The 56926-nt window shown below is 57.6% G+C and carries 53 protein-coding genes (2 of these 53 cut by a window edge); 19 read left to right on the top strand and 34 right to left on the bottom strand.

Annotated features, from left to right (window positions below):
- On the bottom strand, positions 1-219 hold the 5' end (the start) of the coding sequence (locus tag ACLPGZ_RS09780) for a Bug family tripartite tricarboxylate transporter substrate binding protein (protein WP_009463828.1). The gene continues 765 nt to the left of window position 1, outside the view; 219 of the gene's 984 nt are visible here — the first part of the coding sequence; its start codon is at positions 217-219; its stop codon lies off the left edge, out of view.
- Between the two features lie 62 nt (positions 220-281).
- Complete coding sequence (locus ACLPGZ_RS09775; RefSeq protein WP_254003234.1) at positions 282-1877, bottom strand: sulfatase-like hydrolase/transferase; 1596 nt, start codon at positions 1875-1877, stop codon at positions 282-284.
- A 254-nt stretch (positions 1878-2131) separates the two neighbouring features.
- Between ACLPGZ_RS09775 and ACLPGZ_RS09770 the strand changes: the two genes are divergently transcribed.
- Positions 2132-2872, top strand: a complete 741-nt coding sequence (locus ACLPGZ_RS09770; protein ID WP_035269374.1) for an IclR family transcriptional regulator — start codon at positions 2132-2134, stop codon at positions 2870-2872.
- A 35-nt stretch (positions 2873-2907) separates the two neighbouring features.
- Here the strand turns inward: ACLPGZ_RS09770 and ACLPGZ_RS09765 are convergent, their stop codons facing one another.
- Positions 2908-3909: a 5'-nucleotidase gene (locus ACLPGZ_RS09765; RefSeq protein WP_035269377.1), complete on the bottom strand. Its 1002-nt coding sequence runs from the start codon at positions 3907-3909 to the stop codon at positions 2908-2910.
- 127 nt (positions 3910-4036) lie between these two features.
- Here ACLPGZ_RS09765 and ACLPGZ_RS09760 point away from each other — a divergent pair, with 127 nt between their 5' ends.
- The 3 genes from ACLPGZ_RS09760 to ACLPGZ_RS09745 all read left to right on the top strand — a co-directional run bounded on the left by ACLPGZ_RS09760 (position 4037) and on the right by ACLPGZ_RS09745 (position 7543).
- Entirely contained in the window at positions 4037-4738 is a 702-nt protein-coding gene (locus tag ACLPGZ_RS09760) for a glutathione S-transferase (protein ID WP_035269379.1), read from the top strand.
- A gap of 84 nt (positions 4739-4822) precedes the next feature.
- Entirely contained in the window at positions 4823-6343 is a 1521-nt protein-coding gene (locus ACLPGZ_RS09750; RefSeq protein WP_458574961.1) for an MFS transporter, read from the top strand.
- 222 nt (positions 6344-6565) lie between these two features.
- A complete protein-coding gene (locus tag ACLPGZ_RS09745; RefSeq protein ID WP_035269381.1) occupies positions 6566-7543 on the top strand; it encodes a tripartite tricarboxylate transporter substrate binding protein BugD in 978 nt (325 codons plus the stop codon).
- Between the two features lie 214 nt (positions 7544-7757).
- Here ACLPGZ_RS09745 and ACLPGZ_RS09740 read toward each other — a convergent pair whose 3' ends face one another.
- The 6 genes from ACLPGZ_RS09740 to ACLPGZ_RS09715 all read right to left on the bottom strand — a co-directional run bounded on the left by ACLPGZ_RS09740 (position 7758) and on the right by ACLPGZ_RS09715 (position 14913).
- Positions 7758-9008 (bottom strand): CobW family GTP-binding protein, encoded by a 1251-nt coding sequence (locus ACLPGZ_RS09740; protein WP_429641163.1) that lies wholly within the window; start codon positions 9006-9008, stop codon positions 7758-7760.
- 68 nt (positions 9009-9076) lie between these two features.
- Positions 9077-9955 carry a phosphonopyruvate hydrolase gene (locus tag ACLPGZ_RS09735; protein ID WP_115634706.1) on the bottom strand — a complete coding sequence of 293 codons (879 nt, stop codon included), beginning with the start codon at positions 9953-9955 and terminating at the stop codon, positions 9077-9079.
- Between the two features lie 20 nt (positions 9956-9975).
- Positions 9976-11202, bottom strand: a complete 1227-nt coding sequence (locus tag ACLPGZ_RS09730) for a pyridoxal phosphate-dependent aminotransferase (RefSeq protein ID WP_239054942.1) — start codon at positions 11200-11202, stop codon at positions 9976-9978.
- Positions 11199-12857 (bottom strand): ABC transporter permease, encoded by a 1659-nt coding sequence (locus ACLPGZ_RS09725; protein ID WP_060186762.1) that lies wholly within the window; start codon positions 12855-12857, stop codon positions 11199-11201. The genes ACLPGZ_RS09730 and ACLPGZ_RS09725 overlap by 4 nt, the downstream gene beginning before the upstream one ends.
- Positions 12854-13918, bottom strand: coding sequence for an ABC transporter ATP-binding protein (locus ACLPGZ_RS09720; RefSeq protein ID WP_060186763.1), 1065 nt, complete (start codon positions 13916-13918; stop codon positions 12854-12856). The genes ACLPGZ_RS09725 and ACLPGZ_RS09720 overlap by 4 nt, the downstream gene beginning before the upstream one ends.
- Positions 13919-13929: 11 nt before the next feature.
- Positions 13930-14913 (bottom strand): ABC transporter substrate-binding protein, encoded by a 984-nt coding sequence (locus ACLPGZ_RS09715; RefSeq protein WP_115634703.1) that lies wholly within the window; start codon positions 14911-14913, stop codon positions 13930-13932.
- Between the two features lie 120 nt (positions 14914-15033).
- Between ACLPGZ_RS09715 and ACLPGZ_RS09710 the strand changes: the two genes are divergently transcribed.
- Entirely contained in the window at positions 15034-15915 is an 882-nt protein-coding gene (locus ACLPGZ_RS09710; protein WP_060186764.1) for a LysR family transcriptional regulator, read from the top strand.
- A 28-nt stretch (positions 15916-15943) separates the two neighbouring features.
- Here the strand turns inward: ACLPGZ_RS09710 and ACLPGZ_RS09705 are convergent, their stop codons facing one another.
- Complete coding sequence (locus ACLPGZ_RS09705) at positions 15944-16870, bottom strand: DMT family transporter (RefSeq protein ID WP_239054941.1); 927 nt, start codon at positions 16868-16870, stop codon at positions 15944-15946.
- 206 nt (positions 16871-17076) lie between these two features.
- Here ACLPGZ_RS09705 and ACLPGZ_RS09700 point away from each other — a divergent pair, with 206 nt between their 5' ends.
- From ACLPGZ_RS09700 to ACLPGZ_RS09690, 3 genes are read left to right on the top strand one after another with little or no spacing between them, the layout of a single operon-like run.
- Positions 17077-17805 (top strand): GntR family transcriptional regulator, encoded by a 729-nt coding sequence (locus ACLPGZ_RS09700; protein WP_026483950.1) that lies wholly within the window; start codon positions 17077-17079, stop codon positions 17803-17805.
- Positions 17806-17854: 49 nt separating this feature from the next.
- Positions 17855-18823 (top strand): Bug family tripartite tricarboxylate transporter substrate binding protein, encoded by a 969-nt coding sequence (locus ACLPGZ_RS09695; protein WP_009461472.1) that lies wholly within the window; start codon positions 17855-17857, stop codon positions 18821-18823.
- Between the two features lie 16 nt (positions 18824-18839).
- Positions 18840-19595, top strand: coding sequence for an arylmalonate decarboxylase (locus ACLPGZ_RS09690; RefSeq protein ID WP_427972495.1), 756 nt, complete (start codon positions 18840-18842; stop codon positions 19593-19595).
- A gap of 178 nt (positions 19596-19773) precedes the next feature.
- Here ACLPGZ_RS09690 and ACLPGZ_RS09685 read toward each other — a convergent pair whose 3' ends face one another.
- From ACLPGZ_RS09685 to ACLPGZ_RS09635, 11 genes are all read right to left on the bottom strand, one after another.
- On the bottom strand, positions 19774-20562 hold the full coding sequence (locus ACLPGZ_RS09685; RefSeq protein WP_429641160.1) for an enoyl-CoA hydratase/isomerase family protein: 789 nt from the start codon (positions 20560-20562) through the stop codon (positions 19774-19776).
- 27 nt (positions 20563-20589) lie between these two features.
- Complete coding sequence (locus tag ACLPGZ_RS09680) at positions 20590-21357, bottom strand: GntR family transcriptional regulator (RefSeq protein ID WP_009461466.1); 768 nt, start codon at positions 21355-21357, stop codon at positions 20590-20592.
- A 12-nt stretch (positions 21358-21369) separates the two neighbouring features.
- Complete coding sequence (locus ACLPGZ_RS09675) at positions 21370-22170, bottom strand: alpha/beta fold hydrolase (RefSeq protein ID WP_429641158.1); 801 nt, start codon at positions 22168-22170, stop codon at positions 21370-21372.
- Positions 22171-22172: 2 nt separating this feature from the next.
- Positions 22173-22544 carry a hypothetical protein gene (locus tag ACLPGZ_RS09670; protein ID WP_021447155.1) on the bottom strand — a complete coding sequence of 124 codons (372 nt, stop codon included), beginning with the start codon at positions 22542-22544 and terminating at the stop codon, positions 22173-22175.
- Positions 22544-24061, bottom strand: a complete 1518-nt coding sequence (locus ACLPGZ_RS09665; RefSeq protein WP_060186769.1) for a class I adenylate-forming enzyme family protein — start codon at positions 24059-24061, stop codon at positions 22544-22546. Before ACLPGZ_RS09665 ends, ACLPGZ_RS09670 begins: the two co-directional genes overlap by 1 nt.
- Positions 24054-25661 carry an ATP-binding cassette domain-containing protein gene (locus tag ACLPGZ_RS09660; protein WP_429641156.1) on the bottom strand — a complete coding sequence of 536 codons (1608 nt, stop codon included), beginning with the start codon at positions 25659-25661 and terminating at the stop codon, positions 24054-24056. Before ACLPGZ_RS09660 ends, ACLPGZ_RS09665 begins: the two co-directional genes overlap by 8 nt.
- Entirely contained in the window at positions 25658-26638 is a 981-nt protein-coding gene (locus ACLPGZ_RS09655) for a branched-chain amino acid ABC transporter permease (RefSeq protein WP_021447157.1), read from the bottom strand. The genes ACLPGZ_RS09660 and ACLPGZ_RS09655 overlap by 4 nt, the downstream gene beginning before the upstream one ends.
- Positions 26635-27480 (bottom strand): branched-chain amino acid ABC transporter permease, encoded by an 846-nt coding sequence (locus ACLPGZ_RS09650; RefSeq protein WP_021447158.1) that lies wholly within the window; start codon positions 27478-27480, stop codon positions 26635-26637. The genes ACLPGZ_RS09655 and ACLPGZ_RS09650 overlap by 4 nt, the downstream gene beginning before the upstream one ends.
- Before the next feature lie 79 nt (positions 27481-27559).
- Positions 27560-28717 carry an ABC transporter substrate-binding protein gene (locus tag ACLPGZ_RS09645; RefSeq protein ID WP_009461449.1) on the bottom strand — a complete coding sequence of 386 codons (1158 nt, stop codon included), beginning with the start codon at positions 28715-28717 and terminating at the stop codon, positions 27560-27562.
- A 330-nt stretch (positions 28718-29047) separates the two neighbouring features.
- Positions 29048-30130 (bottom strand): TRAP transporter substrate-binding protein, encoded by a 1083-nt coding sequence (locus tag ACLPGZ_RS09640; protein WP_172401126.1) that lies wholly within the window; start codon positions 30128-30130, stop codon positions 29048-29050.
- Between the two features lie 74 nt (positions 30131-30204).
- Positions 30205-31044, bottom strand: a complete 840-nt coding sequence (locus ACLPGZ_RS09635; RefSeq protein ID WP_060186776.1) for a class II aldolase/adducin family protein — start codon at positions 31042-31044, stop codon at positions 30205-30207.
- Between the two features lie 169 nt (positions 31045-31213).
- On the opposite strand from ACLPGZ_RS09635, the gene ACLPGZ_RS09630 reads away from it, so the two are divergent.
- From ACLPGZ_RS09630 to ACLPGZ_RS09600, 7 genes are all read left to right on the top strand, one after another.
- Positions 31214-32119 (top strand): LysR substrate-binding domain-containing protein, encoded by a 906-nt coding sequence (locus tag ACLPGZ_RS09630; RefSeq protein ID WP_045930481.1) that lies wholly within the window; start codon positions 31214-31216, stop codon positions 32117-32119.
- A gap of 74 nt (positions 32120-32193) precedes the next feature.
- Positions 32194-33255, top strand: coding sequence for a ketol-acid reductoisomerase (ilvC, locus tag ACLPGZ_RS09625; protein WP_223254111.1), 1062 nt, complete (start codon positions 32194-32196; stop codon positions 33253-33255).
- 34 nt (positions 33256-33289) lie between these two features.
- On the top strand, positions 33290-34795 hold the full coding sequence (locus tag ACLPGZ_RS09620; RefSeq protein WP_042485031.1) for a Rieske 2Fe-2S domain-containing protein: 1506 nt from the start codon (positions 33290-33292) through the stop codon (positions 34793-34795).
- Positions 34796-34846: 51 nt separating this feature from the next.
- Positions 34847-35857, top strand: coding sequence for a PDR/VanB family oxidoreductase (locus ACLPGZ_RS09615; RefSeq protein WP_060186778.1), 1011 nt, complete (start codon positions 34847-34849; stop codon positions 35855-35857).
- A 169-nt stretch (positions 35858-36026) separates the two neighbouring features.
- Positions 36027-36620 carry a TRAP transporter small permease subunit gene (locus ACLPGZ_RS09610; protein WP_060186779.1) on the top strand — a complete coding sequence of 198 codons (594 nt, stop codon included), beginning with the start codon at positions 36027-36029 and terminating at the stop codon, positions 36618-36620.
- Entirely contained in the window at positions 36617-38386 is a 1770-nt protein-coding gene (locus ACLPGZ_RS09605) for a TRAP transporter large permease (protein WP_035269430.1), read from the top strand. The genes ACLPGZ_RS09610 and ACLPGZ_RS09605 overlap by 4 nt, the downstream gene beginning before the upstream one ends.
- 70 nt (positions 38387-38456) lie before the next feature.
- Positions 38457-39131, top strand: coding sequence for a GntR family transcriptional regulator (locus tag ACLPGZ_RS09600; protein ID WP_429641154.1), 675 nt, complete (start codon positions 38457-38459; stop codon positions 39129-39131).
- A gap of 84 nt (positions 39132-39215) precedes the next feature.
- On the opposite strand, the gene ACLPGZ_RS09595 is transcribed toward ACLPGZ_RS09600, so the two are convergent.
- From ACLPGZ_RS09595 to ACLPGZ_RS09580, 4 genes are read right to left on the bottom strand one after another with little or no spacing between them, the layout of a single operon-like run.
- On the bottom strand, positions 39216-40652 hold the full coding sequence (locus tag ACLPGZ_RS09595; protein WP_429641153.1) for an FAD-dependent oxidoreductase: 1437 nt from the start codon (positions 40650-40652) through the stop codon (positions 39216-39218).
- Positions 40645-40935, bottom strand: coding sequence for a (2Fe-2S)-binding protein (locus ACLPGZ_RS09590; RefSeq protein WP_080655528.1), 291 nt, complete (start codon positions 40933-40935; stop codon positions 40645-40647). Before ACLPGZ_RS09590 ends, ACLPGZ_RS09595 begins: the two co-directional genes overlap by 8 nt.
- Entirely contained in the window at positions 40928-42157 is a 1230-nt protein-coding gene (locus ACLPGZ_RS09585; protein ID WP_376911619.1) for an NAD(P)/FAD-dependent oxidoreductase, read from the bottom strand. Before ACLPGZ_RS09585 ends, ACLPGZ_RS09590 begins: the two co-directional genes overlap by 8 nt.
- A gap of 43 nt (positions 42158-42200) precedes the next feature.
- Positions 42201-42737: a helix-turn-helix domain-containing protein gene (locus ACLPGZ_RS09580; protein WP_026483973.1), complete on the bottom strand. Its 537-nt coding sequence runs from the start codon at positions 42735-42737 to the stop codon at positions 42201-42203.
- Positions 42738-43097: 360 nt separating this feature from the next.
- Here ACLPGZ_RS09580 and ACLPGZ_RS09575 point away from each other — a divergent pair, with 360 nt between their 5' ends.
- From ACLPGZ_RS09575 to ACLPGZ_RS09565, 3 genes are all read left to right on the top strand, one after another.
- Positions 43098-44012 carry a Rid family hydrolase gene (locus ACLPGZ_RS09575; RefSeq protein WP_230940662.1) on the top strand — a complete coding sequence of 305 codons (915 nt, stop codon included), beginning with the start codon at positions 43098-43100 and terminating at the stop codon, positions 44010-44012.
- Positions 44013-44055: 43 nt separating this feature from the next.
- Positions 44056-44979 carry a dihydrodipicolinate synthase family protein gene (locus ACLPGZ_RS09570; RefSeq protein ID WP_115634673.1) on the top strand — a complete coding sequence of 308 codons (924 nt, stop codon included), beginning with the start codon at positions 44056-44058 and terminating at the stop codon, positions 44977-44979.
- Between the two features lie 165 nt (positions 44980-45144).
- Positions 45145-46329: a porin gene (locus ACLPGZ_RS09565; protein ID WP_115634671.1), complete on the top strand. Its 1185-nt coding sequence runs from the start codon at positions 45145-45147 to the stop codon at positions 46327-46329.
- A 144-nt stretch (positions 46330-46473) separates the two neighbouring features.
- Here the strand turns inward: ACLPGZ_RS09565 and ACLPGZ_RS09560 are convergent, their stop codons facing one another.
- The 6 genes from ACLPGZ_RS09560 to ACLPGZ_RS09535 all read right to left on the bottom strand — a co-directional run bounded on the left by ACLPGZ_RS09560 (position 46474) and on the right by ACLPGZ_RS09535 (position 51152).
- Positions 46474-46929 carry a GFA family protein gene (locus ACLPGZ_RS09560; RefSeq protein ID WP_181900211.1) on the bottom strand — a complete coding sequence of 152 codons (456 nt, stop codon included), beginning with the start codon at positions 46927-46929 and terminating at the stop codon, positions 46474-46476.
- 67 nt (positions 46930-46996) lie between these two features.
- The gene (locus ACLPGZ_RS09555) at positions 46997-47287 is read right to left on the bottom strand and encodes a helix-turn-helix domain-containing transcriptional regulator (protein WP_042485083.1); all 291 of its coding nucleotides are present in this window, start codon (positions 47285-47287) and stop codon (positions 46997-46999) included.
- Positions 47288-47468: 181 nt separating this feature from the next.
- On the bottom strand, positions 47469-48299 hold the full coding sequence (locus ACLPGZ_RS09550; RefSeq protein ID WP_060186785.1) for an alpha/beta hydrolase: 831 nt from the start codon (positions 48297-48299) through the stop codon (positions 47469-47471).
- 7 nt (positions 48300-48306) lie between these two features.
- Positions 48307-49341 (bottom strand): TRAP transporter substrate-binding protein, encoded by a 1035-nt coding sequence (locus ACLPGZ_RS09545; protein WP_051316312.1) that lies wholly within the window; start codon positions 49339-49341, stop codon positions 48307-48309.
- Between the two features lie 39 nt (positions 49342-49380).
- A complete protein-coding gene (locus ACLPGZ_RS09540) occupies positions 49381-50670 on the bottom strand; it encodes a TRAP transporter large permease (protein ID WP_115634669.1) in 1290 nt (429 codons plus the stop codon).
- Positions 50670-51152, bottom strand: a complete 483-nt coding sequence (locus ACLPGZ_RS09535; RefSeq protein ID WP_045930463.1) for a TRAP transporter small permease — start codon at positions 51150-51152, stop codon at positions 50670-50672. The genes ACLPGZ_RS09540 and ACLPGZ_RS09535 overlap by 1 nt, the downstream gene beginning before the upstream one ends.
- A gap of 478 nt (positions 51153-51630) precedes the next feature.
- Between ACLPGZ_RS09535 and ACLPGZ_RS09530 the strand changes: the two genes are divergently transcribed.
- Positions 51631-52098 carry a GNAT family N-acetyltransferase gene (locus ACLPGZ_RS09530; RefSeq protein WP_060186788.1) on the top strand — a complete coding sequence of 156 codons (468 nt, stop codon included), beginning with the start codon at positions 51631-51633 and terminating at the stop codon, positions 52096-52098.
- A 170-nt stretch (positions 52099-52268) separates the two neighbouring features.
- On the opposite strand, the gene ACLPGZ_RS09525 is transcribed toward ACLPGZ_RS09530, so the two are convergent.
- The 3 genes from ACLPGZ_RS09525 to dnaN form a co-directional block, all read right to left on the bottom strand.
- Positions 52269-52970, bottom strand: coding sequence for a pseudouridine synthase (locus ACLPGZ_RS09525; RefSeq protein ID WP_009461443.1), 702 nt, complete (start codon positions 52968-52970; stop codon positions 52269-52271).
- A 440-nt stretch (positions 52971-53410) separates the two neighbouring features.
- Complete coding sequence (gyrB, locus tag ACLPGZ_RS09520; protein WP_083055118.1) at positions 53411-55864, bottom strand: DNA topoisomerase (ATP-hydrolyzing) subunit B; 2454 nt, start codon at positions 55862-55864, stop codon at positions 53411-53413.
- 76 nt (positions 55865-55940) lie between these two features.
- Positions 55941-56926 carry the 3' portion of a DNA polymerase III subunit beta gene (gene dnaN, locus ACLPGZ_RS09515; RefSeq protein ID WP_009461439.1) on the bottom strand. The gene runs 124 nt beyond the window's last position, so only the last 986 of its 1110 coding nucleotides appear in the window; the start codon falls outside the window, past its right edge; the stop codon is at positions 55941-55943.

The raw sequence follows: 56926 nt of genomic DNA, 5'->3' as shown, positions 1-56926 counted from the left end.
GGCGCCCGGACGGTTTTCAATCACAAAGACCTTGCCGGTGGCCTTGTTCAGATGCACACCCAGATCGCGGGCCAGAATGTCAGGCTCGGTGCCGGGTGGGTAGGGGACCACAATACGCACCTGGTCCGTAGTCGGCCAGGCGGCTTGAGCCATCATCGGGGCCAAAGCACCCACACCTGCCAACAACAGGGCCAGCGTCGTATTTTTAAGCTGCTTCATTGTCCACTCCTTATCGTTATTGATTGCGGCCCGCCACCGACTGGTAGCCCCCCGCAGCGCATTTACCATCGTCCAATCAAGATATTCATCATGCGCTCGTGCGCATTGGTACGATCCTCTACCGCAGCCCAGCTCTCGCTGGCACGCCCTTTCAGGGTGTCATGCCAGTCCAGCAGGCCTTCTTTCATCCGCCGACAAACCGCTGCATACGCCGGATCTGCGCCCAGGTCGTGCAGCTCGTCAGGGTCTTGCTTCAAGTCGAATAATTGTGGCCGATAGCCTTGCCAATGTATGTATTTATAGTCGCTATCGCGCAGCATCAGGCCACGACATTCATCCACGCCACGGCCCAGAATCTGGCGGGCTTCCCGATAGGCGTAATCCAGGCTGGCCACGGTGTACTCACGCGCCCAATCGGACTGGCCGTGCAACAGGGGAATCAGCGAGCGGCCTTCCACCCGGTGTTCCTGGGCGGGCAGGTGCAAGGCATCCAGAATCGTAGGGGTGACATCCACGCACTCGACAAAAGCTTCACTGCTTTGACCACGTGTGACATTCGCTGAAGTCCGTGGATCAACCACGATCAGTGGAACGCGTATGGCGTTTTCAAAGAAATACTCTTTCTCGCCCAGCCAGTGATCGCCCAGCAAATCGCCGTGATCAGAACTGAAAATAATCAGGGTGTCTTTCAGGCGGTCTTGCTGTTCCAGCATGTCCAGCAAACGGCCGACTTCATCATCGATCTGTTGAACCAGGCCCATATAGACAGGCTTGATCGTGCGCCAGACCTCGTCCTGGGCAAAGGACAGGGACTCTTCATGCTGCTGATAGGCCGCATGCACGGGGTGTGCATTCTGGCGCTCGTGCTCTGCACGCAAGGGCGTACAGGCGTCTTCCGCGCCAAAGCGGTCGTGGTAAGGCGCTGGCGCTTTATAAGGCCAGTGCGGTTTGATGAAAGACAGATGCAAGGCCCAGGGCTCTTCGCCTTTGGCCGTGATGAAATCCATGGCCCGCTGGGTGAAGTAGGCGGTTTCAGAGTCCTGCGCCTGTACCCGTGCTGGCAGGCTGGCATTACGCATGTACCAACCGGAGGCAAACTGACCCTGGGCATCCTGGCTGCCAATCACATAGTCTTCCCAGGGACGCTCGCTGTCGTAACCCTGAGCCTGCAAATACTGGCGGTATTCACTATCCGGGCCCATTTCAAAGTGACCGTCATAGCGTTCAATCGCCGTAAAGCCGCCTTGCCAGAAGCGCTCGGCCGCCTCGGGCTGAACCTGGAAGCGTCGGGCATTGGCCCCGGCCGGGTCCGGCACGTGATGGGTCTTGCCCAGCAGATGGCACTCTCGCCCGGACTGGGCCAGATAATCGCCCAGATACAGCTCGTCGATGGGGTGGGGAACGCGATTCCAGGTGACCCGGTGCGACAAGGGATAGCGGCCGGTGTAATACGAGGCCCGCGACGGGCCACAGACGGCAGAGTTCACATAGGCACGATCAAAGCGTACACCCATGGCGGCCAGACGATCCAGATTGGGGGTCTTTAATGCGCCCCCAGGGGCATAACAGGACAGGTGGTCTGCACGTAACTGGTCACACATGATGAACAGCACATTCTTGATCTCTAAAGACACCTGACTGGGCTGAGCCTGATCCATGTCCGCCTCAAAAAAAACCGGGTCCGGGCCCGCGTAGAACCCGACGCCACAAAAGGAGTAGGCCATGTGTAAGCAAATGCATAACAGACCCGCTTATGCCTCAGATTATTACCGCAGTCTGAGAATAATTTTTGAATAATCTGATGGTTTAGGTATAAACCAGTAGACTCGGCCAATGCCCGATGTTGCGCTCCACTGACACGCCGCAGCATGGTTAGAATAAAGAACCAACAACTCCGCTTCTACGAGGGCACATGAATAGTCTAAGACGCATGCTGCAAATTCTGGACTTGTACGGTGCAGACACTCCGGTTCTGGATGTGGAAACCATCTGCGCTCGCTTGAATTACCCTCCCGCGACAACCTATCGCTACCTGAAAGAGTTATGCACTAGCGGCCTGCTGATACGCAGTCCCGAAGGTTACGCGCCGGGGCCCCGGTTTATAGAAATGGATCTGCTGATCCGCGAATTTGATCCGCTGGTCAGCCGTTGCCGCCCCTTGCTGCGTTCGCTGGTCGAGCAGACCGGACTGGACGTCCTGATCGGCCAGCAATATGGCGAACGCATATTGACCACCCATCAGGAAACCGGGCCGGAGCGTTTCGAGCTGCTGTTTGGCCGGGGCCGCACCATGGATATGTTCCGCAGCTCCACAGCCCGTATCGTCACGGCTTATCTGCCCACCCGCCATCTGCGCCGCTTGTACGAGAAAAATCAGGAGATTGATTATGTACAGCGCCTGGGCAAGGAATGGCCGGTGTTTTCCGCCCATATGCAGGAACTGCGCCGTGCGGGCTATTGCATCACCAAAGAGCAGATCAATCCGGGCATAGGCGGTATTTCCGCGCCTATTTTTGATGATGCCAAACGTATCTTCGGCAGCCTGACCTTGTTGGGTACGCTGGAACGCTTTGAGGCGATCAGCCCCGAAGCGCTAGCCAGCCTGATCCAGCCCGCTGCACGCGCCGTTAGCCGCGCCCTGGCCCAAGTCTGAGGGCTGAGTGCCCCCAGGAACCAAGCCGCGCCTGATCAAGCATCAGTTCGCGGCTTTGTCTTGGCCTGTTTCCGCCCTTTCTTTTTCTCCGGCACCACCACTTTCACTGGCGGATGGTTCACCACCCCAAACGGAATATGCACGGACGGCAAGGTCTGCGCGGTGGGAATCAGGTGGGTGGTCTGGTCATCAAAGAAAATATGGGGCTGCAAAACCTCCAGCACCCGACGTTTTTCAATGCCACCCAGAAAGAAGGCCTCGTTCACCTCGATACCCCAACTGCGGATGGTATTGATGACACGCTCGTGAGCCGGCGCATTGCGTGCCGTCACAATCGCAATCCGCAGACGCGGCACATAGCTGGCATCCTGCTCCTGACGCAATTGCTCCACTTCCTGTATATGCGCCAACTTCAGCAAAAACGTCTGTAACAGGCCGGGATTATGCGGTTTTTGCACCAAACGCACTTCATGCTCGAAAAAGGCCGGCAAACCACCTTCCTGCTGATACACGCGCTCGGACTCGTCGTCCGCGATCACCCCGTCAAAGTCGAAAGCCACGCGAATGGGCTGGTCGTCATAAGCATCCTCGTAAGAAGAATTCAGAACCTGACCTGCGGGATAGCCTTGCTGCACCGCCCGATGCACGTCTTCCTGATTAGCCGACAGAAACAGGCTGATGGACAGCGGCTGGATGTAAGGGCTGGGGTCGCCCCCTTGCAGAAACACCGCCCGCGTAATGTCCAGATCATGATGGCGAATGGAATTCATCACCCGCAAACCTGTATTGGGATCATTACGGGACAGCAGCACGACCTCGACCAAGGGATCGTCGGGCGATAGATCATTCAGGGCCAGCAAGCGCCGAATGAAGGAAAAAGCCACGCCCGGCTTCAGGGGCTCATGCTCGCGCGCCAGCTGGTAATCACGATACGCTGCCTCACCTTGCTCCAGAAAGACCTGATGGGACTGGCTCAGATCAAACAAAGCGCTGGAAGCCAGCCCAATCACCAGCCGTTTCTCCAGGTCATACGCCATGCACACCGCTCCCCAAATCCGCAAAAAAAACCAGCATACCAAAACGCTAAGCCGGCACTGGTACTACCCAAGCAGAACAAAGCCTACTAAAGTGCAAACACCATCACCTTCGTGAAAGCTTGCCGCCATGCAACCCTCAAAAAGCTATACCCTTGTTCTGGGCAATCCCCATTATTCGTCCTGGTCCTTGCGCCCCTGGTTATTAATGAGCCACTTGGGCATAGACTTTGACGCACGCTGGTTCAATTTTGGCCCCTCCTTCAGCACCCTGGCTTTCCATGAAATGGCACCGGCGGGCCAAGTACCTGTGCTACACACCAATGGGCAGATCATTTGGGACAGTCTGGCTATTGCCGAATACCTGGCCGAACAGCATCCCGGCGTCTGGCCCATAGACCCCATTGCCCGCGCCTGGGCGCGCAGCGCCAGTGCAGAAATGCACGCCAACTTTTCCTCGCTACGGAATCTCTGCCCCTTTGCCGTCGCCCTGCGCGCCCACCACCATCAGCAGGACATGCGTCTGCAAGGCGAGCTGGAACGCCTGCAAACCATCTGGCAAGAAGGCTTGAGCCGTTTTGGCGGCCCTTTCCTGGCCGGAGAGCGCTTTAGTGCCGTCGATGCCTTTTACGCTCCCGTGGTATTTCGCCTGCAAACCTATGGTCTGAAACTGGACGAAGCCTGTCAGGACTACATGAATCGCATACTGGAATTGCCTGCCATGCAGCGCTGGCACCAGATGGCCTGTCAGGACACTTGGCGCGACCCGGACCACGAAGCCGAAATTGTGCGTGTGGCTGATATACATCTGGATTTACGCCAGCCAGCCTAGTGTCAGCGAATTGCCATGTCAGTGCAGACACGAAAGAGTATCCTTGATGGTCCCGAATGATTTCGCTGTCAAGGATTGCGCCGTATGGGCGATACGTACTTTCGCACTACAAACTACCATTTCACCGATCTGGACCCTCAGGCACAGGCCGCTTATGTAGACTCGCTGGCTGAACAAGCCCGGGCCAACAGCGCCTGTTTACGCTTCGATGTATTGCGCAAAGACCAGCCCCCAGGACAATGGGTGCTGCATGAAAGCTGGCGAGACTCCCAAAGCTGCAAGGACTTTCACGCCAGCACCCCCGCTCAGACCCTGCAAAAAGCACGGGTCGAACAGAACCTGAACCATCCAGCCCAGCAAAAGGCTGCTGACAAGCCTGCGGCTGCGCGCCCGGCGTGCAAGAAGAGCAAGTGGGACCCCTACGTGTGGATCAGTATCGCCATGTGTATCGGGGTGATGGGCACGGCCCTGGCCAGCCCGCTATACCCGCTGTATCAGGACCGCTGGGACCTGAACGCCAGTCACATTACCCAACTGTACGTGGCCTATATGGCCGCTGGTTTGACGGGCCTGCTGTTTCTGGGCCGCTTGAGCGACATGAAAGGCTTTATGCCCGTGCTGCGTACCGGCCTGATTCTGGTGACCAGCGGCGTCACCCTGTCCGCCTTTGCCTGGGATGTAGGCAGCTTTGTGTTCAGCCGCATCATGATCGGGATGGCCTCCAGCATGATTGTGACTTCAGCCTCCATCGGTCTGGGGCAATTTAACCGGGGCGGAGACGTGCAACGCGCTGCCGCTACCACCTCACTGATGCTGGCCTTTGGTTTTGGCCTGGGCCCGGTCGTAGGCGGCCTGATTGCACAGTGGGTGCCAAATCCACTGTTCTCCAGCTATATCCCCTCCATGGCCCTGGGTGTGCTGGCCATCTATGCCCTGTTTCAGATCAAGCCCATTGCCAGCAAACAGCCGGTACCGCAAAAGACCAACTGGCGTACCTGGATGCCGCGCCTGACACTGCCCGCCACCCATCTGCGCCGCCCCTATCTGATTGGCTGCTTGTCCGCCTGTTGCGCCTTTGCCATGTTCAGCCTGTTCGCCTCTCTGGCGCCCAGCTTCATGGCGCAAATGGTGCCTTGGCACGGCCCGGCCACCAGCGGCTTTTCCATCGGGATTATTCTGTTCCTGTCCTCGGGCTTCCAGCTGCTGATCCGCCGCTGGCCCGCCAAGCGCAGCGTCATCGTGGGCCTGCTGTCCTTTACCCTGGCCTGTATCGCCTTGCTGATCAATCTGTGGGCCAGTTCCTCGTTGTTATTCATCCTGTGCGTGCTGCTGACCGCCTTTGGCCACGGCCTGTGCATGTACGGCGGCATGTCTATCGTGCAGCGTGTCTCGCCACCGCATCAGCGTGCCGGTCTGACGTCTACCTACCTGATCACCGGCTATCTGGGTGCCATCCTGCCTATTTTGGGTCTGGGCTGGCTGGCCGACCATTTGGGTCTGGACCAGGGCCTGATGATCTTCTGCAGTCTGATCGCCACCGCCGCAATGACTGTTTCCATCATCGCCTATCTGACGCCGGTACTGCATAAACCGGCCTCTGCCTGAGCAGGCACCTTGGCAAGCCACAAGCTCTGGCTGTGGCTTGCTCGCCATGCGAACCCCCGTATATTCCCCTAGTCCATTCAGGCCCCTTACTAGGGTTAGACCTGAAAAAGAAACACGTCCACCCTCAGTAGAATAAAGCCACTCCTGCAACGCTTCGCAGCACAGAGCGACCGGACCCAAGTATCTCCCAAAAGAATAAGTAATCCTTATCAAGGAGGCATTATGGCTGTTGCATTAAACAAGCTGTTTGTCAGTCTGGGCGCGGCCTTGGCCTGCTCGGTTACCGCACAGGCAGCCGGTTATCCGGACCACCCCATCAATATGGTGGTGCCTTTTGCGGCGGGCGGTCCCACGGACAACGTGGCACGCGCTCTGGCCGAAGCCATGCGCCCAGTTCTGGGTGAAACCATTGTGGTGGAAAACAAAGGCGGGGCAGGTGGCTCCATTGGCACTTCCCAGGTCGCCCGCGCCAAGCCGGATGGCTACAACATACTGCTGATGCACATCGGCTTTTCCACCGCCCCTTCGCTATACAAAAAGCCCGGCTATGACGCCATCAACGGCATGTCTCCCATCGGCCTGGTCGTTGACGTTCCCATGACCATCATTGCCCGTGAGGACTTCCCACCCAACAACATTCAGGAGCTGGTGCAGTACCTGAAGGACAACCAGGACAAGGTTTCCCTGGCCAACGCCGGGATTGGCGCGGCCAGCCACCTGTGCGGCACCATGTTCACTGAGGCACTGGGTATTGAACTGCTGACCGTGCCCTACAAAGGCACCGCCCCGGCCATCGCGGATTTGATGGGCAAGCAGGTGGACATCATGTGTGACCAAACCACCAACACCACCCAGCAAATCAAATCCGGCAAGGTGAAGGTCTATGCTGTCACCAGCCGCGAGCGCGTCCCGACCTTCCCGGACGTCCCCACCATGGAGGAATCCGGCTTCAAGGACTTTGAAGTAGGCATCTGGCACGGCATGTGGGCACCGAAAGATACACCCCAGCCTGTCGTGGATACCCTGGTAAAAGCGCTTCAAGCTGGCATGGCTGACAAGGACTTCCAAAGCCGTATGGCCACTCTGGGAGCCACGGTCATGGACAAGGAAGCCAACCCGGCCGCCTTGCAGGCCAAGGTGGAGCAACAAGTGCCCCAGTGGGCCGCCCTGTTCAAGAAAGTGGGCGTAGAGCCCCAATAAAACCTGTTAGCCCAAAGGCTTTTGAAAAGGACGCTTAGGCGTCCTTTTTTTCGGCTTTGGGGTGCTGTCTGCCGCAGCGGTGGATAGCCTGTTCGGATGACCAAGAGACAACGCTCCATCAAGCTCCCGGCGACTCAAGAAAATCCGATCAAGAAAGGCTCGAAGTCAACGACTAGAGAAAATCCGGCCAAGAGAGGCTCGGACTCTGCGAGTATCAATCCGTCTTTCGAACCGCCGTATCCAAAGCCTGCAACCGCGCCCAAAGCTCCTGGAAATCCAGATCCTGTGTGATCACTACCATGCGCCCTTGTTGATCCGGCCAGGGCCACTGCGGCACGGCCTGCCAAGGATAGGACTGATGTTGCACGGCATGAATCACCTGCGGCTGGTCCATGCCCTGGACGGGCAGAACAGCTTTAAGGCGCAATAGGCGAGGGCCTGCCCACTGACACAGATCCGACAACCAGGATTGCAGTTTGTCGGCGGGCAGAGCTTGGGGGAACAGGGCGCTTAACGAGTAGATGGAATCTCCATGGCGGGAAACATCAGGCAAGCCGACCGCGGACTCGTTGGAGCTTGCTCCATGCAAGTGAGCAGACTCAAGACTGCTGGGCTGACTGTTGCCGTTGCCGTTGCCAGCCAGGGTACACGTGCCGTGGCTATGGCTATGGCTATGGCTATGGCTATGGCTATGGCTATGGCTATGCACATGATCGTGATCGTGATCGTGATCGTGATCGTGATCGTGATCGTGATCGTGATCGTGATCGTGATCGCCAGTATCTTGCCCCAATGCCTCGAACGCTTCCAAGCTCCAGGCCCGTCCTTGCCCCGCTTGCTCACCCAAGCCCAACAAACTGGGCGCAACAGGCTGCGATACCGCCAGAATCTGCTGCTGCGCCAAAGGATTCAAACCACGCACGTAGTCACGCAGTACCGTTTCCGCCACGGCATCCACCCGATCACGCTTGCTGAACAGCAGCAAATCAGCCACAGCCACCTGTCGTTGCGCTTCGGCATGGCGCGCCAGCGTTTCCAGCCCATGCTCCAGATCCACCACCGTCACCACACCCGCCAGGCTGTACTTCCCGGTCAGTTGCGGATCGCTTAACAAGGTATGCAAGATAGGGGCAGGATTGGCCAGCCCGGTCGTTTCAATCAGAACCCGTCGGAACTGTCTCTGGCCTGCCCGCGAAAAACGCCAGGTAATGTCGCGCAAGGTCTGTACCAGATCGCGCCGTATGGTGCAGCACAAGCAACCACTGCCCATAGCTTCGATCACATTTTCCTGGCTATGCGCCACCAGATGATGGTCCAGCGCCGTCTGCCCAAACTCATTGATGATGACCAGGGTGTCGGCCATCTGCGCTTCTTGCAAAGCGCGATTGATCAAAGTCGTTTTCCCGCTGCCCAGAAAACCGGTCAACAATGTGACCGGGATAGGGCCTTGTGCAGATTTGGGCATCGTATTCATCCGGCTAATGGCCCGCCGTCGGGCCATCAGCCATTATACGAAGCCCAATACTGTCCCTTCTAGCGCAGAAACCGGGCCTCGATCTGCCGCATATGGGCATCGCCTTGCAAGCCAATAATGGTTTTGACGGAAGGCAGGCCGGAATCCACATTCTGAATGCCGCCATCCTGACGAATTTGGGCAAACACCGCTTGCATGGCCCCTACAGCCGCACGAATCGCATGATTGCCGTAAATCACCACGCCCACTTTGCCCAGTTGTGCAATGTCCGCCTCGGTCAGTTGAGGGTAGGCTGTTGGCACCAGCACCAACGGCACCTTGCCCGGCCAAGCCTGAACAAAAGACAGAATCTGATCTGGCGTAGCTTGTTTGGAGTGAATCAGAATGGCATCTGCACCCGCCTGCTCGTAAGCCAGCCCCCGCTTCAGGGCCTCCTCCTGCCCCAGGCCAGCGATCAGGGCCTCGACCCGCGCAATAATCAAGAAATCAGGGTCACGGCGCGCAGCACAAGCCGCCTCAATCTTGCCCTGGAACTCTTCAATCCGTACCAGCTCCTGACGCCCGTCCGCTCGCAAGCTGGTGTCTTTAGGGAAGGTTTTATCCTCCATCACAATGGCACTGGCACCCGCCGCTTCATACAGCGGGATGATATAGCTAACATTGACCGCGTTGCCAAAGCCGGTATCAATGTCGGCAATCAAAGGAATATCCACGCTTGAGGCAATCGCCCGCATCATCTCCAGGTGAGTTCCCATCGACAGGATATTGGCATCGGGCACGGCATAACTGGCTGACAACTCAAAACCGCTACCCCAAATCGCTCCGAAACCGGCATCCTGCGCCAGCCGAGCAGACAGGGGGTTATGTGCGGCCATCGCCGTCATCAAACGCCCTTGGGAGAAGGCTTCTTTCAACACCTGATTCTTTTTGCTATTCACACTATTTCTCCGTAAGGGGATCAGCTCAGTCGAGCAATGGCTTGGGCAATGCGGCTCATCGCCTCCTCCAGCTCCTGATCGCTGGAGGCATAAGACACCCGGAAGTGACCGGGTAGTTCAAATGCCGACCCTGGTACCACAGCCACCCCTGCACTGCGCAGGAAGTACATGCACAGATCCTTGTCGGTACTGATCAACTGACCGGAAGGGTCTCGCAAACCCAATACGCCCTGACAGCTGGGAAACACGTAAAACGCGCCCATGGGAAGATCGCACTCAATCCCCGGCATGGCATTGAGCGCCGCCACCACCTTGTCACGGCGTCGGCGAAACGCTTCCACAAACTCAGGCAGAAAATCCATGGGGCCATCCAGTGCAGCCACGGCCGCTGCCTGACTAATGGAGCTGGTATGAGAGGTCGCTTGCGACTGCACCAGATTCATGGCCTTGATCAAAGGCAGCGGACCAGCGGCGAACCCCACCCGCCAGCCGGTCATCGCGTAGGCCTTGGAGACACCATTGATGGTCAATGTGCGCGCTGCCATGTACGGGGACAAGGCGGCAGGCGTGGCAAAGGGTTCGTCGCTATAGCGGATTTTTTCGTATACATCATCAGCCATCACCCAGACATGCGGATGGCGCAACAGCACTTGCTCCAACGCTTCCAGTTCCTGACGTGAATACACGGCACCACTGGGATTGGATGGAGAATTGAGCATCAGCCATTTGGTACGGGGGGTGATGGCGCGTTCAAGCTGATCGGCTTGCAGCTTGAAACCGGCTTGTGCACTGCAACGCACAATGACCGGCTGGCCACCTGCCAACAAGACCATTTCAGGATAGGAAACCCAGGCAGGGGTAGGGATAATGACCTCATCCCCGTCCTGCACCGTGGCCTGCAAGGCGTTATACAAGGCTTGCTTGGCCCCGCAGCCCACCTGGATCTGATCGGGGCTGAAGTGCAGGCCATTGTCACGCTCGAACTTGCGCACCACGGCCTCACGCAGGGCCAGGGTGCCAGCGACCTCGGTATAGCGGGACTCATTACGATCAATTGCTTCTTTAGCCGCCTGACGCACATGCTCGGGGGTCGCAAAGTCCGGCTCGCCTTGACTGAGGGTAATCACAGACTGCCCCTGTTGCCGCATTTGATTGGCCAGACGCGTCATCTCTTTGGTGGCCGATGCCTTGGCTCCCAACACGCGCTGGGCTAGCGCGATCTCTTCCTGACATTGCACAGAGCTCATTGTGTCCATCCTACTTTTACTTTGAAAATGAAACGGGTCAGCAGCAACGGCAAAAATATCGCCATCAACAGCACCAGGCTATATGCACTGGCCTGTGCCAAACGCCCACTGTCCACCAATTGAAAAACCTCGATAGGCAGGGTGCTCATCCCGCCAAAATACAGAACCACCGTGGCGGATAATTCCGACAGAGTCGTGATCCACATCAACACCGTGGCGGCAATTACGGCAGGCCATACCACCGGCAAAACGACCTTCGCAAAGGTTGGCATCGGCGCTACGCCCAGGCTGATGGAAGCCTCTTCGATGGAGCTACGCAAGTTATGTAAAGGTCCCATGGCTGCACGCACACTGGTGGGCACCCGGCGTAAAAAGTAAGCCAGCGCCATAATGACCCAACTGCCGGTCAGCACCAGCCAGCCACTGTTAAACACATTAATCAAGGCAATGCCCAATACGGTGCCCGCAATCGTCAAGGGCAACATGACCAGCACATCCAGACCTGTACTTAGACCGGAAGGACGCTTTACGATCAGATAGGCGGCCACGATGGAAAATACGGCACCGGCACTGGTCGCTGCGGCGCCCAGCAACAAGGAGTTGTACAAAGGCCCGGGTGCCTGCACCAGAGCTTGCTGCATATGGCTCAAGGTAAAGCCGCCATACTTCAGCACCGGTCCAATAGAGGGCGTAAATGCAGTGACAATCACCACCATCACGGGTAGCACCGACAACACAATCAGGATCGATACTAAAGAGGCGCACACAGCGGCCTGCCAGGCACGCAAGGGCACGCGCTCCGGAGCTCGTCCAGACTCCATCTGGTAGGTGCGTCGGGCTACAACCCACTTTTGAATCAGCAGCAAGGCCAGGCCCAGAAACACCAGCAAAGAAGCCATGGTGGTCTGCATTTGCGGGTTACCGCCCATTTCGCTGACAAATTCGTTATAAGTCTTGACCGCCAGCACGGGGGTACGGGCTCCCAAAATGGCCGGCACGCCAAAATCCCCAATAACGTGCATGAAGACCAGCACCGCTGCACCGCATAAAGCCGGCATCATCAAAGGAAAGGTCACCGTGCGCAAGGTGCGAGCCGGGGAGCTACCCAGACTAAGCCCCGCTTCCTCCAGATTACGGTCCATGGACTTCAACCCTACCAGCACAGCGACATAGGCGTACACGTAGTTGTTCAAGGTCATCACAAACACCAGACCCCACCACGAATACAAAGAAGGCAGCTCCAGGCCCAAAGGAGCCAGCACACTATTGAGCACGCCTTGTTTACCCAGCACCACAATCCAGGCTGCTGCAACCACCACGTCCGGAATGACCAAGGTCAGCAAAGGCAAGACGCCCAGGCAAGTAGCCAAGGGGAAGGAAAAACGAGCCGCAGCCAGAGCCAAACCAGCGCCAAGCACCAGGCTAAACACGGTTACGGCCCCACCCAGCCACAAGGTGTTGAACAAACTCTCCCGATAAGCAGGCTCGGAGAAAAACTGCACGTAGCCGTGCAAACCAAACTGACCTTCCTTGTTGAACAGGGAGCTGGTCAGCATGGACAGGACTGGCCATAGCAAAAAGTAGCCCAGCAAAGCCACTGCACCCAGGGCCAGCATCAGCCAAGCTGGATCGCGTCGCAAAGAACCCAGCATCATGTGCGCTCCACCAAGAGAGCCGATTCGGGAACGCGCAATACCACCGCATCGCCCCGGGCCCAACTCTGACTGACACCGGTATTCCAGACCACTGCCCTCAGGAAACCGAACTCCGTGCGCAATTGATAAGCCGTGCTGGGACCCCGGTAATCCACGCTCTCAATCCGCGCCGCAATGTCACCCTCGCCCAGCGGGCGCACAGCATCCACACTCAGAGTTTCAGGCCGCAAGGCCAACATCGTCCGCTCGGTAAAACGTCCGACAGACTGAATACGCACAATGCCCCCCGCCGTACGGAACCGGCGGCAGCCATCTGCAGCCTGGCCGAGCTCCTCCTGCAGCTCGATCAGATTGGCCCCTCCCACAAAATCAGCCACAAAGCTGTTGTCAGGGCAGCGGTAGATCTGCTCGGGCGTCCCGACCTGGCGGACGCAGCCCCGATCCATGACGGCAATGTAATCAGACACGCTCAGCGCTTCTTCCTGATCATGCGTCACAAACACAGTAGTGATGCCGGCTTCCTGCTGCAGGTCCCGCAGCATCTCGCGCAGATCGGTGCGCAGCTTTGCATCCAGGGCAGACAAGGGCTCATCCAGCAAGAGCAGATCGGGCTTGATCACCAAAGCGCGTGCCATGGCCACTCGCTGTCGCTGCCCACCGGACAAGGCGGACGGCAAAGCATCTGACTTGTCCTTCAAGCCCACGCGCGCCAGCATTTCCAAAGCGGGGACACGAGCCTGGGAGCGAGACTGGCCACGCGCCAGCAAACCGTAGCTGACGTTATCCAGCACGCTGCGATCCGGAAACAGCGCGTAATCCTGAAACACCATGCCCACATTGCGTTTGTGCACAGGCACTCGCGTCATGTCTGTTTGGCCGAACAGCACCTTGCCATGATCAGGGCGCACAAACCCGGCCAACATGCGTAGCAAGGTCGTCTTGCCACAGCCCGATGGCCCCAGCAGGGTAAACAAGGAGCCACTGGGGATGTCCAGATCCAAGCCGTGAAACAAAGTCTGTGAACCGTAGCTTTGCTCAATACCTGATAGATGTATCTGCATACCAGTCCCGCCTAGCGCTGGGAAACCAGTGCACGCCAACGTGCCAGGAAGGCTTCACGATCCGCACCCATACGATCATCATCCAGCGCATGCACACGGATCTGATCCATGGCAGGCAAGCTTGTCAGCGTATTGACGGCAATATCGCTGCGTAAAGGGCGGCGGAACGCGCTTTTGAATACCTCTTCCTGCGCAGGGCGGGAGGCAAGGAAGTCATACAGCTTGCGAGCGGATTCGGGGTTACGCCCGCCCTTGATCAAGGCCATGCCTTCCGGCGACAGGAAAGTGCCCTCTTTGGGGTAGACCAGGTCAATCGTATCCAGACCACCGGCCACATATTGATAGGCGGCATATTCCATCGTTACCGCAACCGCGAACTCGCCATTGGCAACGCCCTCGTAGGCACCGGAGGTGGTTCCGACCACCACTGCATTGCGCACAACCTTCTCAAACACCTCCTGGCCCATCAAATCCTGCAGGCCATACAAGGCAACATAAGAAGAGCTGCTGCGCTCCGGATCTGGAATCACGATCTTGCCCTTCCAGGCCGGATCAGCCAGATCCGCCCAGCTGTCAGGCGCCTTGAGTTTGCCCAACTGCCGCTCGTTAAGCATCAACACCGTGACATGGGTATTGGTACCCAACCAACGTTGCTCAGCTCCCTGATACTGGGCACCTACAGCACTGGCCTCGGACGACGAATAGGGCGCCAGGTACTCGGCATACTGCGACAAGGTAGAAAACCCGCCGGACCAGAACAAATCGCCCAGAGGTTGCTCTGCTTCGGCCTTGATACGCTGCATCAGGGCACCGGAACCCGCCCGCACCACAGACACCGATATCTCGGGGTGGACCTGACGGAACTGCTCAATCACCGTGTTCACCACATCGATGTTATTGGAGGAGTACAACACCACTTCATCCGCCTTGGCAGCCCCCGTAGCCAGGCAGGAAAGCATGAGCAAAGCGGATAGATAAGGGAAACGGTTTTGCATGATTATTTCCTGTAATTTCAATAAAATTGCATGAAAATCATGGTATTTATCTTAGATGACCGTTCTGTTACACCCTACACCCACCCCCTGTTAAGCGTGGCCCTATCATGAGTTTTAATCATGCTTGAGAATATTCCTCTGGTCCCCCTGCGCGTATTTGTCGCGGTGGGCCGACAAGGCAATTTCACCCGTGCAGCCCAAAGCCTGGGGATCACCCAAAGCGCAGTCAGCCGGCATATCGCCACCCTGGAAAAAGTCAGCAAGCAGGCCCTGTTCATTCGACGCGGCCCCTATATTGAGCTGACGGCCGCCGGCTTGCAGCTGTATGACACGGTCAAAGATGCCATGGCCACCCTGGAGATGGCCATTCAGCAAATCACCCATCAACAGGATCAGCACGAACGGCTGAGAGTCCGCACCTCCATGCCCAGCTTTTCAATGACGGTGCTGGTGCCCATGCTTGGCCAGTTCACCGCCCAGCACCATATGCAAATTGATCTGATCACCAATCTGTCGCCACCCCGTCCTAATGAAGAGTTTGATGTGTTGATCAGCCGTGACTTGAGCCTGCCCGACAGCGAAAGCTGGGAGCTCATACGCGAAGAGCTGGTATGCGTGGCAGCACCTGCCTTGATCCAGCAGCACAGCGGGCAGGCCTGGGAACACTGGCCTATGGTGACCGCGCGCTCACGACCGGACATGTTGGGTTTATGGGCTTTGGATCAGGGTATTGAGCCTTCGCGGCTACTGATGAGCGCCACCTACGATCACCTGTTTTTCGCGATTGCCGGGGCCATTGCCGGCTCCGGATTTCTGGTTGTGCCGCGTTTACTGGTGATGGACCATCTACGCGATGGCGTCCTGCGGGAAGTCGGCCCTGGCCAAGTGGCCACAGGCGCGACCTACATGGCCTATGTCAACGCACAATCACCCCAGCAAAGTGAGGCCCGCCAGTTTTGCCGATGGTTGAAAAGCAGCTTGCGACAACGCATTGCGCCTTGAGGCCATTCGCGTCATCTCGCTGATTCAGTCAAGCTCTGCGACGTCGCAGCTGACTGATCCAGCTATAGGCGCTGACCAGGGTAATGCCCATCAACACCAGTAAAGCGCCCATCACAAAACGGGGTTCTATGGCCTCGCCCAGCAGGAAAGCGCCGAATAAAACACCGAACAAGGGAGTGGCAAAGGAGAACACCCCCAGCCGCGACGCCTGATACTGACGCAGCAACCAGAACCAGACCAGAAAGCTCAAGAACGCCACCACCACAGACTGGAACACCAGGCTGGCGCCCAACAAGCCTGACCAATGAATATCGGTTTGCCCGGTCACGACAGCGGCCACCATCAAAATCACAAAAGCGCTGAACAGCTGATACAGCAAAGCTTCCGAGGGCAGGACGGCAGACAGGCGCGTGCTACGAATCAGCACGGTGGTAAAGCCCCACAAGGCTCCGGCGGCCAAGGCCATCAAATCCCCGATCAACATGCGGCCCAGATTGGCCCCGTCCATACTGGCCGGCCCCAGAAAGGTAATGGCAATGCCCGCCACCGCCAGCCCGATCCCCACCCATTGCAAGCGGGCCAGACGCTCGGACGGCAAGAGAATATGCAGGCCCAAAGCCGCAAACACAGGAGCGGTATATAAAAACACCACCACGTGCGCTGCCGAGGTAAAGCGCAGGCTCTCACCCAGCAGCAAATACTCCAGCGCAAACAGCAAGCCGGCCATCAGCCCCGGCTTCCAGGCCCCTTCTGTAAAGGCCAGCTTGTGCGTGCGCACCAGAACCAGCAAAGCCACCAACACACAAGCCACACCCGAGCGCAAACCGATCTGAAAAATAGGCGCCATGTCATTGGCCGTGGCCTTGAGCAAAATCTGCTGAAAGCTCCAGATCAGGCACAGGACCAGCATGGCGCCGCTGGCCAATGCATCCAGCGGTTTACGTTCTTCGCTCATGGTTTTTTTATCCGAAAAATAGCGTGCTTTCCTCTATGACCGAACGGGGCCAGAGGGGGCGCAAAAAATGATTATCCGTGAAATTTCTCCGAATCAAAACGGGGCAAAACTTTCTTTACCCTCGGATAAGCCTTAATTGATATATCAAAAACCCCTCCCTAGAATCATTTAAGCCTAAAAAACAGGAAAAGGCTTGGGAGACAGACATGACGCTTAGCAATACCGACCGGGTACGAATCGAACTGGAGCACCGCATTGCCAGCGGTGATCTGCCGCCGGGCAGCGCCATTGATGAATCCTTGCTGTGCACTTTTTTCCGGGTTTCACGCACCCCGGTACGCGAAGCCTTGTTGCAGTTGGCAGCCACCGGACAAGTGCGCATTGCCCCCCGAGCCGGTATTTTTGTCACCCAGCACACGATTGAAGAGCTGGAAGAAATGCTGGAAACCCTGGCCCTGCTGGAAGGCGCCTGTACCCAGCTGGCGGCCTACCGCATCAGCAATGCCCAGATTCGCGAACTGGAGCGTTTGCAAAAGCGCGGTGCCAAGGCCCTGCAAGAAAAAAGCCTGGCTGATTACGCCACGTACAACGCCGAATTGCACGCCCTGATTCACAGCATTGCCGGAAATACCTTCATGGTGCAGCAAATTGAACACCTGCGCCGTCTGACCAACCCTTACCGCCACCGCCATCTGGATCAGGAAAACCGCATGGAGCAGTCCTGGCATGAACATCAGGCACTGACCCAGGCACTGGCCCAACGCGACGGCCCCAGCGCCATGCAAGCCGCGGCCAGCCATGTGCTGTCCGGAGCCGAATCCCTGCGCCGTGTCGCCCAGGCCCATCCTGAAAAATGGGAGTTCGACAAGCGCGAGCGCTATAGCTGGCTAAACGCCCAGCTCAACCCTTTAGCCGGGTTTTATATGCGGCACTGAATTAATAATTAGCTAAAAAAACTACCACTCATACCGAGGAGACTTTCTCATGTTTGCAAGCCGTTTCACACGGCGTGCGCTGGCTGCGCTCGCCCTGACATTAAGCCCTGTGGCCGCTTTACACGCTGCCGAACCCATTCGCCTTGTCGTGGGTTTTGCCCCTGGCGGCGGGGTCGACACCCTGGCCCGCGTCACCGCTCAGGCGCTAAGCAAGGAGCTAGACCGCACCGTAATTGTGGAAAACAAATCCGGCGCAGGCGGCACCATTTCTGCCGACTACGTATCCAAATCCCAGGCCGATGGCAACACGCTGCTGTTTGCCGATACCTCCTTGCTGGTCGCTCCGTATATTTACCCGGCGCTGCGCTACGACTTGCAACGAGACTTTGCCCCTATCGGTATGGTGGGCCAGTCTGATCTGGCGCTGGCCGTTCCGGGTGACAGCCCTGTCAAAACCGTGGCCGAATTGATCGAGGCCATCCGCAAGGCGCCCCCTCAAACAGAAACCTTCGCCTCGGTGGGCGTAGGCTCGGTGCACCATCTGGGCGGTGAACTGTTCGCCTTGCAGACCAAAACCGAACTGGTGCACGTTCCTTACCGCGGTGGCGCTCCCGCCAGTCAGGCTCTGGCCTCCGGTGAAGTGTCCATGTCTTTTGCCAGCCTGGCTTCCTCGATCGGCCTGGCCAACTCCGGCCGCATTCGTCTGCTGGCCACCTTGTCCGAGCGCCGCTTCCCCGGCATGCCCGATCTGCCCAGCGTCTCGGAAACCATTCCTGGCTATAGCGTGACACCGTCACTGTTCATGCTGGCCCCACAAAACGTGGACCCGGCTTTGATCGCCACCGTCAGCAAGGCCTTGGAAAACAGCATGCAGCAAAAGCAAGTACAGGATGCCTTCCTGGCCCAAGGCTCGGTAGCCGGTTATCAAGATGCCCAGGCCACCGAAAAATGGCTGGGTGAAGAAACAGAACGCTGGGCCAATGTCATCAAGACCGCCCAACTCGACTTTAAACAATGAAATAAGCAGCTAAGTTATGACGACTGACAACTCTGGCGCCCAGCGCCCCGTACTTGGCCTGATCGTGCCGCCAGCCGCCGGTCTGGTGCCTCCGGAAGGTCCGGAAATGTACCCGGAAATCGATTTCATCGCCCAAGGTCTGGCGCTCAGTTCGGTGGACAAGGAAGGCTATGACCAGGTTATCGACCAGGTGGTGGAAGCAGCCCAGAAACTGGCTGCCCGTGGCGCCCGGGCCGTGTCCCTGATGGGAACATCGCTGAGCTTTTACCGCGGCTCGGACTTTAACGAAGAGCTGGTGGCACGTCTGCGCGAATCCACCGGCTTGCCATGCTCCACCATGAGCCATGCCATCTTGCGCGGTCTGCGTGTCAGCGGCATCGAACGGGTAGCGGTGGCCTCGTCCTATATTGATGACGTAAACCAGCGCCTGGTCCGATTTCTGGACCAGAACCAGATCCAGGCCGTCTGCGCTTATGGACTGGGCGTTAATGACGTCACGGCCATGTCGAAAATCAGCACGCAGGAGCTGGTAGACCTGTGTCTGAAGACGTGGGACATCGCCCAAGAGCAGGCCCCCGGTCAGGCACAAGGTTTGCTGCTGTCTTGCGGCGGCCTGGTATCGCTGGAAGCCGTGCGTCAGGTCGAGGACAAGCTGGGCGTCACTGTTGTGTCCAGCTCGCCTGCTGGCTTCTGGGATCTGGTGGCGACGGCTGGGCTGGATTTATTTCCGCAGGGGATGGGACGACTGGCACAAGAGCGTCAAACCGCCTGATCCCTCGATGTAGATAGCCCCTTGTCCGCAAACGCGGATAGGGGCACGTAACACACTATTTGCGCACACTAACGCCAGGCAGATTGTGCCCGCAGTGCGCTCAAGCGCGGTCCGACAAAATACCTTCTCCCGCCCTGGTCGCCGGTCCGCTGACCGCCCCCAAGCAGAGCCGTTTTATCTAGGCTCGACCAGCGGACAAAAAACCCGCACGCGCCTGGGCTCCTTCTACACTGTCGCGACACACCAGCGCCTGATCGGCATCCATATAAATGCCCAGACGGTTCAAGGCATTGGCGACCTGATTCACCGACTCCTTGGTCATGCGGATAATCGCGGCAGGCGACTCCGAAGCCCGCTTGGCCAAAGACTGTGCCACCGCCACGGCCTGACCGGGTTCGCAGACCTCATCCAGCAGACCCCAGTCCAGCGCCTGTTCAGCACCGAAGCGTTCGGCCAGCAAGATGGCACGTTTGGTGCGAGCGGCACCCAGCATGTTCACCATGCGTGGAATGGCACCCCAGCCCATGTTCAGGCCCACCTTGGCTTCAGGTAGATACAGAAAGGATGACTGCGATGCCACACGCCAATCACACGCCAGCGCCAGAGCAACCGAACCACCCACGGCTGCGCCTTCAATGGCGGCAATGGTCAGCTGTGGCAGCTCTTCCCACAAACGGCACAAACGCGCACCACGCTGGGCCACATCCCGACGCTCCAGCAAACCAGCCTGTTCATCGTTCCACTTTTGCGGGTCTTTCAGATCAATCCCGGCCGAGAAAATGTCCTTGGCCCCGGTCAGCACCACGATGTGAATCTCCAGCGACAAGGCCAGGTCTTGCGCCACCTGCGTCAGGGCCAGCAAGGTGTCCTGATCAATAGCATTACGGTTCACGCCGCGATCAAAGCGCACCAGCGCATGGTCGCCCGTCACCTTGACCGTCACACTGCGGCCATATTTGCGTTTCATGAATGTCTCCCCAAAGGTTCGGAAAAATCAGCTCTGCGAGCGGTGGCTCCCATCACTGCGCGACAGGCGCGTGACGTAGCGGAATTCATAAGGTGGGTAAAAGCTGACCGCCACTTCCATGACCTTGCCCGCCAGATTGCGGAAGGTACGGATAATCAGCAGCGCCGGGTCTGAGTCCTCGTAGCCCAGAAAGCGGGCAACATGCGGGGGAAAGCGCGAGGCGGAGATTTCCATCTCGATCGTTTCCACCACTTCGCCACAGTGCTCCTCCAACAGCGGATACACACCGCCAGGCTGGGTCGAAATCAGGTCAGCTACCGCCTGGTATTCCTTGCGCAGATAAATATCTGTCCAGGAAATGCCGCGCTTGCTGCCCGGCACACTGCGGTAGGTTTCCACCTTCACCCAATCCGCAGGCTCACCGTCCAGCGCGGTTTCAGGCGGCTGCTTGTCCACACAGACCGCCTTTTTATGCACGTGCAGATCGGTAAATTCCAGATAGCGCTGCAACTGGTCCGTGGTATCCAGCGCCAGACCAAACTGCGGCTTGGGATGCTGGCGTATCACGGTGGTACCGGCACGGCGACGCCGCTCGATCAAACCCAGATCGGTCAGCTTGCGTATGGCTTCACGCGCCGTGTGCCGACCTACCCCATACATCTCGCAAAGCTCCATCTCGGTGGGCAGCTTGGAGCCGACGGGGTAATGGCCCGAACGGATCAACTCCAACAAGCGATCGCTCATGTTCTGATACAGGGTTGGCTTGGCGCTGGACTGGGATTCGGTGTTTGCCATACGGTTTTCAGCTTAAAGAGACAGGCGGCGCATCGCAGCCAGGGTGTCGCGGGTGAACTGCTCAGGACATTCACTTTGGGGAAAATGCCCGATGCCCGGCCATTCTATATATTCCACCGGAACTTTGCCTTCTCGCAGCAAGCGTTCGACCTCGCTGGCGGACTCTGGCGGCACGGACCAGTCCTCGCTGCCTTCCACGATCACCACCGGGCAGCGGATATCGTCCAGAATCTGTTCCATGCGAAAACCACCAAAAGCGCAGATATCCGCAAAGGCCACCGCCGGAATGCAACGACGGGCATCCGTCACCACTTCCAGCGCACGGGCCGGGTCGGACAAGGTGCCCATCAAGGTGCGAAAGGTCACTTCAAACCAGTCGCCCGGATTGATACGCGCCATCTCCAGAATGCGCGGGTTATAGCCGGAAGATTTCACTACGTTCACCGAAGCGCCATCGACCAGCACCAGGCCACGAATACGCTCGGGCGCCATGGCAGCGGCCTGGGCAACAACGCCCCCGCCCATGGAGTGCCCCATCAGGACCGGATTCTGAATACCCGCCGCATCCAGAAATTGCAGCAGATACTGAGCGTTTTGCGGGGTGGCGGTATGAGGTCCACCCAATGGCATGCCGCTCTTGCCGTGACCGGGCAAATCCAGGGCATACACCGTATAAAAGGGCGCAAAGTGGTCCAGCACATATTGCCAGGACAGGCTGTCCTGACTGGCGCCGTGCACCATCACCAAGGCCGGACCGGAACCGGCCAGATCGTAATAGGCGCGGATACCATCCGCAGTTGTCACATAAGGCATGCTCAGACCTCCAGCTCGCCCGTCAGACGGGTCAGGGCGTACAACAACATCCAGTTCTGCACGCAGGCGCGCAAATCGCCTCCCACAACCAGACGGTGCTGACGCACCAAGCGGTTAAATGGAAAGCCCTGGGCCAGATCCGCAAAAGCAGCACTATCGCCTTCCAGCCAGAACGGCACCTCGCGCGGGCCGGTGCCCGCCTGCACATCCTGTTCTGACACGGCCAGCCAACTATGCTCGCCGGTGTCGGTATTGCGCAGCGCCACGCAAACATCGGCCAGAACACTGTGCTGCCGTACAAAATCATCGGCGCGGGCGCGCTTGGCCCAGGCAGCCAGCACGGCAGGGTCAAACAGAGATAAAGACGTCAGCATCAGACATACCTTTGTCGAAGAAGGAACTTCTGCACTTTGCCCGACGAGGACTGGGGCAGGGAATCCACAATAAAGATGCGTTTGGGTACTTTAAAGCCGGACAGTTTTTCCCGGCAAAACTCGCGCAGCACTTCCACATCCGGCTCACGACCATTGGCGGGCACAATCGCAGCAACCAGCTCTTCGCCCCAATACTCGTGGGGCAGGCCAAAGGCGGCGGCCTCGCGCACATCGGTGTGGCTGGCCAGACAGTTTTCCACTTCCAGCGCGGCCACGTTCTCGCCACCTGTCTTGATCATATCTTTGCTGCGGCCCATGAAATAGGCAAAGCCTTCATCGTCCACCCGAATCAAATCGCCCGTGTGCAGCCAGCCATCGGCATCCAGCACCTGGGCGGTCAGCTCGGGCTGCCGCCAATAGCCTTTGAACACAGTCGGGCCACGCACCTGCATTTCACCCGGCCCGCGCTGATCAGGCAGCACCTTGCCATCGGCATCAACCAGCCGATACTGCACATGCCGCCACAGGTAGCCGATGGAACCGGGATGCTCCAGAATCTCCTGCGTGTAGCGATTCTTGATGGTGGTGACACAGCTTTCCGTCATGCCAAAGCCCCAGCTGAATTCAGCATTGGGAAACACGGTTCGGATCAAGTCCTGACGCCACTGGCCCAAAGGCGCAGCCGCAGTTTGCACAAACTGGGCACCGGGCAGGGACAGCTCTTTAAACTCAGGGTGATCGGTCAAGCCTACCCACATAGCCGACAACAGGAACACATGCGTAGGCTGGTACAGACGCAGCGCGTCCATGACGGCATCGGCCTCGAAACGCGGCACCACGTGCAAGCTGCCACCGGCATACAGAATGGGGCCATTCACCACCCCGAAGCCGCCAATGTGAAACAAGGGTGTCGCCAGCAAGGAGCGGCTGTTGGCATCAATGCCTAGCTCCATGATGTAGTTCACCGCATTGGCCGACAAATTGCCGTGTGTCAGCATGGCCCCCTTGGGTGCCGAAGTCGTGCCCGAGGTGTACATGATGATGGCTACATCCTCATCCCCTACACGTCCAAAGCGGTGCTGCACCGGATCATCCGCACGGTGATCGGGCAAGGCCTCAGGCAAATGCTCCAGCCACTGCACGGCACTGTTCAAACCACCTTCGGACTCGATCTGCTCGCGCAAGGGACGGTAGGCCGGGTCCACAATGCACACCGTGGGCTGGGCATCGTCCAGCAAGTAGCGCAATTCAGCAGCACCGTAACGGGTGTTCACTGGCACCAAAGCAAAACCGCCTACGGCTGTGGCATGCAGCAAGGCCAGATAGTCGATGGAATTGGGCGTCATGATGGCCACCCGATCCCCCGGCTGTACGCCCAAACCTTTCAAATAAGCCGACAAGGCGCGCGCACGAGCGCAGAACTGGCCAAAGGACAAGGCCTGGCGCTCGTCCGAGACCGCTACCTTGTCGGGGTAGCGCTCGGCATTGAACATGGCGACCTGGTAAATATTAGGCATGATGCGAAGCCTCTGCGGCGTGGCCCAGATAGGCTGCTGCAATTTGTGGGTTATTCATGATGTCTTTGCTGTCGCCCGCCAGACTCAAGCGCCCGGTTTCCAGCACCACAGCATGGTTCGACAACTTCAGCGCCAGGCGAGCGTTCTGCTCCACCAGCACAATCGTGGTGCCGTCCTGGCTGATCTGACGAATTGCACGGGCCACTTCCAAGGTGACCGCCGGGGCCAGACCCAGGGATGGTTCATCCAGCAAGAGCAGGCGGGGCCGGGACATCAAGGCACGGCCAATCGCGCACATTTGCTGCTCGCCGCCCGAGAGATGACGCCCCTGGCTTTGCTCGCGCTCCCACAGGCGCGGAAAGTAGCCATAAATACGCTCCAGATCCACCGTAATGTCGACCTGATCGCGACGCAGATACGCCCCCATCAAGAGGTTCTCGCGCACCGTCAGTTCCGGGAACAGGCGACGGCCTTCAGGAGACAGGGCAATACCCAGATTCACACGGCGTTCTGCACTCAAGTTCTGGATAGGCTGGCCTTCCAGCAGGATTTCTCCCCCAGCAACCGGCACCAGACCGCTAATGGCTTTCATCAGGGTCGATTTACCCGCGCCATTGGCTCCGATCACGGCGCACACACTGGCTTCTTCCACCGCAAAACTGACCTTGTCCAAGGCCCGTACTGCGCCATAGGACACGCTCAAGTCCTTGATTTCCAGCATGGGCGCAGGCTTGCTGACCTTGGCAGCTCCCTGACCAGCTGTAGAGACCGAAGCCGAGTGTCCCGTCCCGTTTTGCGCTGCGCGGGCTTCCACTGCTGGCTCCAGCCCAGGCTCCTTGTCCAGATCCGCACCCAGATAGGCTTCAATCACCCGCGGGTCCTGACGCACTTGCGCGGTCGGGCCTTCGGCCAGCAAACGACCATTAACCAGCACCACCAGTTTTTGGCACAGGCGCATCACCAGGCCCATATCGTGCTCGACCACCACCACATCAATGCCACTGGCGTGGATGCGTTCAATCAGGTCGGCCATAGCCACGGTTTCCACCGGGTTCAGGCCAGCAGCGGGCTCATCCATTAAAAGAAGGCGGGGCATGGCTGTCAGGGCCATACCCACACCCAAAATCTTCTGTAAGCCATAGGCCAGCGAATCGGCCTGCTCATCGGCTACAGACTCCAGGCCAATCAAGGCCAAGGCTTGTTCTGCCTGTCGCGCGGCCTCTTCGCGGCCACGACGCACACCCCAAGGGTTGAACAGCGACCAGGGCGAAGGAAACTGACGGAACAGAGCGGCGCGATACAGGTTTTCAAATACCGTGTGGCCTGCAAATACATGCGTCATCTGGAAGGTACGCACCAGACCCTGGCGCGCCAAGGACGCGGCCGGGCGACCCGTAATCGCGGCACCATCCATGGTGACAGCACCCGCGCTGGGCTTGGTCGTACCGGCAATCAGATTGAACAGCGTGGTTTTACCGGCGCCGTTGGGGCCGATCACGCCGGTAATCTGACCGGGAGCCGTGCTGAAGGACACCTCGTCCACCGCGCGGATCCCACCAAAATGTCGGCTAAGACCCTGAACATTCAATTGCACGCTCATGCTGCCTCCTTGCGCGCGCCGCGCCACTTACGCCACAGACCCGCCAAACCTTGCGGCATGAACAAGAGCAGCAAAATCAAAGTCAGGCCATAGATCAGGCGCTGGTACTGCTGCAAGTCGCGCAGCAACTCGGGCAGGGGGATCAGGATTGCGGCCCCCACCACGGCACCAGCCAGGGCACCCACACCACCCAGCACATTCATGATGACGGCATTCACCGCTGTCCAGAAACCGAAGGAATCAGGCGAGATATAGCCTTGGTAGTGGGCATACAAGCTGCCTGTCCAGCCGGCAATCAGGGCGCTAAGGACAAACACACTGACCCGAAAGCGCAGCACATTCAAACCACCGGAGCGCACCAACTGCTCGTTCTGATGCAAAGAGTCCGCCACCATGCCCCATTCGCGGCGGTACAAGGCCCGCAGCACGAAATACACCACCAAGGCAAAGCTGACCGTCACCAGATAAACCCCGTAACGCCCTTCAGGAATCGGCAAGCTGGCTTGCAGGGCCGGAATCTGGCCAAAGCCGTTATTGCCGCCAAACAGTTCGTGGAACTCGATAAAGCACAGCACCACGGCTTCGCCCAGGGCGAAGGTCAAGAGTGCGAAATGCACACCCTTGATACGCATAAAAATAGGGCCGGTGATCACAGCTAATGCTGCCGTCAGCACTCCGGCGCCCAAAAACGCGGCTGGAAAGGACCAGCCATAATCTCGACTCAAAATGGCCGAGGCATACGCCCCCAGCCCGAACAAGGCACCATGCGCCAGCGAAAGCTGGCCGATGCGCAAAACCAAATTCATGCTCATGGCCAGGCAGGCGTACAGCGACACCATGATGGCCAGATGCAGGGCAAAGCGAGGCTGTCCGGCCCACACGGGCCAGCCCAGCAGCACCGCGACCACAACGGCATGCCAGACCCATTGCAGGGCGCCATCACGCGGATAGAAAGAAGCAGTTTTGATCGCGCTCATGACGATTTCCCCATCAAACCGCTGGGTTTGACCAGCAACACGGCCATCACGATCAGGAAGGACAACATGGTGGCCACGGTCGCGTTATAGAAGGTGGACGCCACGGCCTCGGTAACACTCAGAATCAGGGCGGCAACCACCGCACCGGGCAAGCTGCCCAGACCACCCAGAACCACAATAATGAAGGCTTTCACCACCACGGCTTCGCCCATATAGGGGTGCACGGTGTAAACCGGCGCCATCAGGGCGCCCGACAAACCGGCCAGGCCGCAGCTCAAGGCAAAGGTGAAGGCCATGATCTTCCAGGAACTGACGCCTTGCAGACGTGCCACTTCCCGATCCTGCGCCACCGCACGTATCGTCATGCCGATACGGGTGCGCTCGATCAGAAAATAGAAGGCGGCCAGCGCCAGCACACTCATGCCTACGATCAGCAATTGATCCTTGGCGAAAAAGGCTTGGCCAATTTGCCAGGCACCTTCCACCGGACGGCGTACCGATTGCTCGTCCACCGAGAACAGCAGCGAGATCCCCGCCTGCAAGGTAATCGCCAAAGCCAGGGACATGATCATGCCGCCCATCTCGTCGCCCACAAAGCGACGGAACAGGCCGCGTTCAGCCAGTAAGCCCAGAAATCCCACCAGCACGGCAGCGGCCGCGATAGAGGGTAGGTAGGGCCAGCCAAACTGACCATAAAACACATACATGGCGTAAGCGCCCAGCATGTAGAACTCGCCGTGAGCGAAGTTCACCACCCGCAAGATGCCAAACACCAGCGTGAAACCCAGGGCAACCAGGGCATACACGAACGTGGACATCAGGGCGATGATGGCGATTTGCATTGCGATCTGCATAATTGCTAACCGTATCAAGGTGCACTCCACCGCCGTGGCGGAGTGCGTACTGAAACAAAACCGGTAATTAGCGGGCGTCGAACTTGTTGATGACCTTGGCCTTGCCGCCCTCGATCACACCCAGGTAGGCCGGGGTGGCGATCTGGTGGTTCACGCCATAGACATCCTTGCCGCCCCACACAATCGCGCCTTGAATACCGTCAAAGCTGCTATTGGCTTCAATGCGGGCACGCACGGCATCGGTATCGTCCACGGTGCCAGCTTCGTTAATGGCCTTGAACAGCAGGCGGGTGGCATCGTAGAAGTAGAAAACGAAGTCATCCATGCTGTTGCTGTGGACCTTGGCGTAAGCCTGGCTCAGCTTCTGGTACGGTTCGCTGGACGGATCGGCCGACAAATACACCAAGGTTCCTTCCGCATTGTCCGCACCGGCAGACTTCACGGTTTCAGCCACGTTATTGCCGCCAAACTTGGTGAACTGGCCTTTGAAGCCCATTTCACGTGCCTGACGTATCACGATCCCGGCCGGGCCAGGTGGCACGGTGTCCAGCTCGATGAAGTCCACATTCTTGGCCAGAATGCTGGTCAGCAAGGTGCGGAAATCGTTTTGCGAGCGCTCGAAGAACTTGGTTTCAGCCACGTCGTAACCGGCGTCCTTGTATGCAGCGGTCTGGATCTTTTGCGTGCTCCAGCCGGTGGCATCGTTAGGCGACAGGATCGCCAGACGCTTCAGCTCGGGGCGTTCCTGCTTCAACCAGCCGATCAGCTGACGGTTGTATTCGTACTGCGTAGGCAGCACGCGGAACATGTATTGCGTATTCGCATCCAGCACTTCGGTCGAGTAGCTGTTGGACAGCATGATGACCTTGTTGCGCTCGGTAATCGGCTTCATGGCCATGACCGAAGCCGAGCCAATCGGGCCGATGATGTATTTCACTTCATCCTGATCGATCAGACGGTTGGTGGCGGTTACTGCATCCGCTGCCTTGTAGTGGTCGTCGTAGGTCAGCACTTCAACCTTGTACTTCTTGTCGCCCACTTCCAGGCCGCCGGCCTGATTGATTTCATCCACGGCGATTTTCACGCCACCATCAATAGCCAGACCCCAGGGCGCGCCTGGACCTGTCATGCCTCCTACCACACCCAGCTTGAGCGTTTGAGCCTGCGCGCCCAGCGCGGCCACCATCCCTGCTGCTGCCAGTACACCCCGTATCCCGTTTTTCATGGACCTGCTCCTATTAATTGACCGGACATAATTGTTGTTTGATACGAACAATATAATAAGGAGCCGATACTTGTCTATGGAAATATGGATTGACAATGACCTTATAACCAGCACCCACAGGGGAATACGCCTAAATTTAAGGGAAAACACCGACGCAGTCTGTCGGTTTATTTGTACGGACGTTAATCTATATATTTATATAAAAAAATCATGGCCTGGGCATGTATTCCGCTAAATAGTGGGGTTGAAACCACCTGCTCCCAGACACCAAAAAAAGCCGCTTTCCATAACAGAAAGCGGCCCCGAGGTCCGGCTACTCCTACCACTCATTCATAAAGACACGGTCTGCATGTATTGATCAAAGCGCGCTTCCGCGAAGCGGAACCACAGCAGCTCGTCCTTTTGGAACGCCCGATAATCCGCATAAATCGTTCGCCATTGCGGATTGCTGGCATTCAGTTCAGCATACAGTTCCTCACTCGCCTTGAATGAGGCATCCAGCACTTCCTTGGAGAAAGGCAAGACTTTGGCTCCCTGACCGACCAGTTCTTTCAGGGCACCTGGGTTACGGGCATCGTATTTCGCCTGCATATCCAGATGCGCATACGTGCTGGCTGCCGAGACAATATCTTTGTAGTGCTGCGACAAACCGTCATACGCTTTCTTGTTGACCAGCAGATCCAGCCCTACTGAACCTTCCCACCATCCTGGGTAATAGTAATAGGGCGCGACCTTGTGAAAGCCCAGTCGCAAATCGTCATAGGGTCCCACCCACTCGGCGGCATCAATAACGCCTTTTTCCAGTGCCTGATACACCTCGCCACCGGCGATATTTTGCGGAATGCCACCCAGCTTCTCGATGACTTTACCGGGCAAACCACCAATCCGAATCTTCAGGCCCCGTATATCTTCCGGGGTATTGATCTGCTTGCGAAACCAGCCGCCCATCTGCACACCGCTGTTGCCACAGGGGAAGTTGACGATGTTGTAGTTGGCATAAAAGTCGCGCGTCAGCTTCAAGCCATTGCCGTGGTACATCCAGGCCGTCAGCTGGCGAGAGTTCATGCCAAATGGAATGGCACAGCTCAAGGCAAACGCCTCATTCTTGCCAAAGAAATAGTAAGGCGCCGTGTGAGCCGCTTCCACCGAGTTCTGTTCCAGCGCATCGACTACACCCATGGCCGGCATCAACTCCCCACCCGCATGCACGGAGATATTGAACTTGCCATCGCTTAGCTCGCGCACTTTCTGCGCAAAAACTTCTCCTCCGCCATAAATCGTATCCAGGTGCTTGGGAAAGCTCGATGCCAGTCGCCAGCGCAAATTCTCTTGCGCCTTGACGACCGCAGGGGCCATGCCACTGGCCACAATGCCGGCCAGGCCGGTCAGTTTCAGCATTGCTCGTCGTTCCACGCTTGTGTCTCCTCGTTTTATTTATGCAAAGTCAGCAGCTTGCCCCCAACGGATCAAGCTGCTTGCGGGACGGATCAATCAAACATATCGGGCTGGGTGCGCAACAGGTTTTCCCAGATCGGCTGAAAGTGCAGCCAGCCAATGTATTCGCTCCCTACGTGCTCACGGCTGTAACGGGCACGTTCGGGGGTCACCAGTGTTGGCGTCATGCCGGTTGCAGCAATCATCAATTGCTGCTGGCAGCAGCGTTCCAGCGCAATGAACCAGAAGGCGGCGGCTTCAATGCTGTGACGGCTGGCCGTCAGCAAACCATGGTTCTGGTGAATGGCTGCCTTGACGCCCGCAAAGGCATTAGCCACTTTGTGACCAGCCTTGGTTTCCACGGCAACCTGACCCGCTTCTTCGCGAATGACAACATGGTCTTCAAAAAAGGCGGCGGCATCCTGCGTAATAGGCAGGATTTCCTGGCCCAGTGAGGCAAACGCAGTGCCATAAACCGTATGGGCATGGCACATGGCAACGATGTCGGGATGTGCTTCGTGAACCGCAGCATGCAGGACAAAGCCGGCACGGTTCACCGCGTAATCGCCTTCCACCACTTTGCCTTCGTGGTCCGCCAGAATCAGGTTCGAGACCTTCACATCGGCAAAGTGCACGGCCATGGGATTGGTCCAGTACAGGCTGGGATGCTCGGGGTCGCGAATGGTCAGATGGCCTGCAAAACCATAGTCCAGACCATGCAGGGCAAAGGCACGGCAGGCGGCCACCAGGCGCTGCTTCAAATGCGTGCGCGCTTCTTCAAAAGACTCAAACTGGGGCTCTTCGGGATAGATCAGGCCCTGCTGCTCGGGCTGGTAAATGGACTTTCGGCCCGTCATGGCCAAAATTTCATTGATATCGGGTTTAGCGTTCATGGGAAGGTCTCCTTCGGGTTCGGCAAGATGTTGCGTTGCCCGCACGCCAGCCCATCCAGCGCAGCGTACGGGTGAAACGTAAAACCATGGTAGAGGTCGAAAACCATGAATGACAAACGAAGCTTTTTCAGCTATTGATTAAAAATATTCACCTGTTTAAGGCACCCTAATGCGAGCCATCCCTAATTTCGCCTGGCTACGAGCCTTTGAATCGGCCGCCCGGCTGGAGAGTTTCAGCCTGGCGGCCGATGAGCTGCACCTGACTCCTTCCGCGATCAGCCATCAGGTCAAAAGCCTGGAGACTCATCTGGGACGCAGCCTGTTCGTCCGTCACAACCGGCGTGTCAGCTTGAACAGCCAAGGCCAGGAGTTCTATCGGGAACTGACTCCCTTGCTGGACAAGCTGGCCCGGCTTTGCGAGGACACACAGGGAGAAAATGCCAGTACGCACGCCTTGACCGTGCATTGTGCACCCAGCCTGGCCGTGAAATGGCTGGGGCCACGTCTGCATGCTTTCATGCGGGAGCATCCCGGCTTGGCCATCCATCTGCGTACGGACGCCACACCGCCCGATCTGCACCAGTCCACCGACATTGACTGCGTGATCAGCTACGGACATGCCCCCAGCCACGACCCTAGGCTGGTGGTGGAGTCGCTGCACCCTGAACCGCTATTACCCTTATGCTCGCCCAAGCTCTATGCCAGTCTGGCTCTGCATCAGCCCTGGTACCTGCATTTGCCCTTGATCGATTCCACCATCAGTCCGGTCAGCTGGGCTGACTGGTTTGGCAGCAATGGCATGGCCGCCTCCCCCGGTCCACGTCTGTCCTTTGACCGCGGTGCCATGGCAGTTGCAGCAGCGGTGGATCAGTTGGGTGTCTGCCTGGAAACCCAGCGCTTTGCCGAACGCGAACTGGACAATCGGGAACTGATCGTCTTGCCCGCCCCCAATGGTCGCAGCCTGCAACGCGAGATGCATTTTCTCTACTACCGCAATCACCGCGACACGCTCAAACGCGTGGAACACCTGCGTGAATGGCTGCTGCGCGAGGCCAGCCTGACCCCGATGCGCTAAGCAAAATTTCCGTCCTAGGGATTTCCCCCGACCTGCCAATTTTTCCTTGACACCTCGAATATCGCCCCACAATACTGAACTCTGTATACAGAACACAGAACTCACAAAAAGGAGGCAGTATGAAGGTGTTTTATGACAAGGACGGCGATCTGGCCCTGGTGCAGCAACGCCGGGTTGCCATCATCGGCTACGGCTCTCAAGGCCATGCTCACGCATTGAATCTGCGTGATTCTGGCGTGGAAGTGGTCGTGGGTTTGCGCCCCAACAGTGCCTCGCGTCAAAAGGCCGCCATTGCCCGTCTGGCTGTGGCAGACATCGCGTCTGCCGTTCAACAAGCCGACATCGTGATGATGCTGCTGCCTGACGAGGACATTGCCCGCGTCTACGAGCAGGAAGTCGCCCCCCATATCCGCCCCGGCGCCACGCTGGGCTTTGCCCACGGTTTCAACATCCATTACGGCCAGATCCAGCCCCGCGACGATCTGGACGTCATCATGGTCGCCCCCAAGGCGCCCGGCCACACGGTGCGCTCCACCTATGTGGAGGGCGGCGGTGTCCCCCACCTGATTGCCATTCACGCCGACCGTTCCGGCCAGGCTCGTGACTTGGCCTTGTCCTACGCCATCGCCAATGGCGGCGGACGCTCCGGCGTCATCGAAACCGATTTTCGTGAAGAAACCGAAACGGATTTGTTTGGCGAGCAGGCGGTGCTCTGTGGCGGCATGGTGGATCTGGTCAAGTGTGGATTCGAAACCTTGGTCGAGGCGGGCTATGCCGAAGAAATGGCCTATTTCGAATGCCTGCATGAACTGAAGCTGATTGTGGATCTGCTGTACGAGGGTGGCATCGCCAACCTGAACTACAGCATCTCCAACAATGCCGAGTTTGGCGAATACCAGGCCGGTCCACGCATCGTGACCGAAGACACACGCCAGGCCATGAAAGCCTTGCTGCGCGACATCCAGGACGGCACCTATGCCAAGAATTTCATCCTGGAAAGCCGTGCCGGCCAACCTTCCTTGAATGCCCATCGACGCCTGAACCAGCGCCACCGCCTTGAAATCGTCGGCGAACAGCTGCGCGCCATGATGCCCTGGATCAGCGCCCAGGCGCTGGTCGACCGAAAAGTAGCCTGACCCTTTCCACCATTGATCTGTACACGAGGACGACATGACCGAAAAGAAACTGATTCCCTACGGCGGCTATTACACCAACCGCATTCCTGATCACGACCCTGAGTTGACCGAAGTTGGCCCTGGCACGCCCATGGGCGAGTACATGCGCCGCTTCTGGCATCCCGTCTGCATGGCAGCGGAACTGACCGACACCCCGCGTTTCCTGAAAATCATGGGGGAAGAGCTGGTCGCATTTCGCGACAAAAGCGGCCAGATCGGCCTGCTGCACGCCCATTGCGCCCACCGTGGCGCTTCTCTGGAGTACGGTGCCATCCAGGAAAAGGGCATTATGTGCTGCTACCACGGCATGGTGTTCGACGTAGACGGAACCTGTCTGCATGTCCCTTATCCGAAAGGCGAAGAAGCCGAGGGCGAAAAATACGCCTGCTCCATCCGCCAGGGTGCTTACAAGGCCTTCGAGCGCCATGGCCTGATTTTTGCCTATATGGGCCCACCTGATGCCGAACCTCCTTTCCCCGAATGGGAGGAAAACTTCACCGTCATGCCCGGTGATGAACTGGTGGCGTTCAGCAACTTCCAGCACTGCAACTGGCTGCAAGTACAGGACAACGCCGCTGACAACTTCCACCCCACCGCACTGCACGCTGCCAAGAACGTGGTAGGCGGCAACTACCAGGGCACCACGTTTGATGAGGTGGGCGCGGCCTCCATGGAAGTAGCCCCCGACATGCAGTTCATCCCGGTACACAATGGCCGCAGCCTGGCCTGCGCGGGTGCCCGTCGTGCCAGCAAGGACAATCTGTTTATCCGTGTTCAGCACCAGGTCCTGCCCAATCTGAGCCTGCATGCCTACACGTCCGAAGACGGTGCCCAGCAAAAGTTTTTCAGCCGCTTTCACATCGTGCGCTGGACCGTTCCCGTGGACGACCAGAACAGCAAGATGATTGGCTGGCGCGTCATGGGCCCTGGCATTGATACACGCGGAGTGGGTAACAAGGAGATGGTGGGCTACGAGACCATCGACTTTCTGGAAGGGCAGGTTGCGATGCGCCGTCCCGAGCGCTTTGGACAATACAAGCTGGAAGATCTGCCACCCATCCCGTCCGACCACCGTGCCCGTCACAACTACAAGGAATGCCAGCAGGCACCGGGCGATTACGAGGCCATCATCAGCCAGCGCCCGATTGCGGTCCATGCTCTGGAGAACCCGACCAAGTTCGACGCCGGGCTGTACATGTTCCGCAAGATGTTGCGCGATGCCTTGCGTGGCTCCAACCCTGCCGCGACCCCCGAAGGCTTTGCCCAATGGCTGAAAGACTGTGGGGGTGCCCCCAACAGCTATTGCTCGGGCAATGTCCTGGCGATTCCCGAGTCCGAGGATTTGGCCCAGGAAGTCGCACGCCGCCGACATGCCACGCGCGAAATCGTGCGCATCCTGACCTCGGCCGACAATCTGAAAGGCTCGGAGCGCGAGGCTTTCGTCAAACAGAGCATGCAGGAACTTCAACAATCGCTCAGCGCTGTCGCTGCTGAATCCTGATCGCCTGCCGCACCCGCTCCAAAGGGGCGGGTGCCCCATACGGAGAGCGCCATGAACGCCATTGCAGAACCCGCCACTCCCGTCCAGGCGGCTACCAACCCGGACGGGCTGCTGTCACTGCGGATCCGGCAAATCCGCTACGAAGCGCAAGGCATCAATTCTTATGAACTCAGCTGTCCTCAGGGTGGCGAATTGCCTGCCTTCGAAGCCGGTGCCCATATAGACGTACATATTCAACCCGGCCTGATCCGCCAATACTCGCTGTGCAACCCTCCTCATGAGCGTCATCGCTACGTCATTGCTGTCCTGCGTGATGCCAATGGACGAGGCGGTTCACGCACCTTGCACGACGTCTTGCAGGTCCAGCAGCAAGTCACCGTCAGCACGCCCCGAAATCATTTTCGACTGGACCCGAATGCACGCCGTTCCATTCTGTTAGCCGGGGGTATAGGTATCACGCCCATCAAGGCGATGGCCCACTTTCTGGAGTCTCAGGGTCAGCCCTTTGAATTGCACTATTGCACTCGCAGCCACGACACGGCCGCCTTTGGCTCCGAACTGCTCACATGGCAAGAACAAGGCCGCCTGCATCTGCATCTGGACAACGGCAACCCCGCACAAGGTCTGAATCTGCAGGATCTGCTGGCCAATGCAGTTGAAGGGACTCACGTATATTACTGCGGCCCAACCGGCTTCATGCAAGCCTGTGCGCAGGCCAGCTCGCATTGGCCTGCCGGTTCCGTGCATTGCGAACACTTCAAGGCGCCTGAACCTGCCCCTAATGCCAATACCCTGCCTCCCGGTGCCTTCGTGGCGCAGATTGCCAGTACCGGCCAGTGCATTGAGGTTGCTCCCGATCAATCCCTGAGCGATGCCTTGACGCAAGCCGGTGTGCCGATTGCCACCTCCTGCGTATCGGGCCTGTGCGGCACATGCCGCATCAACTATCTGCAAGGCGATGTGGATCACCAGGACTACATCCTCAGTCCCGACGAGCAAAGCCATTGCCTGACCGCCTGCGTGTCACGCGCACGCTCGGGCGTACTGGTTCTGGACCTGTAAGGCCATCTCCTGGTCCTGGCTCCCGCCAGGGCGCACCCCATTTACTTCGGGCACGCTCATGGCCCAAGGAGTCACCACAGCACCTGCTACAGAGCGGCTTGCATACGGCCGCCATCAAACACTCCCCGGCAGCACAACGACGAACACAACAATATTCGCGGAGACAACAATGACTGCATTGAAAACCATGGTGGGGGGAATAGACCACCTGAACCGCTGTATCGGATTCATCATCAAATGGCTATTGCTGGCCACCACCATTCTGAGCGCCAGCAACGCCATCACTCGCAAGGCCTTTGACCTGAGCTCCAACGGCATGCTGGAAGCTCAGTGGTACCTGTATGCGGCTGTCTTTCTCTTGGGAGGAGGCTACGCATTTCTGCATAACAGCCATGTTCGTATCGACTTCGTTTCCACCCGCCTGGGAGCGCGGGGACGCAACCTGGTGGACATCGCCGGGATTGTTGTCGTCCTGATCCCGTTCTGTATTTTTGTCATCAACCTGAGCTGGGGATTCTTCACCGCCGCCTGGCATTCGGGTGAAATGTCCGGCAACGCCGGCGGGCTGGTGCGCTGGCCCGCCTACCTGCTGATTCCTGCCGGCTTTAGCCTGCTGTTGCTTCAGGGCTTGGCCGAGCTGGTCAAACGTATCCTGTTCCTGACAGGCAAAGGGCCGGACTGCATTGCTGAAGATAATGCCCAGGACACGCCTATTCATGTGCCAGCCGAAGCGCTATCGACCGCACAGGAGGGCGCACGATGATTGCCACCTTTATCACGGACTACTTCGTCCCCATCATGTTCCTGAGCCTGATTGTGCTCTTGCTGACCGGCTTTCCTGTGGCCTTCGGACTGGCCGCTACCGGCCTGGTATTTGGCGTACTAGGCATTGCACTGGACCTGTTTCCGACCAATCTGTTCCAGGTTTTGCCGCTACGCATCTTTGGCATCATGCAAAACGAAACCATGCTGGCCATCCCCTTTTTCACGCTAATGGGCATCATCCTGGAACGGTCGGGCATGGCAGAAGACCTGCTTGAAACCATGGGCCAGCTCTTTGGTGCTGTCCGTGGTGGCCTGGCCGTTTCGGTTGTCCTGGTAGGGGCCCTTCTGGCCGCCTCCACCGGCGTCACATCGGCGGTGGTGATCTCCATGGGCCTGATCTCCTTGCCCGTCATGCTGCGCTACGGCTACAAACCGGAAATTGCTACGGGCGTCATCACCGCCTCAGGTGCTCTGGTACAGGCGTTGCCGCCGTCTCTGGTCCTGATTGTGATGGCCGATCAATTGGGCCGCTCAGTCGGAGACATGTACGCAGCGGCACTGGGCCCAGGTCTCTTGCTGCTGGTGATCTACATTACATTCGTCATTGTTCTGGCCTTGATCCGTCCTTCCTGGATGCCAGCACTGCCAGAACAGGCCAGAAGTCAGGTGACAGCCACTGGTGCAAGCGGACGACGGTCGCTGGGCATGTTGGTCCTGCTGTGCGCCTTCATCGGGTTTACCTGGGCAGGCCTGCACAACGAAGTCATGGCCCAGGTCTTTTCCCAGCCTGCTCAGGCTCCCACGGATCAAGTGGCCATCACCGCCCTGGTTGTCGCCTCCATGAGTGCGCTGCTATTTGCCACTGTGAACCGGGTTACAGGCTGGGGTCTGCTCTCGCAACTGGCCGAACGCTTTGTCTTCGCCCTGATCCCGCCAGTCATCCTGATCTTTCTGGTCCTTGGCACCATATTCCTGGGAATTGCTACACCAACAGAAGGCGGTGCCATGGGTGCAATTGGCGCGCTGATACTGGCCTTGATACGCAAACGCCTGAACTGGTCCTTGCTCAATCAAGCTCTGGAAAATACCGCCAAGCTGGCTATTTTCGTGATGTTCATCCTGATCGGCTCCACCGTCTTCAGCTTCACATTCAGTGCCGCAGACGGCCACCTGTGGGTAGAGCACCTGTTTGATGCCATTCCCGGTGGCGAGCTGGGTTTTGTCATTGCCGTCAGCGCCATCATCTTTGTGCTGGGCATGTTTCTGGACTTTTTTGAAATTGCATTCATTGTGGTGCCCTTACTGGCACCCGTCGCCAACAGCCTGGGCATTGATCTGATCTGGTTCGGTATCGTGATTGCTCTGGTCCTGCAAACCTCCTTTCTGACACCCCCGTTCGGTTTTGCCTTGTTGTATTTGCGCAGCGTGGCACCCCGATCCGACTATGTAGATTCCGTTAGCCAGCAAACTATTCCAAGGGTTCGTACCCAGCAGATCTGGAAGGGCTCAGCCTACTTCGTCGTACTACAATTGCTGGTGGTGGGTATTGTGATTGCCTATCCGCAACTGGTAACGGGAGGCTTGCACAAAACAGTCAGCCTGAGCGATGAAGAAATCCTGCTCCAGCTGAACCGTCCCGCCCCCATGCTCAGCCCAGGAGCAATACAGGCAGACGACCCGCTAAGCAACCCGTTCGAGGTACAGGCGACGTCAGACCAGGACCCCATGGCGGCGCTCTTGCAATCCATGCGGACCACGCCCTGATGTAAACCCAGGGCCGCAGCCAGGCTGCGGCCTTAACTTGTTTTTTGTTTGTAGCGGAGTTCCAGACCTCATGCATGCCAAGCTTTCCGGTAAGTTGCAGGCCCGTCCACACTATGTTGACGAGGTCTATCGCATCCTGCTCGATGCCATCAGCGACGGCTCTCTGGCCCCCGGCTCGCGCATCACTCAGGAAGACATTGCCGAGCAGCTCAACGTGTCCCGCTCGCCGGTGTTGCAGGCCATCCAGTTGCTGAAAAAAGACGGGCTGCTACAAGATGCCGAAGGGCGGGGCGTCATGGTGGCCCCGCTGGATCTGGAACATATCGGGCACCTGTATCAAGTTCGTGGCGCATTGGAAGCTTTGGCTACCAAGCTGGCGGCACGCCAAAGCTCCGTACTGGACCCGGACCTGATCCGTCTGGGCCGCAAGGTTGCTCGTGGTCACGATGTGCGCGCCATGATCGAAGCCGACGAAGCCTTTCACAAAGCAATTTACGAAGCGTCGGGCAACCCCATGATCGCCGAGAGCGCACAAGTTCATTGGGTACACCTGCGACGTGTCATGGGGGCTGTACTGCAATCAGCAGAACAGCGTCTGTCCATCTGGGACGAGCATGAAGAACTGGCTGCGGCCATTGCGTCGGGCAACGAAGCAGGCGCCCTTGCCATCTGCGAACGGCATATGCACAACGCCAGCGACAAGCTGCTGACTCGCCTGCAGGAAATACTGGAACAGCCAGTGTAAGAACAATACAAAACCAAGGACAGAGCGCCCCTGTAAAAAAGGGCGTTCTTCATTGCACTGTACGTCCTGTGTTAGAAGCCCCTCTTACTCCATATGCGCCAACGCCGCGACCGGCACAGGCTTCACTGGCGCTTGAGCCTTGTAAATTCCCACTTGATCTATGCCCCGGCCCAAACGACTGGCCAGCATCTGCGCCACGGTGTGTTGGCAGTAGCGCCCCTGGCACATGCCCATTCCGGTACGACAGGCCAATTTGATGCTATTGATATCCGTCACATAAGGATGAGCGTCCAGAAACTGATTCACCTCCTGTGCCGTGACTTCCTCGCAGCGGCACACCACTGTATCCGGGGTGATTGCCTGGGCCAGTGCCTCCAGCTTGGGGGCAAACAAGGCGATAACGGTGTCGGTAAAACGACGATTACGACCCAGGCGCAGTTGCAGGTCGGCAATGGTTTTTGCTATCTCTGTCACGGCCGCTGGCGGCTGCAATTCCAGCACACATTGCCACGCCGCCAGCTCACCTTGCAGATGGGCGTTGAATGCTCCTGCAATACCCGTCTGCTCTCCAGCAACCAGTACGCCTGACTGAGTACTGTGCAGCCTATCATCATGCTGCACCAGCCAGCCGCCAGCGGCACTGTCCCACCGCACGGCACAGCCTGTCTGGCGCGCCAATTCCGTACTGGCGAGCAGGCCATAACCCACGACCACCGTATCTGCCTCTACACGTCTTTGTGTGCCCGCGATGGCGTGCCAGTTTTGATCCACTTTACATAGCGTGGCAGCCTGAACGGACTCGTCACCATGGACACGCTCTATACCCGTTGCAAAGCGCAAAGGCACACCATGACGACGCAGTTTCAACAAGATCGCCAGCAGCTGTTTAACCAGCCGGGACTGTCCCGGTAGAGCACGTGTAGCGCGCAGCATTTCCTTCATGGACGGCAAACTGCGGGCGATGGCAACTTCGGCAATCTGTGCACCGGCATCCAGCAACAACTCAGCAACCAGAAGCAGCAGGGGATGGCCGCCCACCAACAGAAAACGCTGTCCCGGCATCAGGCTTTGGCTCTTGATCATGGTTTGCACCCCACCGGCGCTCAGCACGCCCGGCAAGGTCCAACCCGGAAAGGCCACGGGCAAGTCATAGGCCCCGGTCGCAATCAACACCCGGCGGGCTTTCAGCACGGAGGCGCCCTGTGGGCCAGCAGTGCCGATCTGACGCATATGCTCATCCTGCGGGTCGTCAAAAATCCCCCACACCAGGGTACTGAAATGCCACTGCACAGCCGTGGTGGCCCGCGCCCAGGCAAACAAGCTGTGTGAAAAAGGATAGGTGTGCATGGAGTCCGGGTCCGCTGCCGCAAACTCCTCGGGTGCCTGCCGGAATACCTGTCCGCCAAAGCGCGGCTGCTCGTCCAGCACGGCCACGCTTAAACCCTGCGAGCTAGCCACTCGAGCCGCAGACAGTCCTGCCGGACCTGCCCCCACAATCAATAAATCCAGAATGTCAGACATCGTCGGCTACCTCGATCTGCATACCGCTACGTACCGTAGTCATGCAACTGCGCTGCCCCTGCACCCCGTCAATGGTCACGATGCAGTCAAAGCACACGCCCATATTGCACACCGGACGACGTGGCGCACCACTGGCGGTGCGACGAAAAGCGCCGACTCCGGCCGCCAGCAAAACCGTCGCCACGGTTTCACCGAGATAACAGGCTGTCTCATGACCATTGATTGTCACCACAGCTGGCTCGAAGCGCTGGCGTTTATGCAGCAAGCGTTGTGCGTCAGGCAAAGGTCAAACTCCTAAAACGATCAGGATCGTAGGCAGAGATATCCAGGCTGGGCGGCTGGCCCAGCATCTGCGCTACCAGCAAATGAGCGTAGGTCAAACCCAGGGTGAAGGCGGCTCCACCAGTGGCAATGAACAAACCGGGGCGGTGCGGCACTTGGCCCAGCAACGGCAGTTGATCCGACACCAAAGAGGTCACCCCGGTCCAGGAGCGCAAGACAGGCAAGGAGGCCAGTTGGGGGACGACACTGCAGGCGGTCTGTACGCTGCGTTGCAAAGAATCCAGGTTCAGACTGGGCTTGCGTTCCAGATCTGCAATCCCATTACGGTGATGCAGTGTGGAAGGCCAGCCGCCGCCAATCAGCACCGTGCCTTCAGCCGTTTGCTTCAAGGACAGACGTCGTCCCACGTGCTGGAACAGGTAATCCATAAAGGGCGCGGTGCGTGCGGTGGCCGTCATGGTCAGGGCAATCGGGCTGACGGGTAACTGCGAGCCGGTCATTTGCGCAATGCGCCCGGACCAGACACCGGCAGCAATCAGAACCTGCTTGCTGCGACATTGCTCCCCACTGAGCACCTTGGCTTGCCAGTCAGAACCCACTCGCTTCAAGTCCACCACCTGGCATTGGCTAAGGATCTGCGCACCCAAAGCCCGCGCGGCGGCTGCCAGGGCCAGACTGGCGCGGCGAGGGTCGGCTTTGCCTTCATCAGCACAAAAAGCCCCCATCAGCACGGAGTCCGACAAATAGGGCGCTTTGGCTTGTAAAGCGGCCCGGTCCAGTAGCTCGACCTTCAGGCCGGCCTGGTTTTCCAGACGGCTTTTTTGTTCCAGAACCTGGGCTTGCTGTGCCGTTTCCGCCAGCATGAAGCCGCCTTTCTGACGCACGCCCACCGACACACCCAACTGATCTTCCAGGGCCCGCCAGCGGGCAATGGCGTCCACATGCAAGGGCATGGCTTGCAAGGCGCGTTTGCTGGCCTCCAGCCCCGCCTCGATCATGCGGTATTCCATCTGGAAATGCAGGCTGCCCGCGTTCTGGCTGGATGCCTGCAGGCCCAGCTCACCTTGTTCGATCAAGGTCACGGGCACCCCCGCCAGGCTCAAATAGTAGGCAGCGGCACAGCCCAGCAGCCCGCCGCCAATGATCAGGACATCCGTCCGGGCGGGCAGGGTGCCGGGGGCACAGGCAGGAGGGGGGGAAAGAGAATCAGGCTTGGGGCTCATAGTGTAGTGATGCGGTACACCGTTCGCCCCGGATCAAGACCAATCAGGGGACGGGCGGGGTAATCGACATGATGATTTCCGCTTCCTCCGTTCCCCGGTTCAGGTAACGGTGGCTTTGGCGTGCATCAAAGCTGATGTTCTCGCCAGCTTTGACGTCAAAACTTACCTTATCAATCTCTGCAGTAATGACACCCCGGACCACATAGACACTTTCCAGGGACGGGTGCGACATATCGTCCATGGACTGTTGACCGACTTCGTAAACAGCCCGGAACACTTCCATCTCGCCATTGCCACGGGTGAGCCGTTCATAGACGACACCCCCACGCGGGCCACGCAACAACATGCGTTCACCAGGGCGGCTGATCCATACCGACGGCCCCTTGCTGGTATCCATGAACAAGGAAGACATGGATTCCCCAAAGATCCCGCTGAGCTTGCGCAGGGTCGTCAAACTGGGTGTGGTGACACCGCGTTCTACCTGACTGAGCAGCGTGGGCGAGAGCTTGACCATCTGACCCAACTCCCGCAGGGACAGACCCTTGGCCACGCGCAGCTCATGAAGTCGTTTGCCTATCATTCTGAAGTCCTATGTTCGTGTAGTTATGTGTAGCCGAACTTCACGAATTATAGGGTAAGAGAGGCAGCCTAATGGTGTGCAAATGCATGTTCCAAAACTGCACAAACCGTGCAGTTTCAGTGCTGAATTCTTCCAGACTTTACACGTGTGCACAAGCACTTTACACGCAACACCGATATAGGCGTCACAGACACAAACCACAAGCCATTGTTTATAAACGATATTTTACCTAGGGAAAATACGTAGTCTGGTTTTTCAACAAAAAACTACAGGCCTAAAGTATTATTTAACCGTAAATTATGTGCAGTTTTATTGCACAATCTTGTATACAGCCCCCGTACGGGCATAAACGGAGACTTCATGACATCGCCTGTTTTGCCATTGGCTATTGAACAAATTGATCACGCCGCCTGGACCGTACCCGATCTGGATGCAGCCATTGCTTTTTATGAACGCCTGTTTGGTGCCCGCCAACTCTACCGTCTGGGGCCCATCAACAGCGCTGACCTGCCCCGTTCTGCGCAAGGCAAAGACTGGACCCACGCCCACCTGGACATACCCGATGCCAAGCTGGAACTGGCCTTTATGGTGCTGCCCAATGGCTTTCATATCGAGCTGTTTGCCTACGCACAACCTGCCAGCGACACCCAAAGAGCCCTGAAGTCCAACCATGTGGGTGCACATCACCTGGGTTTTCTGGTGGCCGATCTGGATCAGGCAGTGGCACAACTTGAACAGCACGGCTGCACAGTATTGGACCGCATCGCCTTTGATTCTGGCCCGACCGCCGGTGCTCAATTCCAGTACTTCACCGACCCCTGGGGCAATATTTTTGAGCTGGTCCAGCGCAGTCAGCCACTGAACGCCCCCCAGGGCCGTGAATGCGTGAATCCGGCATCGCTCTACAACAGCACCAACTTCGGTTTTTCCCACGCTGTCGTACAGGACAACAGCCGCACCGTGCATCTGGCCGGGCAAGTCGCCTGGAATGGTGAAGGGCAGTTAGTGGGTGCAGGCGATCGCATCGCACAAACCCGCCAGGCTTTGCAGAACCTGAAAACCGTCCTGAAAGAAGCCGGTGCCAGCCCGCGCGATGTCGTGCGTTTGCGCACCTACCTGGTCGGCCACACACCTGAAGAGCTGGGCCCGATCTGCGCACTGATCAACGAGTTTTACGAAGGGGCCGAACCGGCTGCCAACACCTTGCTGGGAGTGGCCAATCTGGCGCTGCCAGACATGCTGGTCGAGATCGAAGCCACGGCACGTCTGCCCTGAGCCAGAGGCCTCCTCTTTTCTTCAACCCATACAAGTGACACACATGAGCAAGAAACACCGGGTGAACTGGAAGGGCTATATCCCGACCATCATCACCCCTTTTGATGAAGCACGACAGCTGGATGTACCGGCACTGCACAGCATGCTGGAATGGCTGCATGCCGAGGGCATGCACGGTCTGTTTATAGGCGGCACCACCAGCGAATGGACCAGCCTGTCCAACCAGGAACGGGTAGAGCTTTTCCGCGCCAGTGCCGACGCCATGCGCGGCAAATTGCCTTTACTGGCAGGCTGTACCGGCTACACACCCGCCGAAGTGGTCGCTCTTGCTCAAGAGGCCCAGGCACTGGGCTATGAAGGGGTCGTGATTGCACCGCCCCCCTATGTACGCCCCAATGACAAGGAAATACTGGCCTTTTACCAGCAGATCGCCAAAGAAATCACCCTGCCTATCGTGATTTACAACTGGCCTGCCGGGACCGGAATCGATTTGTCGGTGGATTTGCTGGAGCAACTGAGCGATATCGATGGTGTCGTCGGCATCAAGCAATCCAGCCCCAGCATTGAACAGTTCATCAAGACGCTGTTCCGCCTGAAAGACAAGGTCCGTGTGTACGGCTTTCGCATGGATGAGCACGGCCTGTCCCTGCTGCAAAGTGTGGATGGCGACGGCACGATTGGCGCAGGCGGCGTGTTGGGCCGTTATCAGCCCGATTTTTACAACCACATCTGGCGCGGCGATATAGACGCTGCCCGCGCCTGCGGCCAGAAAGACATACAGATTCTGCAACGCTGGTACACCCCTGAGCTGATCGGCCGCTACGGCTCTTCACCCTCGGTGCTGAAAGTTGCATTCAAGATGCGCGGCGTACCCGTGCAGCCCTATGTACGCCGCCCCATTCTGGAGGTCGAGGACACCGAGATAGACGTCATACGCCAAACCTTGGTCGATCTTGAACTGATCTAAGACCCCCGTCGCGAGTACCGCCGGTACTCGCGCCCATACCCCCTTCGCTGGTACACGGCGCAGGCATTTTGCCCTGCCTGCTTTGTTGCGCCTGTTTCTTGCTGCATCACTTGCGGTAGGGGGATTGCTGCACGCTTTTTTATCTACCACGAAGGAGAAGAGGAATTGAAAACAAGAAATAAAACTGCTGTCGGTACGGCCCTGTTTTTACTGATGGCCAGCTCGGCAGCCCACGCATCCATCACCCTGTACGGGATTTTGGACACGGGTATTGGCTACGACATGAACAAGGGTAATAGCAGCTACAGCCGGGACCGGACTGATGCCACCGAGTTCAAGACTTCACGTCTGGGCCCCAATAGCGGTGTGCACTTTGGCAGCCGCTGGGGTATCCGCGGCACGGAAGATCTGGGCAACGGGCTGCAAGCCAAATTTGTGCTGGAAAGCGGCTTTGATGTGCCTACCGGCAAGTCCATTCAGGGTGGTCGCCTGTTTGGCCGTCAGGCCACACTGGGTCTGGCCGGCGAGGACTGGGGTCAGGTGGATTTCGGTCTGAAGAACAATATGCCGACCGAATACTTCAGCATGGCTCACCCCTTGGGTGGCGGTGGTGGAATTGTAGGCTTTGGATCGACCTTCAGCGTGGCCAACACGGTGCGTTACGACAACCAGATCCAATACCAATCGCCCACGTTGAACGGCTTTCAGTTCGGTATTGGCTATTCCTTCAACATCAACGGACAGCAGCACTGGGATAGCGAGCGCCCGGATGGCACCAACAGCAAAGACAACAATATCCGTGCAGTGACCACCGGCCTGCGCTACAACAACGGTCCCTTGAGCGCCGCTCTGGTGTACGACCAACTGCACATCAATAAACAGTCTGCCAGCGGTGCACGTCCTGCTGCCGACTCTACCCGTGTCAGCGCCTGGGCAGGGGCGGCCAGCTACGACTTTGATGTGGTCAAAGTGTTTGCCGGCATCGGCCAGACTCGCGACGGCCTGTTCGCCACCCAGGTCTTTGGCCTGAGCAACGTCACCAACCCGCTGCCTTCCTTTGCAGCAGTGCCAGGCCTGCGGATCAACTCCTACTCTTTTGGTGTGACCACACCATTGGCAGGCGGCCGCTTCTCGCTGGGCTGGAACATGGCAGATCCACGCAACTTGCCAGAGAGCATTACCGGCCCCAATGCGCAGACCAAACGTCAGCATGTGTACTCGGTAGGTTACCAGTACGACCTGTCCAAGCGCACCATGGTGTACGTGTACGGCGGCTATGCACAGAACCTGACCTTCCTGCCAGACGCACGCGCCACACAGCTGTACGTGGCCTTTAACCACAAGTTCTAAAGCGGGACGCCCCTTCGGGGGCCACACCCTGACTCGCTGTACTGTTCTTCCGTAGATACGCGATTCTGTTCCGCGCTATCTGTTTTTATACGCCCCTCTACGCTAGCCGTAAGGGGCGTTTTTTTAACCACCGGGCAGGCAACGTCAGTCGTCCTGCGCCTGGGGATTTGCCTGATAGCGCAGCCAGCCGGCAACTACACTGCCGCCACCAGGACGATCCTTGGGATGACTGCGGCCTTCATTAACCGGCACTTCCTCAAAATCGAAGGGGCTCATGCCTTCAATACAGGCCACATTCACACCATACTGCTCCGGGTTGGAGCGGCGCTGATGGAAGGTATAAATCCCGCAGTGCGAACAGAAGTAATGCCGGGCCTGCCCGGTATTGAACTGATAAAGCGTCAAGGCATCCTGCCCTTGCTCTACCTGAATATCTGCCAGGTTGGCCGACACCGCCACCGCCCCACGCATGCGGCAATACGAGCAATTGCAACGGCGCGCCGAACGCAGACCATCGGTCAGCTTCACATTGAAACGAACGGCTCCGCAATGGCAGGCCGCTTTGTACACAGGGCGAGTATCAGGGGTGTTTTCAATCATGAATGGCTTTGAATCACAATAAGTCCAGGGCGGGAAATGTCATGCTAAATCATGATCCGCCAGAAGCCTACAAAGGCTGCACCGCAAGACGCAGGCCCATTGCCTTCAAAATGGCCGTCAGGCTGCTCAAGGCCGGATTCCCCTTGGGGGACAAGGTCCTGTAAAGCTGCGTCGGATTTAACTGCGCCTGCTCGGCAACTGCCTGCACACCACCAAAAGCCTGTGCCAATTGACGCAACACGATCAGGAGTTCGGCCTGATCCCCGTCCTCCAAAATCTGATTGATAGTCTCTAATGCCAAGGCCGGATCACTGCGATACAGATCGGCCATAGCCTCATCATGTGATCTGCTTCTCATGGTCTTTTCTCTCCTGCCAGTCCTGCCAATAAATAAGCGCCCCATGCGGTCTTTCTGCGTTAATTTTCGTTTAAAGACGAATTATTAACAATGAACAAAGTTAAAGAGAATCAAGCAGGCACAAAAAAACCGGGCCAAAGGCCCGGTAAAAGTGGTGTGTCTAATGAAAGACAGAGATAACTCAATTCCTTGCCAGCGCAACCAGACGCGCTGACAGTACGGATTCTTTAACGGCCAAGGCCGCGATCACGTTGTAGTGATTTGTTCCCGGCAGGCTGCGGTACACCGCATCCACTCCTTGCCTGGACCAGGCCTTGGCCAGTTCCTGGCTTTGACGATGAAATTCCGAGGTTTCGTCACCGCCTACCCAGGCCTCGAAAGGCTGCCCATTGGCAGGGGCAGGCCAGAACAAGGGGCTGGAGGCTCGGGCGGTATCGGCATTGAGCTGCAAGGCATCATTGATGCCGATATGCGTCAGCGGTTCCAGGTCATACAAGCCGGACAAACCCAGGCCCGCCTGCAACATGTCGTGGGGCAGGTCCGGTGCAAAACCGGGCCAATCCGTAGCCAGCAGGCAAGCTGCCAAGTGGCCCCCTGCCGAGTGTCCTGCCACCACGATCGGACGCTTGAAACGTCGCCAGACCGTCGCGCAAGCCAGGCGCAGCTCATCAATAATCTGCGCCACGCTCGCCTGCGGGCACAAGGTATAGGTGGGCAATACCGTAATCAGGCCGTTATCCACGCTGCCTTGTGCCAGATGGCTGAAACGACGCTGGTCCATGGACTGCCAATAGCCACCATGAATGAACATCAGCACCGCCGCATCCGGGCGCTCCACAGCCGGAAAGTGAATGTCCATGACATTACGCGTTTCCGGGCCGTAAGGCTGATTGGCTTCATGACGCGAACCAGCCCGAAACTGCTCGGCCAACCCCGGCCACGAGGCCACAATCTCCTTGTGATCGGGCACATGCCAACTGGCGTTGTATTCACTTTCCAGATGCTGTGTCATGACGGGTTTAGTCCTTGGGAACGCCCAGTTCGGCAGCTACGCGATCCAGCTCGGCACGGTAGAAGTTCAGCGCTTCCTGAGCCTCCACACCCTTGGCTTCGCTCAACCATTGCTGCTCAATCACCGCCAGCTTGGTCTTCATGGCTTCCAGCTGCTCGCCTTCAATGCGGTGCACCTTGATGCCTTCAGCGCTCAAGCGATCAAAAGCCGCCATATTGTTCTTTTGCCAGATACCCGAGAAACGCTTGACCAGTGCTTCACCTGACAAGGCATCAATCGCGGCACGGTCGGCCTCGCTGATACGCTGCCAGCTGCGCTCGTTAACCACCATGAACTGACTGGAGGCAGAGAAACCACCGGGCAAGACGAACAAGTTCGGCATGAAGCGCGCCAGATTGAAGTCGATCACCGTGGTGTAGTTCTGGAACATGCCATCAATAATGCCGCGCGAAATCTGGTCATAGGCTTCGGTCAGCGTCGAGGAAATCGACACCAGGCCCAGCAGCTTGGCGATACGCTCCACCAGCACACCGGGAATACGGATCTTGGTGCCATCCAGCTTGTCCAGGCTGTCTACCTTGGCGGCTGTCCACAACTGGTACGAGCCAGGAACCCACGCGCCCAGCAATTTGGTGCCGGCGTGCTCGTTCTTGCCCATGAAGTACTTCTGATAAGTACGCCAGTAGGCCAGCGAGTTCACCTGAGCGTTCTCGGCCGTCATGGGCAACTCCACCATTTCCGTCAGCTTGAAACGCTCCGGGGTGTAGGAGTGCACACCAATCGTCATGTCTGCCACGCCATTGCGCACCAGGTCGTAGTGCGAAGCCGGGGTGCCCAAAGGCGGCAAAACCTGAATCTTCACCCGTCCTTCCGTTGCCTGTTCCACATCCTTGGCCCAGGGGTTCAACATCTCGGTCACCATGGGATGGGTGGGTGGCAACCAATTGGAAAAACGCAGCGTGACGTTCTGTGCCTGAACGCTGGTGCTGGCAGCCAGGGCGACTGCCGCTACCCCCACCCATTTGCTAACTTGCTTAATCATGCTTATTCCTTCGAGAAAATCAGATTCAATAAAAATGGCTTACATCAATGAGGGCAGAAACAAAGCAATGCCGGGAATGCCAATCAAGAGCGCCAGGCGCAGCAGATCAGCAAAGACAAAATAGATAACGCCGCGGTAAATAGTGCTGAGCGACATGGACGGCACCACGGAATTGAGCACAAACACGTTCATCCCCAAGGGCGGTGTGATCAGACCCACTTCGATCAAGGTGACCACCAGAATGCCGAACCAGATCGGGTCCAGACCCTGGTTGATGATTAGCGGGTAAACAATGGGCAAGGTCAGCAAGAGCATGGACATACCTTCCAGCATGCAGCCCAAGACCAGGTACAGCACCACAATGCCCAGCAAAATGCCCCAGCCCGGCAAGTCCCATTGCTGGACCGCATCGGACAACAGGGCGGTAAAGCCGGCCACGTTCACAAAGGTGGTGAAGATCTGTGCCCCCACCATAATCACGAAGATGGCGGCACTGGTCATGGCGGTTTCACGCAAGGCACCCATCAAGCTCTGCCAGGAGAACTTGCGACGCCAGATCATGATGAGCAGGGCACCGACCGCACCAATACCGGCCGCTTCAGTCGGCGTGAACAAGTTGCCGTAAATCCCGCCGATGACCAGCAGGAACAACAGTAAAACGGCGCCGACACTTTTCAGGCCGCGAATGCGCTCCAGCCAGGAACTGCGCTCTCCTGCCGTTGCCAGACCGGGAGTCATGCGAGTGGCCACCATCACCGCAACGATATACAACACCATGCCCAAAATACCGGGCAACACGGCTGCAATAAACAGCTTGCCAATATCCGTGCTGGTCAGCACGCCATAGACAATCAGGGGCACGCTGGGCGGGATCATGGCACCCAGAGTACCGGCTGATGCAATAGCGCCACCTGCCAGGGAGTCGGCATAGCCGTAGCGCTTCATGGAGGGGTACGCGACCCGGGCCATGGTGGCCGTCGTCGCAAAGCTGGAACCGCATACGGCCGAGAACATGCCGCCCGACAGCACTGTGGCAATGGCCAGACCGCCACGACGATGACCGACAAAGCGATAAGCTAGATCGAACAGGTCTTTGGAGACATCCGCCCGTGTCACCAGATTGCCCATCAGGATGAACAGCGGGATGACGGACAAGTTGTAGTTATGAACCAGGCGATACGAGGTTTCCGCAGCCATATAGGCGGCCGGGCCCCAATCAACTACGTAAGCAAAGCCACCAATACCAACTAAAGCCATCGCCACCGCGATGGGTACTTCCAGGACCATGAGCACGATCAGGATGATCATGCCAGTGACAACGACAGTCATTATTTTTCCTCAGCGAGCTCATCGCCGTCGGCACTGAACAGTGCGGCCAGCGTGGACAGGGCGCACATCACCGCTGCAAAGTAAGCAAAAGGCGCCAATGGCAGGTCTGCAAATACCGCGCGCGAATTGGTCTGCGCAAACTGTGTACCCAAGGCCCACAGGTGATAAGCCAGAAAGGCCATCAGCACACCTGTCGCCACGCGACTGCACCAACGCAACAGACCTTGCACCAGCACGTTCTTGCCCACCAGAGAGCGCAGCAAGGACACTTTGACGTGCTTGCCACTCAAGGTGACAAAGGGCAGGGCGGCAAACACCATCACCCCGACCAGCACCTCGGTTAATTCAAAAGCGCCAGACAGCGGCCGCACGAAGCTGCGCATCATGACATCGGCAAAGGCCACCGCCATCAAGGCCAGAATGGCCAGTGCGGACAGCCCGAACATCCAACTACAAACATGACGCAAGAAACGGGTCTGCATCAATCTCCTCCCCTCTATAGGCATTGCGTGTAAATTTCAGTGCCTCGTGTAAATTTCGTGCATTAAATGTACACAAAATTTGCCCAAAAACAGTGTGATATTACTTTAAACCTCTAGTTTTTTGAAAAAAATAAGCTTGGGGTTTTCCATTAAATATTTATAAAAAACCTGAATACACAAGGGTTTCAGAGCCTCATTATGAAACCCGGGAAAAGAGCTTGCAGGAAAAAGACGGTCGTAAAGTACGTGCACAAATACTTTACAAAAACAGGGATAAATGTACAGAAGCGGCTCTCAGGGGGAAAAGGTGTACAGGGAACGAAGCCGGACCCAAGCTTCAGGCCTGCATGAAAGCGGATTACCCCTTGTTATTGAAGGGATATTCTGAACAGAAGATTTGCCTCCTCCCCGTGCCCGGCCTACCATCAAGACGCTTCTGTTTTCGCTTCCGCTTTATTACTGACCAAGAGCCCGAACCATGCCCACCCTACGTCCCGCCCAACTTGCTGACATTGGCACGATTGGAGATATGTACGCCGAGCTATTCGCCCACATGCATCATTTGCAACCGCACTACTACCTGCAAGCACGGCAGGACGAGGGCTTTATCCAGTCCATGATCGAGTCGGACCAGGCAGCCTTGTTTGTGGCCGAGAAGGACGATCAGGCGCTGGGTTTTATTATTGTTCAGCAGCAAAAGACCCCGCCGTACAACTGCATCACGCCGCATGACTTTGCCTATGTGATTGATCTTGTCGTGACGGAATCGGCACGAGGCATGGGACTGGGCAAGCTGCTGATGCAGACCGCCCAGGAGTGGGCACAAGTGCGTGGACTGGACTACATCGAGCTGGGGGTCTTGAGCAATAATCGGGGCGCTATCGCGCTATATGAGCAACTAGGCTATGAACACAACACCAGCATCATGCGCAAGGCGCTTAAATAAGGCAGGACACCGCGCCACCAGACCCTTTGATGATTGAGCAGGTACAAAAAAGCGCTCAACCACATTCTGTTTGAGCGCTTTTTTTTGACTGGTTTCCCAAAGTCAGGACATCAAAGCCTTGGGCTTGATACACCTTTGACTTATCAAAGCCAGACCCAAGGGCCAGGAGTTCAGCCTTCTTCTACAAACTGCTGCACCTCGGCAGGCGTTAAGTAGCGCGACTCGCCTGGCTCCAGGCTGTCGTCCAGGGACAGAGAGCCAATACGCTCGCGATGCAAGGTCTGAACCAGATTCCCCAGGGAAGCAAACATACGCTTCACCTGATGGTATTTCCCTTCCTGGATGGTCAGCCGCGCAGTGCGTTCATCAATGCGTTCCAGCACGGCTGGCAGCGTTGGTTTGTCCTCGCCATTCAACAAGATACCGGCCTTGAACAATTCTTCTGCATTATCAGGCAAAGGCTCTGCCAAGGTCGCCACGTAGACCTTATCGCATTGATGGCGGGGCGAGATAATACGATGCGTCCACTGGCCGTCATCCGTAATCAAAATCAGGCCGGTAGTATCCACATCCAAGCGACCGACGGTGTGCAAGCGCTCGCGCTTTTCTACATCGATCAGCATCATCACGGACGGGTAAGCACTATTTTTAAGGCTGCACTCGTAACCAGCGGGCTTATTGAGCATGATGTAACGCAGGCCAATCAGGGCAAGCGGCTCATCATCCCAGCACACTACATCACCCTCTTGTACAACGTGAGTGCCTTTGGTCACTACCTCGCCATTGACGGTGATTTCTCCGCTTTTAAGCACTTTACGCGCGTCTGAGCGACTCAGGTCCGTGCTCTCACCAAGAAACTTGTCCAGTCGCATTCCATTTCCAAACAAAGAATTATTGAATAATTTACAGCGTCTTTACGATCGATCAAGAGGCCTTGCAAGGCCGACGCCAGGTACCACCATCAGATCCCCACGCCCCTTCTTTTAGTTCGTTCTGAAGCAGGGTGTATCACTGCAAGTAGACCACATCAGCTTGATTCCGCACCTTTCCATTCCTGGCGCGTGACGCCATTGCCACCAACCCACCAGGCAATTGATCAGTCCGTGTCTACTGACAAAAATTAATTGAGCCTGCCCAAAGACGCTGAATCTTCAAGACTCAGAGCTCATCAGTCATCACCAAAAAAATGAGCCCCAGCAGGAACGCCGGAGCCCATTTTATTCATTCGCATCACTGCGAGGTTTTTCACGAATTCCTGAGATCGGTTTTCATCAAGCCGAACAGCTTTCAGGAACGGTGAGCACCGACAGCCTTAAATATCCAGGTTCCCCGCCTGCAAGGCATGGGACTCGATAAAGGCACGACGTGGCTCAACGTGATCACCCATCAGCGTGGTGAAGATCTGATCCGCATCGATAGCATCAGCAATCTGCACACGCAGCAAACGACGTACAGTGGGGTCCATGGTCGTTTCCCACAGCTGGCTGGGGTTCATCTCACCCAGACCTTTGTAGCGCTGCTTGCTAAGCCCGCGTTCGGCTTCGGTCAACAGCCATTGCATGACTTCACGGAAGTCATCCACGGCGGTTTCACGACGCTTCTCGCCTTCACCACGAGCCACCATGGCGCCATCACCGATCAGACCGGCAAAGGTCTCGCCAGCGCGGGCCAGAGTTTGGTGATCGCCACCACGCACGAAGTTGCGGTCAAACACCGTGACACGGATGTTGCCATGGTGCAGACGCTGCACCACCACACGCCAGGATTCGCTCCCTTCATCAAAGGCGGCAAAGACTTTGACGACGGTGGGGGCAGCTTCGTCGAACAGGGCCTTCTCCAAATCCTTAGCAGTCTGTTCGGCGGCTTCCTGTGTATCCAAGTTCAACTTCACGCCTTCAGCCAATGCTGACAGGGCATCACCGTCCATATGACGCGACAGGCGCTCAATCACGGCCTTGGCCTTCACGTAGCGATGAGCGTAGTCGGACAAGGCTTCGCCTGTGATGGGAGCTGCACCTTCAGCTGGCGTCAACACTGCATCGCGCAGGGCCAGCTTCAACATGAACTCCGCTTCCTCGGCCTCGTCCTTCAGGTACATCTCTTCACGCCCAACCTTAACCTTGAACAAGGGCGGCTGCGCGATGTACACATAGCCACGCTCAATCAACTCGGGCATCTGACGATACAGCAGTGTCAGCAGCAGGGTACGAATGTGAGCACCGTCCACGTCCGCGTCAGTCATGATGATGATGCGGTGGTAACGCAGCTTGTCAATATCAAAGTCCGGGCCGATGCTGGTACCCAGGGCGGTGATCAGGGTGGTGATCTGCTCGCTGGAAATCAGACGATCGAAACGGGCTTTTTCTACGTTCAGCACCTTGCCGCGCAACGGCAGAATGGCCTGGAATTTACGGTCCCGGCCTTGCTTGGCCGAGCCGCCTGCGGAGTCACCCTCCACAATGTACAGTTCGCACAGGGCGGGATCTTTTTCCTGGCAGTCGGCCAGCTTGCCGGGCAGGCCAGCGCCTTCCAGCACGCTCTTGCGACGGGTCATTTCGCGGGCTTTACGGGCCGCTTCACGGGCACGGGCTGCTTCCACGATCTTGCCGCACAAGGCCTTGGCGTCGTTCGGATTTTCCAACAGCCAAGTTTCCAGGGTGCGGGCCACGGCTTCTTCCACGGCGGGACGCACTTCGCTGGACACCAGCTTGTCTTTGGTCTGGCTGCTGAACTTGGGCTCGGGCACCTTCACCGACAGCACGCAGACCAGGCCTTCGCGCATGTCGTCGCCGGAGGTGTCGACCTTGGCTTTCTTGGCCAGTTCGTTGTCGGCAATGTACTTGTTCAGCACGCGGGTCATGGCCGCACGCAGACCGGTCAGGTGGGAACCACCGTCGCGCTGGGGAATATTGTTAGTGAAACACAGCACGGTTTCGGCGTAGCTGTCGTTCCACTGCATGGCCACTTCAACCGATACTGGCGTACCACCGGCATTGGACTCGGTTGCGACGCTGAACACGTTAGGGTGCAGCGGGGTCTTGTTGCGGTTGATGAAGTCCACAAAGCCTTTGACGCCGCCCAGGAAGGCAAAGTCTTCTTCCTTGCCCTGAATCTCGTCAACCAGGCGAATCTTCACGCCATTGTTCAGGAAGGACAGCTCGCGCAGGCGCTTGGCCAGGATCTCGTGGTGGTATTCGATATTGCTGAAAATTTCCACGTCGGCCAGGTAACGCACGCAGGTACCCGTGCGGCCTTCTGCAGGACCGGTCACCGCCAGGGGCGCAGTGCGCTCGCCACGGCGGAACTCGACCTGGTGTTCGTTGCCATTGCGCCAGATGGTCAGCAACAGCCATTCGGACAGGGCGTTCACACAAGACACACCCACACCGTGCAAACCGCCAGATACCTTGTAGGAGTTCTGGTCGAATTTACCGCCGGCGTGCAGTTCGGTCATGACGATTTCAGCGGCGCTGCGCTGGTGTTCGTCGTCCTTGTGGATATCGGTTGGAATACCGCGGCCGTTATCGCACACCGAAATGCTGTTGTCGGAGTGGATGGTGACGACGATATCGTCGCAATGACCGGCCAAGGCCTCATCAATCGCGTTATCCACCACCTCGAAAACCATGTGGTGCAGGCCGGTGCCATCGGAGGTGTCCCCGATGTACATGCCTGGACGCTTGCGCACGGCCTCCAGGCCTTTGAGCATTTTGATGGAATCAGCGCCGTAATCGGCTGGCTGGGTGGTCGTGGTTTGATCGGTCATAGCATAAAACCTTGTAATAGCCTGTCTGCTTCAAGCGGGTATGGCCCGGCGGGCCATACCGGTCAAACATGCTGCATTAAATGCGCATCGGCATGACCACGTACTTGAAGTCTTCTTGCTCGGGCAGCGTCATCAACACAGAGGCGTTGGCATCGGGCTGCACAGACCAGCGGACCGTTTCGTCCTTGATGCTGGCCAACACATCGAGCAGGTAGCTGACGTTAAAGCCAACGTCCAGACTTTCGTGTTCATAATCAATATCCAGCTCTTCGACGGCTTCTTCCTGTTCAGCGTTGGAAGCGGAGATCTTGAGCTGGTTTTGCGACAGTTGCAGTCGCACGCCACGCAGTTTGTCGGTGGTCAGAATGGCAGCACGTTGCAAACTGCCTTGCAGCACTTCACGGCTGACATCGAAGTGGCGGGTGTAGTTGGAAGGAATCACACGAGCAAAGTCGGGGAATTTGCCTTCAACCAGTTTGGAGACCAACTCCACATCGCCAAAGCGGAAACGAATCTGACGGCTGGACACATCAATGTTGACCAGATCGTCGGTATCGCCCAGCAAACGCTGCATTTCCAGCACCGTCTTGCGCGGCACGATGATGTCGTGACGCTCCTGCACGCCGTCAATTGCGGTGGCATTATGAGCCAGACGGTGACCGTCCGTGGTAACCGTACGTACCAGGCCGGGTTCAAACACCAGCAACATACCGTTCAGGTAGTAGCGAATGTCTTGCTGCGCCATGGCAAAGTGCACCGTATTGAACAGGTGCTTCAAAGTGCGCTGAGGCATGCTCAAGGACACGTCCCACTGCTCTGGCAGGTTCAGCACTGGAAAATCAGCGGCTTCCAGAGTCTGCAACTGAAAGCGGCTCTTGCCGGACTGGATGGTCAGCTTGCCGCTGTCCAGGCCCAGGCGCACATCGCCAAAGTCGGGCAGGGCTTTCAGAATGTCCAGCAGCTTGCGGGCCGCCACCGTGGTGGCTGCATTGTCCTCACCCACGCCAAAGTCGGCATTGGTGGTGATCTGCACTTCCAGGTCGGTTGCCAGGAAAGAGACAT

The sequence above is a fragment of the Alcaligenes sp. Me129 genome (genome assembly GCF_050487245.1).
Classification (GTDB): domain Bacteria; phylum Pseudomonadota; class Gammaproteobacteria; order Burkholderiales; family Burkholderiaceae_B; genus Alcaligenes; species Alcaligenes phenolicus.
The sequence above is the reverse complement of the archived record's forward strand: the minus strand, read 5'-3'. Positions and strand labels throughout refer to the sequence as shown.

Excerpts from the sequence above, each read along its gene's own strand:
- ACLPGZ_RS09775 (WP_254003234.1), bottom strand. The coding sequence starts at position 1,877 with ATGGATCAGGCTCAGCCCAGTCAGGTGTCTTTAGAGATCAAGAATGTG.
- ACLPGZ_RS09770 (WP_035269374.1), top strand. The coding sequence starts at position 2,132 with ATGAATAGTCTAAGACGCATGCTGCAAATTCTGGACTTGTACGGTGCA.
- ACLPGZ_RS09765 (WP_035269377.1), bottom strand. The coding sequence starts at position 3,909 with ATGGCGTATGACCTGGAGAAACGGCTGGTGATTGGGCTGGCTTCCAGC.
- ACLPGZ_RS09760 (WP_035269379.1), top strand. The coding sequence starts at position 4,037 with ATGCAACCCTCAAAAAGCTATACCCTTGTTCTGGGCAATCCCCATTAT.
- ACLPGZ_RS09750 (WP_458574961.1), top strand. The coding sequence starts at position 4,823 with ATGGGCGATACGTACTTTCGCACTACAAACTACCATTTCACCGATCTG.
- ACLPGZ_RS09745 (WP_035269381.1), top strand. The coding sequence starts at position 6,566 with ATGGCTGTTGCATTAAACAAGCTGTTTGTCAGTCTGGGCGCGGCCTTG.
- ACLPGZ_RS09740 (WP_429641163.1), bottom strand. The coding sequence starts at position 9,008 with ATGCCCAAATCTGCACAAGGCCCTATCCCGGTCACATTGTTGACCGGT.
- ACLPGZ_RS09730 (WP_239054942.1), bottom strand. The coding sequence starts at position 11,202 with ATGAGCTCTGTGCAATGTCAGGAAGAGATCGCGCTAGCCCAGCGCGTG.
- ACLPGZ_RS09725 (WP_060186762.1), bottom strand. The coding sequence starts at position 12,857 with ATGATGCTGGGTTCTTTGCGACGCGATCCAGCTTGGCTGATGCTGGCC.
- ACLPGZ_RS09720 (WP_060186763.1), bottom strand. The coding sequence starts at position 13,918 with ATGCAGATACATCTATCAGGTATTGAGCAAAGCTACGGTTCACAGACT.
- ACLPGZ_RS09715 (WP_115634703.1), bottom strand. The coding sequence starts at position 14,913 with ATGCAAAACCGTTTCCCTTATCTATCCGCTTTGCTCATGCTTTCCTGC.
- ACLPGZ_RS09710 (WP_060186764.1), top strand. The coding sequence starts at position 15,034 with ATGCTTGAGAATATTCCTCTGGTCCCCCTGCGCGTATTTGTCGCGGTG.
- ACLPGZ_RS09705 (WP_239054941.1), bottom strand. The coding sequence starts at position 16,870 with ATGAGCGAAGAACGTAAACCGCTGGATGCATTGGCCAGCGGCGCCATG.
- ACLPGZ_RS09700 (WP_026483950.1), top strand. The coding sequence starts at position 17,077 with ATGACGCTTAGCAATACCGACCGGGTACGAATCGAACTGGAGCACCGC.
- ACLPGZ_RS09695 (WP_009461472.1), top strand. The coding sequence starts at position 17,855 with ATGTTTGCAAGCCGTTTCACACGGCGTGCGCTGGCTGCGCTCGCCCTG.
- ACLPGZ_RS09690 (WP_427972495.1), top strand. The coding sequence starts at position 18,840 with ATGACGACTGACAACTCTGGCGCCCAGCGCCCCGTACTTGGCCTGATC.
- ACLPGZ_RS09685 (WP_429641160.1), bottom strand. The coding sequence starts at position 20,562 with ATGAAACGCAAATATGGCCGCAGTGTGACGGTCAAGGTGACGGGCGAC.
- ACLPGZ_RS09680 (WP_009461466.1), bottom strand. The coding sequence starts at position 21,357 with ATGGCAAACACCGAATCCCAGTCCAGCGCCAAGCCAACCCTGTATCAG.
- ACLPGZ_RS09675 (WP_429641158.1), bottom strand. The coding sequence starts at position 22,170 with ATGCCTTATGTGACAACTGCGGATGGTATCCGCGCCTATTACGATCTG.
- ACLPGZ_RS09670 (WP_021447155.1), bottom strand. The coding sequence starts at position 22,544 with ATGCTGACGTCTTTATCTCTGTTTGACCCTGCCGTGCTGGCTGCCTGG.
- ACLPGZ_RS09665 (WP_060186769.1), bottom strand. The coding sequence starts at position 24,061 with ATGCCTAATATTTACCAGGTCGCCATGTTCAATGCCGAGCGCTACCCC.
- ACLPGZ_RS09660 (WP_429641156.1), bottom strand. The coding sequence starts at position 25,661 with ATGAGCGTGCAATTGAATGTTCAGGGTCTTAGCCGACATTTTGGTGGG.
- ACLPGZ_RS09655 (WP_021447157.1), bottom strand. The coding sequence starts at position 26,638 with ATGAGCGCGATCAAAACTGCTTCTTTCTATCCGCGTGATGGCGCCCTG.
- ACLPGZ_RS09650 (WP_021447158.1), bottom strand. The coding sequence starts at position 27,480 with ATGCAAATCGCCATCATCGCCCTGATGTCCACGTTCGTGTATGCCCTG.
- ACLPGZ_RS09645 (WP_009461449.1), bottom strand. The coding sequence starts at position 28,717 with ATGAAAAACGGGATACGGGGTGTACTGGCAGCAGCAGGGATGGTGGCC.
- ACLPGZ_RS09635 (WP_060186776.1), bottom strand. The coding sequence starts at position 31,044 with ATGAACGCTAAACCCGATATCAATGAAATTTTGGCCATGACGGGCCGA.
- ACLPGZ_RS09630 (WP_045930481.1), top strand. The coding sequence starts at position 31,214 with ATGCGAGCCATCCCTAATTTCGCCTGGCTACGAGCCTTTGAATCGGCC.
- ACLPGZ_RS09620 (WP_042485031.1), top strand. The coding sequence starts at position 33,290 with ATGACCGAAAAGAAACTGATTCCCTACGGCGGCTATTACACCAACCGC.
- ACLPGZ_RS09615 (WP_060186778.1), top strand. The coding sequence starts at position 34,847 with ATGAACGCCATTGCAGAACCCGCCACTCCCGTCCAGGCGGCTACCAAC.
- ACLPGZ_RS09610 (WP_060186779.1), top strand. The coding sequence starts at position 36,027 with ATGACTGCATTGAAAACCATGGTGGGGGGAATAGACCACCTGAACCGC.
- ACLPGZ_RS09605 (WP_035269430.1), top strand. The coding sequence starts at position 36,617 with ATGATTGCCACCTTTATCACGGACTACTTCGTCCCCATCATGTTCCTG.
- ACLPGZ_RS09600 (WP_429641154.1), top strand. The coding sequence starts at position 38,457 with ATGCATGCCAAGCTTTCCGGTAAGTTGCAGGCCCGTCCACACTATGTT.
- ACLPGZ_RS09595 (WP_429641153.1), bottom strand. The coding sequence starts at position 40,652 with ATGTCTGACATTCTGGATTTATTGATTGTGGGGGCAGGTCCGGCAGGA.
- ACLPGZ_RS09585 (WP_376911619.1), bottom strand. The coding sequence starts at position 42,157 with ATGAGCCCCAAGCCTGATTCTCTTTCCCCCCCTCCTGCCTGTGCCCCC.
- ACLPGZ_RS09580 (WP_026483973.1), bottom strand. The coding sequence starts at position 42,737 with ATGATAGGCAAACGACTTCATGAGCTGCGCGTGGCCAAGGGTCTGTCC.
- ACLPGZ_RS09575 (WP_230940662.1), top strand. The coding sequence starts at position 43,098 with ATGACATCGCCTGTTTTGCCATTGGCTATTGAACAAATTGATCACGCC.
- ACLPGZ_RS09570 (WP_115634673.1), top strand. The coding sequence starts at position 44,056 with ATGAGCAAGAAACACCGGGTGAACTGGAAGGGCTATATCCCGACCATC.
- ACLPGZ_RS09560 (WP_181900211.1), bottom strand. The coding sequence starts at position 46,929 with ATGATTGAAAACACCCCTGATACTCGCCCTGTGTACAAAGCGGCCTGC.
- ACLPGZ_RS09555 (WP_042485083.1), bottom strand. The coding sequence starts at position 47,287 with ATGAGAAGCAGATCACATGATGAGGCTATGGCCGATCTGTATCGCAGT.
- ACLPGZ_RS09550 (WP_060186785.1), bottom strand. The coding sequence starts at position 48,299 with ATGACACAGCATCTGGAAAGTGAATACAACGCCAGTTGGCATGTGCCC.
- ACLPGZ_RS09545 (WP_051316312.1), bottom strand. The coding sequence starts at position 49,341 with ATGATTAAGCAAGTTAGCAAATGGGTGGGGGTAGCGGCAGTCGCCCTG.
- ACLPGZ_RS09540 (WP_115634669.1), bottom strand. The coding sequence starts at position 50,670 with ATGACTGTCGTTGTCACTGGCATGATCATCCTGATCGTGCTCATGGTC.
- ACLPGZ_RS09535 (WP_045930463.1), bottom strand. The coding sequence starts at position 51,152 with ATGCAGACCCGTTTCTTGCGTCATGTTTGTAGTTGGATGTTCGGGCTG.
- ACLPGZ_RS09530 (WP_060186788.1), top strand. The coding sequence starts at position 51,631 with ATGCCCACCCTACGTCCCGCCCAACTTGCTGACATTGGCACGATTGGA.
- ACLPGZ_RS09525 (WP_009461443.1), bottom strand. The coding sequence starts at position 52,970 with ATGCGACTGGACAAGTTTCTTGGTGAGAGCACGGACCTGAGTCGCTCA.
- gyrB (WP_083055118.1), bottom strand. The coding sequence starts at position 55,864 with ATGACCGATCAAACCACGACCACCCAGCCAGCCGATTACGGCGCTGAT.